Annotated in this window: 60 protein-coding genes (2 of these 60 cut by a window edge); 30 read left to right on the top strand and 30 right to left on the bottom strand. The window is 61.6% G+C overall.

Translation table 11 applies throughout. The features are described from left to right. The 4 genes from RE4_RS01605 to RE4_RS01590 all read left to right on the top strand — a co-directional run. Window positions 1-172 carry the 3' end of a helix-turn-helix transcriptional regulator gene (locus tag RE4_RS01605; RefSeq protein WP_060937865.1) on the top strand. Its footprint begins 803 nt before the window's first position, so the window shows 172 of its 975 coding nt (coding positions 804-975); its start codon lies beyond the left edge, outside the window; the stop codon is at window positions 170-172. 121 nt (window positions 173-293) lie between these two features. After that, window positions 294-1,502 (top strand): MFS transporter, encoded by a 1,209-nt coding sequence (locus tag RE4_RS01600; protein ID WP_060938242.1) that lies wholly within the window; start codon window positions 294-296, stop codon window positions 1,500-1,502. Between the two features lie 101 nt (window positions 1,503-1,603). Next, complete coding sequence (locus RE4_RS01595) at window positions 1,604-2,272, top strand: FadR/GntR family transcriptional regulator (protein WP_020909393.1); 669 nt, start codon at window positions 1,604-1,606, stop codon at window positions 2,270-2,272. Between the two features lie 21 nt (window positions 2,273-2,293). Beyond that, a complete protein-coding gene (locus RE4_RS01590) occupies window positions 2,294-2,737 on the top strand; it encodes a hypothetical protein (RefSeq protein ID WP_232816849.1) in 444 nt (147 codons plus the stop codon). A 93-nt stretch (window positions 2,738-2,830) separates the two neighbouring features. On the opposite strand, the gene RE4_RS01585 is transcribed toward RE4_RS01590, so the two are convergent. Beyond that, on the bottom strand, window positions 2,831-3,445 hold the full coding sequence (locus RE4_RS01585) for a TetR/AcrR family transcriptional regulator (RefSeq protein WP_020909395.1): 615 nt from the start codon (window positions 3,443-3,445) through the stop codon (window positions 2,831-2,833). 176 nt (window positions 3,446-3,621) lie between these two features. On the opposite strand from RE4_RS01585, the gene RE4_RS01580 reads away from it, so the two are divergent. The 12 genes from RE4_RS01580 (at window position 3,622) to RE4_RS01525 (ending at window position 14,847) form a co-directional block, all read left to right on the top strand. Continuing rightward, window positions 3,622-4,857: a sedoheptulose 7-phosphate cyclase gene (locus RE4_RS01580; protein ID WP_060937864.1), complete on the top strand. Its 1,236-nt coding sequence runs from the start codon at window positions 3,622-3,624 to the stop codon at window positions 4,855-4,857. Further along, the gene (locus RE4_RS01575; protein WP_060937863.1) at window positions 4,854-5,882 is read left to right on the top strand and encodes a 3-oxoacyl-ACP synthase III family protein; all 1,029 of its coding nucleotides are present in this window, start codon (window positions 4,854-4,856) and stop codon (window positions 5,880-5,882) included. The genes RE4_RS01580 and RE4_RS01575 overlap by 4 nt, the downstream gene beginning before the upstream one ends. Before the next feature lie 3 nt (window positions 5,883-5,885). After that, on the top strand, window positions 5,886-7,088 hold the full coding sequence (locus RE4_RS01570; protein WP_020971053.1) for an MFS transporter: 1,203 nt from the start codon (window positions 5,886-5,888) through the stop codon (window positions 7,086-7,088). 5 nt (window positions 7,089-7,093) lie between these two features. Further along, window positions 7,094-8,089, top strand: a complete 996-nt coding sequence (locus RE4_RS01565) for a zinc-dependent alcohol dehydrogenase (RefSeq protein ID WP_020909399.1) — start codon at window positions 7,094-7,096, stop codon at window positions 8,087-8,089. Beyond that, window positions 8,082-8,903, top strand: a complete 822-nt coding sequence (locus RE4_RS01560) for an SDR family oxidoreductase (protein ID WP_019745655.1) — start codon at window positions 8,082-8,084, stop codon at window positions 8,901-8,903. Before RE4_RS01565 ends, RE4_RS01560 begins: the two co-directional genes overlap by 8 nt. Continuing rightward, the gene (locus RE4_RS01555) at window positions 8,900-9,799 is read left to right on the top strand and encodes an NADP-dependent oxidoreductase (protein ID WP_020909402.1); all 900 of its coding nucleotides are present in this window, start codon (window positions 8,900-8,902) and stop codon (window positions 9,797-9,799) included. The genes RE4_RS01560 and RE4_RS01555 overlap by 4 nt, the downstream gene beginning before the upstream one ends. Next, window positions 9,796-10,593, top strand: coding sequence for a VOC family protein (locus RE4_RS01550; RefSeq protein ID WP_019745657.1), 798 nt, complete (start codon window positions 9,796-9,798; stop codon window positions 10,591-10,593). Before RE4_RS01555 ends, RE4_RS01550 begins: the two co-directional genes overlap by 4 nt. Then, window positions 10,590-11,474, top strand: coding sequence for a TIGR03619 family F420-dependent LLM class oxidoreductase (locus RE4_RS01545; RefSeq protein WP_020971055.1), 885 nt, complete (start codon window positions 10,590-10,592; stop codon window positions 11,472-11,474). Before RE4_RS01550 ends, RE4_RS01545 begins: the two co-directional genes overlap by 4 nt. Then, window positions 11,471-12,139 (top strand): HAD-IA family hydrolase, encoded by a 669-nt coding sequence (locus RE4_RS01540; protein WP_019745659.1) that lies wholly within the window; start codon window positions 11,471-11,473, stop codon window positions 12,137-12,139. Before RE4_RS01545 ends, RE4_RS01540 begins: the two co-directional genes overlap by 4 nt. Next, window positions 12,136-13,098, top strand: coding sequence for an ROK family protein (locus RE4_RS01535; RefSeq protein ID WP_019745660.1), 963 nt, complete (start codon window positions 12,136-12,138; stop codon window positions 13,096-13,098). Before RE4_RS01540 ends, RE4_RS01535 begins: the two co-directional genes overlap by 4 nt. Window positions 13,099-13,108: 10 nt before the next feature. Then, window positions 13,109-14,209: an alcohol dehydrogenase catalytic domain-containing protein gene (locus RE4_RS01530; protein ID WP_019745661.1), complete on the top strand. Its 1,101-nt coding sequence runs from the start codon at window positions 13,109-13,111 to the stop codon at window positions 14,207-14,209. 161 nt (window positions 14,210-14,370) lie between these two features. Then, window positions 14,371-14,847, top strand: coding sequence for a hypothetical protein (locus tag RE4_RS01525; protein WP_081098290.1), 477 nt, complete (start codon window positions 14,371-14,373; stop codon window positions 14,845-14,847). Window positions 14,848-14,860: 13 nt separating this feature from the next. On the opposite strand, the gene RE4_RS01520 is transcribed toward RE4_RS01525, so the two are convergent. Continuing rightward, on the bottom strand, window positions 14,861-15,742 hold the full coding sequence (locus RE4_RS01520) for a DUF4190 domain-containing protein (protein ID WP_060937862.1): 882 nt from the start codon (window positions 15,740-15,742) through the stop codon (window positions 14,861-14,863). Between the two features lie 175 nt (window positions 15,743-15,917). Here RE4_RS01520 and RE4_RS01515 point away from each other — a divergent pair, with 175 nt between their 5' ends. The 3 genes from RE4_RS01515 to RE4_RS01505 all read left to right on the top strand — a co-directional run bounded on the left by RE4_RS01515 (window position 15,918) and on the right by RE4_RS01505 (window position 18,751). Continuing rightward, entirely contained in the window at window positions 15,918-16,625 is a 708-nt protein-coding gene (locus tag RE4_RS01515; RefSeq protein WP_060937861.1) for a TetR/AcrR family transcriptional regulator, read from the top strand. Continuing rightward, entirely contained in the window at window positions 16,618-17,361 is a 744-nt protein-coding gene (locus RE4_RS01510) for an SDR family oxidoreductase (RefSeq protein ID WP_060937860.1), read from the top strand. The genes RE4_RS01515 and RE4_RS01510 overlap by 8 nt, the downstream gene beginning before the upstream one ends. 82 nt (window positions 17,362-17,443) lie before the next feature. After that, complete coding sequence (locus RE4_RS01505; RefSeq protein WP_060937859.1) at window positions 17,444-18,751, top strand: serine hydrolase domain-containing protein; 1,308 nt, start codon at window positions 17,444-17,446, stop codon at window positions 18,749-18,751. A 19-nt stretch (window positions 18,752-18,770) separates the two neighbouring features. Here RE4_RS01505 and RE4_RS01500 read toward each other — a convergent pair whose 3' ends face one another. From RE4_RS01500 to RE4_RS01490, 3 genes are all read right to left on the bottom strand, one after another. Further along, window positions 18,771-19,607, bottom strand: coding sequence for a DUF1206 domain-containing protein (locus RE4_RS01500; RefSeq protein WP_060937858.1), 837 nt, complete (start codon window positions 19,605-19,607; stop codon window positions 18,771-18,773). Between the two features lie 61 nt (window positions 19,608-19,668). Then, a complete protein-coding gene (locus tag RE4_RS01495; RefSeq protein WP_020971062.1) occupies window positions 19,669-20,070 on the bottom strand; it encodes a hypothetical protein in 402 nt (133 codons plus the stop codon). A 58-nt stretch (window positions 20,071-20,128) separates the two neighbouring features. Next, a complete protein-coding gene (locus RE4_RS01490) occupies window positions 20,129-21,100 on the bottom strand; it encodes a serine/threonine dehydratase (protein ID WP_021331768.1) in 972 nt (323 codons plus the stop codon). Between the two features lie 167 nt (window positions 21,101-21,267). Between RE4_RS01490 and RE4_RS01485 the strand changes: the two genes are divergently transcribed. Together RE4_RS01485 and RE4_RS01480 are read left to right on the top strand one after the other, a co-directional pair. After that, window positions 21,268-21,906 (top strand): NAD(P)-dependent oxidoreductase, encoded by a 639-nt coding sequence (locus tag RE4_RS01485; RefSeq protein WP_060937857.1) that lies wholly within the window; start codon window positions 21,268-21,270, stop codon window positions 21,904-21,906. 2 nt (window positions 21,907-21,908) lie between these two features. Then, window positions 21,909-22,856, top strand: coding sequence for a nuclear transport factor 2 family protein (locus RE4_RS01480; RefSeq protein WP_060937856.1), 948 nt, complete (start codon window positions 21,909-21,911; stop codon window positions 22,854-22,856). 38 nt (window positions 22,857-22,894) lie between these two features. On the opposite strand, the gene RE4_RS01475 is transcribed toward RE4_RS01480, so the two are convergent. The 4 genes from RE4_RS01475 to RE4_RS01460 form a co-directional block, all read right to left on the bottom strand. After that, window positions 22,895-24,061, bottom strand: coding sequence for an alkane 1-monooxygenase (locus RE4_RS01475; RefSeq protein WP_029256457.1), 1,167 nt, complete (start codon window positions 24,059-24,061; stop codon window positions 22,895-22,897). Window positions 24,062-24,482: 421 nt separating this feature from the next. Continuing rightward, window positions 24,483-25,466 (bottom strand): ABC transporter substrate-binding protein, encoded by a 984-nt coding sequence (locus RE4_RS01470; protein ID WP_060937855.1) that lies wholly within the window; start codon window positions 25,464-25,466, stop codon window positions 24,483-24,485. A 95-nt stretch (window positions 25,467-25,561) separates the two neighbouring features. Continuing rightward, entirely contained in the window at window positions 25,562-26,419 is an 858-nt protein-coding gene (locus RE4_RS01465; protein WP_020971067.1) for a helix-turn-helix transcriptional regulator, read from the bottom strand. Then, window positions 26,416-27,360 (bottom strand): D-cysteine desulfhydrase family protein, encoded by a 945-nt coding sequence (locus RE4_RS01460; RefSeq protein WP_060937854.1) that lies wholly within the window; start codon window positions 27,358-27,360, stop codon window positions 26,416-26,418. Before RE4_RS01460 ends, RE4_RS01465 begins: the two co-directional genes overlap by 4 nt. Window positions 27,361-27,433: 73 nt before the next feature. Between RE4_RS01460 and RE4_RS01455 the strand changes: the two genes are divergently transcribed. Next, entirely contained in the window at window positions 27,434-28,120 is a 687-nt protein-coding gene (locus tag RE4_RS01455; protein WP_019745675.1) for a dienelactone hydrolase family protein, read from the top strand. A 13-nt stretch (window positions 28,121-28,133) separates the two neighbouring features. On the opposite strand, the gene RE4_RS01450 is transcribed toward RE4_RS01455, so the two are convergent. The 3 genes from RE4_RS01450 to kynB are packed head-to-tail and all read right to left on the bottom strand — an operon-like array spanning window position 28,134 to window position 31,598. Continuing rightward, window positions 28,134-29,567 (bottom strand): amino acid permease, encoded by a 1,434-nt coding sequence (locus RE4_RS01450; RefSeq protein ID WP_019745676.1) that lies wholly within the window; start codon window positions 29,565-29,567, stop codon window positions 28,134-28,136. A gap of 52 nt (window positions 29,568-29,619) precedes the next feature. Beyond that, window positions 29,620-30,885: a kynureninase gene (gene kynU, locus RE4_RS01445; RefSeq protein ID WP_046379442.1), complete on the bottom strand. Its 1,266-nt coding sequence runs from the start codon at window positions 30,883-30,885 to the stop codon at window positions 29,620-29,622. Beyond that, the gene (gene kynB / locus RE4_RS01440) at window positions 30,882-31,598 is read right to left on the bottom strand and encodes an arylformamidase (protein ID WP_019745678.1); all 717 of its coding nucleotides are present in this window, start codon (window positions 31,596-31,598) and stop codon (window positions 30,882-30,884) included. The genes kynU and kynB overlap by 4 nt, the downstream gene beginning before the upstream one ends. A 137-nt stretch (window positions 31,599-31,735) precedes the next feature. On the opposite strand from kynB, the gene RE4_RS01435 reads away from it, so the two are divergent. Further along, a complete protein-coding gene (locus tag RE4_RS01435) occupies window positions 31,736-32,227 on the top strand; it encodes an Lrp/AsnC family transcriptional regulator (protein WP_019745679.1) in 492 nt (163 codons plus the stop codon). A gap of 194 nt (window positions 32,228-32,421) precedes the next feature. On the opposite strand, the gene RE4_RS01430 is transcribed toward RE4_RS01435, so the two are convergent. Both RE4_RS01430 and RE4_RS31500 read right to left on the bottom strand, forming a co-directional pair. Further along, window positions 32,422-32,919: a hypothetical protein gene (locus tag RE4_RS01430; protein ID WP_020971070.1), complete on the bottom strand. Its 498-nt coding sequence runs from the start codon at window positions 32,917-32,919 to the stop codon at window positions 32,422-32,424. Window positions 32,920-33,440: 521 nt separating this feature from the next. After that, entirely contained in the window at window positions 33,441-33,575 is a 135-nt protein-coding gene (locus RE4_RS31500) for a hypothetical protein (RefSeq protein WP_019745682.1), read from the bottom strand. Between the two features lie 742 nt (window positions 33,576-34,317). On the opposite strand from RE4_RS31500, the gene RE4_RS01425 reads away from it, so the two are divergent. After that, entirely contained in the window at window positions 34,318-35,310 is a 993-nt protein-coding gene (locus tag RE4_RS01425) for a phosphotransferase enzyme family protein (protein WP_060937853.1), read from the top strand. Between the two features lie 49 nt (window positions 35,311-35,359). Here the strand turns inward: RE4_RS01425 and RE4_RS01420 are convergent, their stop codons facing one another. The 5 genes from RE4_RS01420 to RE4_RS01400 form a co-directional block, all read right to left on the bottom strand. Beyond that, on the bottom strand, window positions 35,360-35,986 hold the full coding sequence (locus tag RE4_RS01420) for an MBL fold metallo-hydrolase (RefSeq protein WP_060937852.1): 627 nt from the start codon (window positions 35,984-35,986) through the stop codon (window positions 35,360-35,362). Beyond that, complete coding sequence (locus RE4_RS01415; RefSeq protein ID WP_003943254.1) at window positions 35,983-37,071, bottom strand: S-(hydroxymethyl)mycothiol dehydrogenase; 1,089 nt, start codon at window positions 37,069-37,071, stop codon at window positions 35,983-35,985. Before RE4_RS01415 ends, RE4_RS01420 begins: the two co-directional genes overlap by 4 nt. A gap of 148 nt (window positions 37,072-37,219) precedes the next feature. After that, entirely contained in the window at window positions 37,220-38,482 is a 1,263-nt protein-coding gene (locus RE4_RS01410) for a helix-turn-helix transcriptional regulator (protein WP_019745685.1), read from the bottom strand. Between the two features lie 22 nt (window positions 38,483-38,504). Beyond that, window positions 38,505-39,674, bottom strand: coding sequence for a glycoside hydrolase family 183 protein (locus tag RE4_RS01405; RefSeq protein WP_019745686.1), 1,170 nt, complete (start codon window positions 39,672-39,674; stop codon window positions 38,505-38,507). A 119-nt stretch (window positions 39,675-39,793) separates the two neighbouring features. Next, complete coding sequence (locus RE4_RS01400; RefSeq protein ID WP_029256465.1) at window positions 39,794-40,498, bottom strand: type 1 glutamine amidotransferase; 705 nt, start codon at window positions 40,496-40,498, stop codon at window positions 39,794-39,796. Window positions 40,499-40,628: 130 nt separating this feature from the next. On the opposite strand from RE4_RS01400, the gene RE4_RS01395 reads away from it, so the two are divergent. The 6 genes from RE4_RS01395 to RE4_RS01370 all read left to right on the top strand — a co-directional run bounded on the left by RE4_RS01395 (window position 40,629) and on the right by RE4_RS01370 (window position 45,964). Then, the gene (locus RE4_RS01395; protein WP_021345800.1) at window positions 40,629-41,132 is read left to right on the top strand and encodes a PASTA domain-containing protein; all 504 of its coding nucleotides are present in this window, start codon (window positions 40,629-40,631) and stop codon (window positions 41,130-41,132) included. A 129-nt stretch (window positions 41,133-41,261) separates the two neighbouring features. After that, a complete protein-coding gene (gene cuyB / locus RE4_RS01390; protein ID WP_232253260.1) occupies window positions 41,262-42,038 on the top strand; it encodes a cysteate racemase in 777 nt (258 codons plus the stop codon). Between the two features lie 36 nt (window positions 42,039-42,074). Continuing rightward, on the top strand, window positions 42,075-42,758 hold the full coding sequence (locus RE4_RS01385; RefSeq protein ID WP_019745689.1) for a GntR family transcriptional regulator: 684 nt from the start codon (window positions 42,075-42,077) through the stop codon (window positions 42,756-42,758). Window positions 42,759-42,820: 62 nt separating this feature from the next. Further along, complete coding sequence (locus tag RE4_RS01380) at window positions 42,821-43,198, top strand: ArsR/SmtB family transcription factor (RefSeq protein WP_060937851.1); 378 nt, start codon at window positions 42,821-42,823, stop codon at window positions 43,196-43,198. After that, window positions 43,195-43,791, top strand: coding sequence for an SRPBCC domain-containing protein (locus tag RE4_RS01375; protein WP_020909424.1), 597 nt, complete (start codon window positions 43,195-43,197; stop codon window positions 43,789-43,791). Before RE4_RS01380 ends, RE4_RS01375 begins: the two co-directional genes overlap by 4 nt. A 133-nt stretch (window positions 43,792-43,924) precedes the next feature. Beyond that, on the top strand, window positions 43,925-45,964 hold the full coding sequence (locus RE4_RS01370) for a YhgE/Pip domain-containing protein (RefSeq protein WP_020971076.1): 2,040 nt from the start codon (window positions 43,925-43,927) through the stop codon (window positions 45,962-45,964). A gap of 38 nt (window positions 45,965-46,002) precedes the next feature. On the opposite strand, the gene RE4_RS01365 is transcribed toward RE4_RS01370, so the two are convergent. The 11 genes from RE4_RS01365 to RE4_RS01315 all read right to left on the bottom strand — a co-directional run. Then, on the bottom strand, window positions 46,003-47,202 hold the full coding sequence (locus tag RE4_RS01365; protein WP_019745693.1) for a glycoside hydrolase family 183 protein: 1,200 nt from the start codon (window positions 47,200-47,202) through the stop codon (window positions 46,003-46,005). Between the two features lie 173 nt (window positions 47,203-47,375). Continuing rightward, complete coding sequence (locus RE4_RS01360; RefSeq protein WP_020909426.1) at window positions 47,376-48,161, bottom strand: RhlG family 3-oxoacyl-ACP reductase; 786 nt, start codon at window positions 48,159-48,161, stop codon at window positions 47,376-47,378. Continuing rightward, window positions 48,158-49,357 (bottom strand): acetyl-CoA C-acyltransferase, encoded by a 1,200-nt coding sequence (locus RE4_RS01355; RefSeq protein ID WP_020971078.1) that lies wholly within the window; start codon window positions 49,355-49,357, stop codon window positions 48,158-48,160. The genes RE4_RS01360 and RE4_RS01355 overlap by 4 nt, the downstream gene beginning before the upstream one ends. A gap of 79 nt (window positions 49,358-49,436) precedes the next feature. Beyond that, window positions 49,437-50,420, bottom strand: coding sequence for an NADPH:quinone oxidoreductase family protein (locus RE4_RS01350; RefSeq protein WP_060937850.1), 984 nt, complete (start codon window positions 50,418-50,420; stop codon window positions 49,437-49,439). Window positions 50,421-50,451: 31 nt separating this feature from the next. Then, window positions 50,452-51,549, bottom strand: a complete 1,098-nt coding sequence (locus RE4_RS01345; protein WP_020909428.1) for an acyl-CoA dehydrogenase family protein — start codon at window positions 51,547-51,549, stop codon at window positions 50,452-50,454. Continuing rightward, window positions 51,546-52,739 (bottom strand): acyl-CoA dehydrogenase family protein, encoded by a 1,194-nt coding sequence (locus RE4_RS01340; RefSeq protein ID WP_003943047.1) that lies wholly within the window; start codon window positions 52,737-52,739, stop codon window positions 51,546-51,548. The genes RE4_RS01345 and RE4_RS01340 overlap by 4 nt, the downstream gene beginning before the upstream one ends. Before the next feature lie 34 nt (window positions 52,740-52,773). Continuing rightward, a complete protein-coding gene (gene fabG / locus RE4_RS01335) occupies window positions 52,774-53,532 on the bottom strand; it encodes a 3-oxoacyl-ACP reductase FabG (RefSeq protein WP_020909429.1) in 759 nt (252 codons plus the stop codon). A gap of 45 nt (window positions 53,533-53,577) precedes the next feature. After that, a complete protein-coding gene (locus RE4_RS01330) occupies window positions 53,578-54,612 on the bottom strand; it encodes a phosphotransferase family protein (RefSeq protein WP_060937849.1) in 1,035 nt (344 codons plus the stop codon). Further along, entirely contained in the window at window positions 54,605-55,387 is a 783-nt protein-coding gene (locus RE4_RS01325; protein ID WP_019745700.1) for an SDR family oxidoreductase, read from the bottom strand. The genes RE4_RS01330 and RE4_RS01325 overlap by 8 nt, the downstream gene beginning before the upstream one ends. 1 nt (window position 55,388) lies before the next feature. Then, entirely contained in the window at window positions 55,389-56,609 is a 1,221-nt protein-coding gene (locus tag RE4_RS01320; protein WP_019745701.1) for an acyl-CoA dehydrogenase family protein, read from the bottom strand. Next, window positions 56,596-56,613 carry the 3' portion of an enoyl-CoA hydratase-related protein gene (locus RE4_RS01315; protein WP_019745702.1) on the bottom strand. 786 nt of this gene lie beyond the right edge of the window, so 18 of the gene's 804 nt are visible here — the last part of the coding sequence; the start codon falls outside the window, past its right edge; it ends in the stop codon at window positions 56,596-56,598. The genes RE4_RS01320 and RE4_RS01315 overlap by 14 nt, the downstream gene beginning before the upstream one ends.

Genomic DNA, 56,613 nt, shown 5'->3' with positions numbered 1-56,613 from the left:
CGAAGATCTTGGCCCCGACCAGTGCAGCCTCGAAGCCGGATCATGGTCCTGGACGGCGCTGGCAGCCTCCTTCAACCGATTCGACACCGACATCGATGTCGTCGGCCCGGCAGAACTGACCCACGCTTTCGCACAACTCGCCGCCCGCAATGCCGCGACTGCTGCGAGTTAGGCAGTCGTCGCGAATGAGATCCAGGTCTCCAACACAACCGTGCGTTCGTGAGTTCATGTAGGTTTCAAGTCCTCAGAGGACCTGAGGACTTGAAGACCTGAACGAAGGGATGCCCAAGGAGATGAAGAAGGGGCAAGTTGCGTTTCTCACCGGCACACACGTCGTGAACGATCTGTACCAGGGGGCTGTGCCTGCACTGTTGCCGTTCATGATGCTGGAACGCGGATATTCCTACTCCGCGGTTGCCGGAATCACGCTCGCCGCGACCGGACTATCCAGTGTCGTGCAACCCGCATTCGGCATGCTGGTCGATCGAAAGAGCCGGAATTGGCTGGTACCCACAGGTTTTGTGACGGCCGCAACGGGAATTGTCGTGGCCGCGATGAGCACCACCTACATCGTCACTTGGCTGGCAATTGCTTTGGCCGGCATCGGCATTGCCGCATACCATCCGCCCGCCACAAATTTGGCACGCGCAGCTGGAGGTCACTCGCAGAAGGCCATGAGCGTGTTCTCCGTGGGCGGCACGTTGGGAGCCTCACTGGCGCCACCGTTCGTCACGCTCGTGGTCGGTTCGCTCGGATTGTCCGGCGGCTACCTGCTCGCAGTTCCTGCAGCGGTAGCGGCTATTTGGTGGATCGTCGCCCAATCACGACCAGCCGGCACGGGCACGGACGCCGAATCAGCCCAATCATTGAGTTCGCAGCTAGCAGCGAACGGTCCCGTGTCAGATGATTGGCGCTCGTTCACCCGACTCGTGCTGGTAACGGTGTGTTGGTCAATTCCATATGTGACCACGCTGTCGTTGGTCTCACCGTACGTACTCAACGGACTGAACGGATCGTCCTCGAGTGCAGCAATCGTGTTGTCCTCCTTCACCTTGGCGGGAGCGGCCGGCACGCTACTGGGCGGAGTCCTCGCGGACCGTCGTGGTCGACGTGCATCCATCCGACTCGGTTACCTGCTTGCGGTACCTTCACTGGCATTGCTCGCCGCGGCTCCGAACGTGGCAATTGCCGAACTTGGAATCGTCTGTCTCGGATTCGCGATGTTCTTGCCCTTCGCGCCACAGGTGACATTGGCGCAGGACTACCTACCGAACCGCCCAGGCACGGCAAGTGGGGTGACCCTCGGACTCGCAATGTCAGTGGGAGGCATCGCCTCTCCGCTGTTCGGTTACCTGGCAGATCACTTCGGACCGCGCATGGCGATCGGGGCGACAACTGCAGTGCTGTTGGTCGGAGCCGTCATCGCATTCACCTTGCGCGATCGACGCCTCGACCCGGAGGACGAGACGGAGCGCGAACTGGACGTCATCGCCCTTCGATAACCCGAAGACAGCCCCGTAGTCTGAAGATTCATCGGAGGACATGAAGTGTCACTCGGTGGGCCGCTCCACGGCGGTTCACCGAGTCAGTCAGGAGCAGACACATGGCAGTGCGCCAGGTCAAGCAGCAGTCACTGGTACAGAAAGCCGCAGACGAACTTGCGCGCCTCATCGGCGACGGCGAATGGCCGGTCGGGACGAAAATCCCGAACGAGCAGGATCTGAGCACGCTTCTCGGAGTCGGGCGTTCGACCGGCAGGGAAGCCGTGCGTGCACTGATCGCGTCGGGACAGCTCTACTCTCATCAAGGATCCGGCACCTACGTCATGTCCTCGACTCCGGTCACAGAACTCGAGCGAGAACTCAAACGCTCGGACCGCCGCGAAGTCTACGAAGTACGCCGACTTCTGGAAGTGGAAGCGGGCCGCCTGGCTGCCATGCGTCGGACCTCTGCCGACGTCGACCTGTTACGGGCAGCACTCGAAGCCCGTGAAAATGCTTCGACACCAACAGAATTTGTCGACGCTGACATGGAACTACATCGCGCCGTGGTGAATGCTGCGCACAACAGCGTGTTGTCGATGGTGTTCGATTCATTCATCGAAACGCTCCGCAACTCGGCCCTGGACGTTATCACCGACGTCACGGCACGAAACCCCCAATCCATCGACGACGAAGCCGCTGCCCACCGAGATCTGGTGGAAGCAATCGTCGCGGGTGATGCCGACGCTGCCAGCGCGGCAACGCGCAGGAACATGGACGGGCTCGACTGACCCTCTCTATCGTTGTCAGGCATGACGTCCACATCGCTCCCTCCACGGGGTCTCCGGATCGGTCTGTCCGCCATCGCGTGGCTCAACCTGCTCTCTGCGCTCGTGGGAATGGCGGGCCTGACGATCGGCGGCGGGATGGGCCTGCCTCCTGAGTGGATCGAGGGAACCGTCTTCCCTTCATATTTCTGGCCCGGAATCCTCCTCGGCGTTGTCGTCGGAGGCATCCAAGCCGCCGCGCTCTTCGCTCAGCACAACAGGTTCCGTCTGGCATGGGGCCTGCACGCCGCCGCCGGGCTGACCATGATTATCTGGATCTTCGTCGAGATCGCCATCGTTCTCGCCTGGTCGCCGCTGCAAGGCATCTTCTTCACCACCGGACTGGCCCAGACGATCCTCGCCGTGCTCGCACTCGGAGCCTGGCCTCGCCCCTTCCTTCAACGAACCGACAGCCATCACGGTCAGTGACGAATTACATTGGGATAGAAGGTCACTAGGACCGACCTCGATGCTCTCCATCGCCCAATCCAGCTCGACCCCCGACCGTCAACTGAAATCTGTTCAGCCGATGAGGTCTTTCGAGAAGTTCAGCGAGTCGAAAGACCTGTTCGCTACGAGTTCCAATTGCCTCTGTGTTGCACCGTCTCGGGCGCGCTGAGACATGCCTTGGATGACTACACCGATGAACTCGGCAAGGTCCTCGGGATCGGAGTCAGCGGGCATGAGTCCGTTGGCGATATCGGCTGCGATCCTCTGCGACAGCAACACCACGTTGGCATTTCGCATGTCGCGCAATCGGTTTGCTATGTGACTGTTGGCGTCGGTTACGCTGACCGCCGCGCTGATGATCAGACAACCACCCGGACAAGACTCGTCGGTGTAATGGGACGCCGCGTCGTTCAAGAGGCGGCGAATCAATTCGGATGCCTCGCGCTCTTCGGCGAACGCCCGGTCCATGAAGTCGCCGCGAGTCGCGTTGTAGTGATCGACGGCGGCAAAGAACACTCCTTCCTTGCCGCCGAAAGCACTGTAGAGACTCGGTGGATTTATCTGCATCGCAGCAGTCAACATGGCAACGGATGTCCCCTCGTAGCCGTGCTCCCAGAAGGCATACATCGCTTTGTCCAAGGCCGCGTCTACGTCGAACTTCCGCCCTTGTCCCGGCACCCCGGCCATGCAACCTCCCAATTCCGCAGCATCTACCGATCCAAATGTGATCTATTCTACTCTTGTAGCGATCACTATGCGAATGTCCTACTGTTCTCCTCGAAAGTTCATTTCGTTCACTGAAGTCCCGCCGTACTGCTGACACAGCTCGCGAACGCTCTTTCACACCGTCTAGGGGGATCGACATGCGTAGTGCCGCTTCATTCAAACTGGGTCTCAGCCACAGCGCGGCCACCGATTCGACATGGAAGGTCGAAGCGGTCAAACAGGTCGAGTATCACGTGATTGCCGCACGAAATCTGTTCGCCAAGGACAGCACTCGACTACTCGACGGGTGCAGCGCAGCGTCGCTACACCGCGGAGACCGACGCTTGATCATCATCGACGCGAACGTCGACCGAATTCACGGGGATAGAATTCGAGGCTACTTCGAACACCACGGAATACGAGCATCCTTCGTACCGATGCGAGCCGACGAGACGGTCAAAGAGTGGGGTTCTGCGGTGCGGGTGGTCGACGCGATGAACGGATTCGGCATCGACCGACGCAGGGAGCCGGTAATCGCGATCGGCGGGGGTGTTCTACTCGACATTGTTGGTTTCGCCGCGAGCGTCTACCGCCGCGGAACGCCGTACATCCGGGTCCCCACCACACTGATCGGCCTCGTCGACGCCGGGGTCGGCGTCAAGACCGGAGTCAACTACGGCATGGGCAAGAATCGACTGGGGACGTATGCACCGGCCCTGGCAACTTTTGTCGACCGAGCATTCCTGCGTACCCTCGACAACCGACACTTGTCCAACGGCCTTGCCGAGATACTCAAGATGGCCTTGATCAAATCCCTCGACCTCTTCGAACTGCTGGAAATCTTCGGGGAACGATTGATCGATGACAGGTTTCAGGGCTCTTCCGACGAACTCGACACAGCAGCAACACAAGTCATCGCCGAGTCGATCCACCTGATGCTCGAGGAACTGCAGCCCAATCTGTGGGAATCCTGCCTCGAACGCTGCGTCGACTACGGCCACACATTCTCGCCCACGCTCGAGATGGAAGCACTACCGGAACTTCTGCACGGTGAAGCCGTAGCTGTCGACATGGCATTGACGTCTGCACTGGGTTATTTGCGGGGAAGTATCAGTGAAGCTGAACTTGATCGCGTCCTGACTGTAATGAGGCGCCTCGGCCTTCCCACCTGGAACGACGTCTTGTCCACACCGGGCGTCCTCGGCGCCGCATTGGCCGACACAGTGCGTCATCGGGACGGGCGGCAACGGCTGCCTTTGCCGGTCGGGATCGGTGGACACCACTTCGTCAATGATGTCACGGTCGACGGAATCAACTCTGCCTCCGCCCTTTTGAACAGGAAGAGCGACGAGCTACGCGTCCGTGAGACGTCGGTGACGAAGGTCGCGTCATGAGGTGGGGCGGCCTCTACATCGAAGGCTTCGGCTCATACCTACCGGACAGGCGGGAACAAGCCTCCGACATGGTGACCGAAGGACGGTTCGATCCCGTCGAACAGCAGAAGACCGGACAGACTTCGGTTGCAGTGTCGGACCCTGATATCGGCGAATCCGCGCCGGAGATGGCAGTTTTCGCAGGCAGAGCTGCATTGGCCGACAGCGGAATCAGCAGCAACGAAATCGACCTACTCGTGCATGCAGTGGTTCTGCACAACGGCCTGGAGGCGTGGAACTGCGGCGCCTACATTCAGAACGAACTTGGCATCGACGACTGCCTGCCGATCGAGATCCGAACAGCCTGCGCCGGAGCAATCGTCGGAATCGAACTGATCGGCCGCTGGTTCGACGGACACGGCAAAGGCCTGGTAACTGCATCCGACGCTTGGCGTCTCCCCCTGTTCGACCGGTGGAATTCCGACAGCGGTCTCGCCTACGGAGACGGCGCGGCCGCTGCTGTCATCGGCCCGGATCCGGGTCCCTTTCGTATTCTTTCGACTTCCGTAGTCACTGATGCACACCTCGAGCAGATGCACCGCGGGCACGAGCGCACAAGCATGCCTGTCTACGGCACCGCCGACCCGATCGATCTCCGAGCACGGGTGGGGGGCTTCACCGAGACTCACTCCATCGACGAGTTCTGGTCACGCAACGCGGCCGCTCTGTCTCGATGCGCTGAAACAGCTTTGGGTGATGCCGCCACTCATCACGGTGACATCGCCACCTGGATCGTACCGAATTTCGGCAACGTCCTACTCCGCAAACAATGTTTCGAGCCGCTGAAGATCCGCGCCGAGCAGACCTTGGTCGAACTCGGCAGAACCATCGGCCACACCGGTGCTGCCGACCCACTACTGGGCCTCGACCTGCTCCGCCGCAGCATGGCCCTGCACCCTGGAGACCGGATCATGCTCACCGGCATCGGCGTCGGGTTCACATGGGGATGCGCAGTCGTCGAATACACCGGATACGAGAAGGGATAGGCCATGGTGGTCGAAACTCCGCACGAATTGACGACAACGGCTCGCTCTACCAACGCGAATGCCGCAATAATCTGGATGCTCCTGGCAGTGTTCGGCGTCGGCACTGTCGAATACCTTGTGGCCGGCGTACTTCCGGACATCTCCACCGACCTCGGGGTCAGCACCTCCACAGCCGGACTGCTCGTCACCATCTATGCCGTCACAGTGGTCATCGGTGGCCCTCTACTGACGATCGCTACCACCAGGGTGCCGCGGACACCTCTCATCGCGGCTCTGATGGCTCTCTTCGTCATCGGCAACATCGGAACTGCGCTGGCACCGAACTTCGCAACCATGGTGATATTTCGGATCATCACTGCTCTGCCACACGCGACGTTCTTCGCTCTGTGCCTGGTGCTGGCGACGTCGTTGGTGGCGCCTGAATTCCAAGGGCGTGTGATCGCCCGCGTCACCCTCGGACTGAACCTGGCGACGGTCCTCGGCGTCCCCTTGGGAACTCTCATCGGTACACAACTGGGTTGGCGCTGGTCTTTTGCGATCATCGCCGTTTTCCAACTGCTGGTCACCGCTGCGCTGATCGCCTCGACGCGCAACGCCGCTCCCTCGCACCAGACCGGCAACGTCAGCTCAGAGCTACGGGTGTTCACCCGGGGCCCAGTTCTGTGGGCGATCGGGCTGACCGCTCTCAGTCAGGCAGCGCTTTTCGTGGTGTTCACCTACATCTCGCCGTATCTCACCGAGCATGCCGGCATCTCGGTGTCGACGGTGACGGTGGTGTTGTTCGTATTCGGCGTCGGGTCTGTTGTCGGCAATCAACTCGGTGGTTACTACGCAGACAAGGACCTGGACAAAACGCTGTACATCGCGTTGACCGCGCTCGCGTTGGCACTTCTCGCTCTCTTCGTCTTCGGCGGAACGTCTTGGTTTGCCTTCGCCTGGATGTTCGTACTCGGTGCTACCGGTTTTTCCATTATTCCGCCGCTCGCCTCGAAACTCATCGGTGCTGCAAGCGAAGCCCCGCACCTTGCTGCCACGGTCAACATTGCAGGATTCCAACTTGCGAATGCTGCCGGCGCGTGGATCGGCTCGATCGCTCTGTCCGGCGGCAACAGCGTTGCAGTCCTGCCTGCTATCGGGGCAGTCCTCGCGGCGGGCGCAGTACTGCTGCTGTTCGTCAGTCGGCGCACTGCTCGGAGCGTGACGTGAAAGCCATGAGAGCTGCGATGATCGACGCTCCCCGTTCCGTGTCGATCGTGACGATCGACCGTCCCAACTGCGGGCCTGACGATGTCGTCGTCAAGGTTGCCTATGTCGGTCTGTGCGGTACGGATCTGGAGTTGTTGCACGGCACGTCGTCATACCTCACTGATGGCCTTACATCGTTTCCGCATCACTTCGGGCACGAATGGGTGGGCACCGTAGAGCAGACCGGCCCGAATATTCACGATCTGTCGGCGGGTGACGTAGTCACCGGGAGCACGATGATTTTCTGCCAGGCGTGTTCGGCCTGCGGGGCCGGACGACGCAACCAATGCTCCGATCTGCGTGAGGTCGGGCTATACGAACATCCTGGTGCCGCAGCCGAATTCCTCCGCATGCCGCGGCGCACGGTCGTTTCACTCGGTCGCGTCACAGTCGAACCGGAGCACGTTCTCATCGAGCCGCTCGTGACGGTGCTCGAGGCGCTCGACGCTGCTTCGGTGTCGCCGGGTGATCGGGTTCTCGTCGTCGGCGCGGGCACGATCGGCAGCTTGTCCATCGCCATGCTGAGTCGATACCCGATCACCGTCGACGTTCTCGAACCCCGGTCGATCGAACACCTCGACTCCGGCACCGTCACACACAGTTTCACCGATGCCACACACCTGACCGGGCAGTACGACGTGGTCGTGGAGGCGTCTGGCGGCGCCGGTGCGCTGGGTACCGCCGTAGGCGTTCTCCGTCCGGGAGGCAAGTGCATCCTCGTAGGCGTCGCGGCGCACACGGAATCGATCGATCCCGGAGCGGTTGCGCTGGCCGGCATTTCGATCATCGGAGTACGTCACGGGGTAGATCACTACCGCCGAGCCGCGGAACTGTTCCCGCTGATTCGCCCGGCATTGACCGCATTGATCGACAGTGTGGTTCCTCTGACCGAAGCACAGTCCGCATTCGATCGTCTCGAAGGCCACAGGACACGGCCGAAGGTGGTGATCTCTGTTGAGTGAGCTCGAATACACAGTGATAACCGGAGCGAGTAGTGGTATCGGCCGGGCAATCGCGCTCGCGCTTGCGAAAGAGGGTCACAACCTCGTCCTCGGATACGGCAATGGTCTCGATCGCATCGCACGGTTGGTGAGCGAACTAAATGCGCAGTTCCGCATCGACGTCGTTCCCCTGCAACTGGACCTGCGCAATGCCGAATCGACAGTCGACGCCGTTCTGAGATGCACAGATGAACTGGGTGAGATCCACTGCCTGGTAAACAATGCCGGAATCAACGATCGATCACCCGCAGATGCACTCGCCATCGATCGAATGCGCGAGGTCATGGCCGTCAATTCGATCACCCCACTTGCGTTGGCCTCGTCGGTGGGGCGCCGGATGATCGCGCGAGGTATCGCAGGATCGATCGTCAACATCACATCGATCCATGACACGGTACCCATCACCGGCGGTGCAATCTACTGCGCCAGCAAGGCCGCATTGGCGGCGTCGAGTCGTGTCCTCGCCCTCGAATTCGCGCCCCACGGAGTGCGCGTCAATTCCGTCGCACCGGGAGAAACCGCCACCGCGATGAACGGCATCGATGACGAATCCTCGTATGCGGACATCGATCGCCCCGCTATCCCGTTGGGGCGTCCGGCCGGTGTGCACGAGGTCGCAGCAGCCGCGGCGTTCCTCGCCGGGTCCGGTTCGAGCTATCTCACGGGGACCACCGTTACCGTCGACGGCGGACTGGTTCTGACTGCAGCCGAAGCGAATGCCCGCTACGCCGTCGATCATTCTCCAACGCAAGGTCTCATGAAAGGAATCGCATGAAAGCCATCGCAATCGAAGCCACCGGCGACCCAAGCGTTCTCACTCTCACCGAGGTTGACGAGCCGACATCCGGCCCCGGAGACGTCACTGTTTCCGTTGCAGCCGCTGCCGTCAACCCTGTCGATCTGAAGACCCGTTCGGGGTTCTTGCCCATCGAGTTGCACTTCCCAGCCGTATTGGGATGGGACGTCTCCGGAACTGTTATCGCAGTCGGATCCGCGGTAACACGCTTCACGCCAGGAGACCGCGTCATCGGAATGATCGCGCAACCGGCACACCGCTACGGAACCTATGCCGAACGCGTCACCGCCGACCAGTCCTTGTTCGCACCCGCTCCGTCGAACGTCACCCTCGAGCACGCTGCTGCGATCCCACTCGCAGCGCTCACCGCTGTGCAATGCCTCGAGAAACTCGACCTTGCACCAGAATCCACGGTGTTGGTGACCGGTGCTGCCGGCGCGGTGGGCCGAATAGCGTCGGCGCTGCTGATCTCGCGGGGACACCGCGTCGAAGCCCTCGCTCGCGAGAGCGACACTGACGAACTCTTGGCCCTCAGCCTCAGCCGGGTCATAGCGAGTCCCGTCGACCTGCCGCAGAAGGAGTACGACGCCATCGTCGACACGGCGGGTATTGCCGAATCCGTCGACAGTGTGCGAGACGACGGCGCCTTCATCTCCATCGACGACAACGAGCAACCCGCACCGCAACGTGGAATCACACCGGCGAAAAGCTATGTCGACGAGGACGGCTCGGGCCTCGAATCATTCGCCGAACTGGTATCGACCGGTTCGGTCACCGTCCCTGTCGCCCGAACATTCCGGTTCGACGAAGCACCCCAAGCCCACGCTCTGCTGGCCGCGGGCGGAACCCGAGGAAAGGTACTGCTGATCCCATGACCGTGACCGCGAATGTCGAAGATGCCTTGTCCACAGTCGGTGTCACCGTTCCCGATGCGGACGCCGCCGCCAACTTCTTCGCTTCACTCCTGGGTGCGAACCGCGTCGTAAGATACCCCGGACGTGTCTCCGTACCGATCGGATTGTCGGGGGTCGTGGATTTCGTATCAGCGGATTGGCCCCATCAACCCCCACCGCGGTTGGTCGACATCGGTACCAACCATCTCTGCTTCACTGTCGGCGATATCGAACTCGCTGTGAGCTACCTTGATTCGCGAAGCGACGTGACAGTCCTCGGCGACGTGATCGAGGTACCCGAGGGTCCGATTGCGGGCAACAAGTGGGTGTACTTCCGGTCGCCGTGGGGCGATCTCTTCGAACTTCAGCAGTGGCCCGAGGAGCCGGGATACTTCCACGAGACCCAGGCCCGACTCCACCACAGACGAGAGGACATCGCGTCAGCCCTTCTCCCGACCTGCCGCGGTTTGGATCACACGGGCTACAGCGTCCCGGACCTCGACGCCGCGATAGCGCGTCTGGTGACCGCCCATTCGGGAACCGAGGTGCTCCGCACCGACATCGCAGCGGATCGCGGGTTCATGACGGCACAGTTCGATCTCGACGTCGAAGGAACGTCCCGGATGGCGATGGTATCCGTCGGCGACTTGAACATCGAGTTGTTCGAGCACCACATCGGCCGGCAGGAGGCCCCTCGCCCTTTGACCGCCAACGGGGGAAACTTCCTGACGTTCCGCCACGGGGGCGCAGCGCGACTGATTCCGAGTTCGCTGTGAAGTACGGAATCAATCTCCCCAACTTCGGGCCGCAGATCGACCCCGAGGGGATTCTCGCGTGGGCCCGGACAGCGGAAGCTGCCGGATTCGACAATGTCCTACTCTCGGATCACGTGGTGTTGACCGACGACGCGAATCGCCGCTCTCCCGCTCCGTTTTACGAGTGCCTGGCCACGCTGTCCTGGCTCGCAGCGGGTACCGAGTCGATTCGCCTGGGCAGCGGCGTGCTGATCGGCAGTCACCGACACCCGGCCCACCTCGCCCACGCGACCGCGACGATTGATCGACTCAGCGGCGGACGGTTGATCGTGGGCATCGGGGTCGGCTGGACTGCACAGGCTTTCGACGTCCTCGGCGTTCCGTTCACACGTCGAGGCCGACTGACGGATACCACTCTCGAAACCCTGATCGCAGCGTGGACGTCGGAGACATACGACGCACCGGGCTCGGCCGGAACACATCGCGTGCACAACGGACCTCTACCGCTGCAGCAACCACACCCTCCGTTGTGGATCGGCGGCAACGGACCCGCTGCGATCGACCGAACCAACAGATTAGGCACTGCATGGCACCCATTGCACCCTACCCGGGGCCTATGCATCGCTGGAGTCGCTTCACTCGCCCCCGGGCGTGAGTTCGTCCCCCGCATCTACTTTCTCCCCACCGAAAGATCTGTCGAATCACCAGACCGTCCACTCGGGTACGGAACCATCAACCAGATACGTGCCGACATCGATTTTCTGTCTGAGATCGGTGCACAGACGATTGTGCTCGATACCGATCCTGGCGACCAGCGACTGCGCCGCTCAACCGACCACGATCTCGATCTGATTCGCATTGCCGGCGAAAGTTTGGGAATGAGTCGGGTGGCCGTCTTATGACTCTGCGGCCCAGCTTGATTCGACAATCCATTTCGACCTCGGCACTGCTGTTCGACATGGACGGAACCCTCGTCGATTCGCAGGCGTCGATCGAGGCTGTCTGGTTCGAATTCGCGGACCGGCACGGCGTTGATCGGGCGGTGGTAGCGCAGGCACTTCCAGGCCGCATCGCTTCCGACATCATCGTTCGGGTTCTCGGTAATCGAGCAAACGTCGAATCCGAACTGAACTGGATCAGGCAAAGCGAAGAGCAGAACTCGCATCCAGTTCGCGCCATCGCCGGCGCCAAGGACTTTCTGGCGTCTGTGCCCCGGGAGCAATGGGCGATTGTCACGTCGGCCCCTCGATCGATGATGGTGCGAAGGCTCACTGAAGCGGGCCTCCCGCTTCCACACGCGTCGGTATGCGCTGAGGACGTGCGCGCCGGCAAGCCAGATCCCGAGGGCTTTCTTGCAGCGGCGGCGCGCTTGAAGGTTTCCGCCGACTCCTGCACCGTATTCGAAGACTCCTCGGCCGGCATGGCTGCTGCGGCCGATTCCGGCGCATCATGCGTTGCAATCGGAGCCGAGCCCGGACGAAACCTTTTGAGAGTGAATAATTTTACTTCACTACGACTCTCCCGAGAGAGATCGGAGCTCGTAATCGACGTGGTACCGGAACTATGACGGATACCGTATCGGTCGATCTGGGAGGTACGTGGCTACGCATCCGCAGCGGTGAGCGAACCGAACGGCTGCCATCGCCCAGCGTGCTCCGACAACCGTCTGCCACTCCCGATCAACTCCTGCGCGAGCTGATCGAGACACTGGATCGATATCTACCGCCGGGTGCCGCAGTGAACATGGCGTGCGGGGCCGCGCTCGACGAACAGAAGGGCGTCGCCCATGGATCCGGCCCATTGTGGGGCGGCACTCCTGCCGGTGAGATTCCGTTGCTGCGCCTCCTCGAATCCCACCGCCCGGACGTTCGATGGACACTCGTGAACGACGTGACGGCAGGGTTGGCGTCATTCGCTCGTGGGTTTACACGTCCCACCGATCGGCGCATCGCCTACCTCACCATCAGCAGCGGGATCGCACTGCGGATAGCTGATGCAAGAGAGGGAGTGATTCCAGTGGACGCATTGGGGTTGCAAGGTGAGGTCGGCCACCTTCGTGCAGTGACGTCGGGGCCGGATACAGTGCGACAGTTGCCCTGCGCATGTGGAGGCATCGGACATGTCGCGGCGATCTCGTCCGGCTCGGCGTTGGCTGCTGTCGCCTCGGCTCTCGAATTGCCCTATGACAGAGATTCGTTCGGTCCAGCACTCGAGTCAGGCGCCCCTGGTGCATCACTTCTGTTGAGCGTGGTCGTCGAGCCGATCGCCGAGCTGGTCAGAACGATGATCGCCCTCGATCCACGACTGGATCGCATCGGGATCGGTGGCGGGCTCGCCGAAGGTCTGTCCGAGATGTACGAGAGGGAACTTTGTTCCCAACTCGCCTCGGTGCGATCGTACGCGGACACGTCACTGACTCCCGAGAGAATCCGTAAGACGATATACCTGTGCCGTCCTCACGACATCGACACCCTGTCCGGTGCCGACGATATTGCCGCCGGTCGCCTCCGCGTAAGCAAGCTGTGAAAGAGGATTCATGACAACGCAACTCACCCATCGCGCAATCGTGAGAAGGGGCAGTCGGTCGAGCGTCGAAAAGCGGCCGACTCCAACTCCCGGACCCGGCGAACTTCTCGTCGCCCCCGAGAAAGTCAGCCTGTGCGGGACTGACATTCAGATTGTGCGCGGAGACAGGGACGACCCCTCGCCCATCGTCGGCCACGAAGGCGCTACCCGCGTCGTCGAAGTGGGCGACGGCGTCACCGGCTTCGAGGTAGGTGATCGAGTCGTGGTCAACCCGACGCATCCGCATGATTCATCGTTTCTTCTCGGCCACAACGTCGAGGGGTTGTTTCAACAACGCGTCATCATCGGCGTGCCCGCGGTGAGTGGAGGGTTGGTCACGCCGTTGCCACTGGAACTTTCCAGCGCACGCGCTACTCTCGTCGAACCGTACGCCGTCGTCAGGTATGCGCTCTCCTGCCTCTCCCGTGAGTCACCGGGGACGCTGCTCATTTTCGGCGACGGTCTCATCGGAAATCTGGCTGCGGCCCTCGCACCCTCCGTTCTCTTCCCAACCGTCCGAGTAGTAATGGTCCACCGCACCGAACTCGGCATGGAGTGGACGACAAATCACTTTCCATCCGTGGTCAACTCGCTCGCTACCGAGAACTGGGTACGCGAAACCACAGGCTCGGTCGCCGTGCTGGTCGCGACTCACCGCGCCGGCACAGTAGCGTCGATCGACACCGCTCTGGAACGCCTCGGCGATCGAGTTGTCTCCGTGCATCCGATTGGTGGAGTGCCGGCCAAGGCCACGTCCGATTTGTTACCCGGGGTGGACATCGCCGGGGTGCGACAAGCCAACACGGGTGGACCGACACCACCCGCGATCACGACGTTCACCAGGGGCTCTCTGCGCGTTGCCTTGACGGGCAACAGAGGAGTCACGAACCACCAACTCGCCTCCGCTGCAGCTGCATTGACGAGCGCCGACGACACGATCGACACGCTACTCACACACCAACTCGGCATCGATGAGGGCACCGCATTGATGAACGTGATCTGCGAGAAACGGACCCGAGAGGTGGACGGCGAGTTGGTGATTCGATTGGTGGTGAATCTTGCGGGTCATTGAAGGTATTTGATCCGACGAACTCGGGGAACAACCAGCCAAGACCTCCCGCCCGAGATCCCCCACGGACTCGCATTGCTAGTGTTGATGACGTGTTTGCCACGGGACCCAACGCGCTGACGGTAAAAGGCCAACCGACGCTTCAACACATAGATTTCACCTTTTTGGATTCTTTTCGATTTCCCGACCGGCAGGGCTTCCCCGATTCATATCGCGCATTCATCCGGCACGCAGGGTGGGCGCGGACCTTCGGACTCTGGCTCATCTATCCGCCCGTCCTTCCCGGATTTGCCGACGGCCGGCAAGGGCGCGCCCGCAACCTCACCGCTCATCTTCATTCGGTCTACACAGAAGGACAGGATGACGAGTTCGATTGGATGATCGAACCCGACGGCGATTGGTCACTCCCCGACTCGCTGCAGGTTTTCGGATGGAGCGAAAACGGTGACGCCCTCCTGTGGGACACAGCATCACGCGACACCGACGGAGAGTTTCCGGTTTGGGAATCGCGATCGTTCAACTCCCTCCACCGCCTCGGCGGGAGCCTCTACGAAGCACTTCCGTCCATTCGCACCCGGACGGCGAGCCTGTTCGGACCCCGCGCCTACGACATCGAGCCACTCCAGCCCACCCAACTCTGACGCGCGACCCAAATTATCGAAAGGCCGCGGGCACAGCCACTAGTACGACACCTACGATGACGACCAGGGACAGATAGCCGAGAACGAGGCCGGCCACTGCCAGTCCGCGCCCACTTTCGCCGGAACGGCGAATCTGGTTCAGCGACACATGGCCCACCGGAATAGCAAGAACCCCACCGAAGATTCCAAGTACCAGTGCGACGATGGCCAAGGCATTCGTACCGACCGCTGATCGCGCTGGGTAGCGCACATCAAGTTCATCTGCGAGTACCGGGATCCCGTCCGATGTGAAGCCCACTTGCGCAAAAACAGGTCGGCCATCGGTGGTGTAGCCGACCACCCCTGGCGGCGACGACACCACCTGCCTGACAGGCCCGAATGCCGAACGAAGGCTCCTCCCTAACAGCAGCGCCCCGACCATATACAGCGACAGTCCCGCCACTGATCCGGCTACCCAGGCTCCACGAAACGCCGGCCCGTCGACGTCGAGGATCCTCCCCGCCGCCCTTACCCCGGATCCTGCTGCACCGACCGCGATACTCAAATTCACTGCGCCAGGAAGAACGGCAAGCAAGGCAATAGCACCGATACCAAGCGACAATGCCGGGCCACCTCGGCGCCGCCACGCCAAGGAACTCATCAGCGCTGCAAACAAAGTCACAGCAATGCCTAAAAGCCCAGTCACAAATCCGACAACGACTCCCGTCTCGAAGTCCCCACCTAGATGACGAGCAACCCACTGTGCCCAGGCCCGTGCGAATGGCGGCCCGAGCGTCAGCGAGGCAACGACCGTTGCAACCGCAACACACGCCACGACACTGATGACCCGCAGAATCCACCCCAGATAACCGGAATGCGAATTATTCGGCGCAACAGTAGTTTCCGAGTCGATCACCAGGATTCCTTCGTTCAGAGTGCGACAACAGAACGGCCCTAGCCGTCACTCCACACAGAACCGTGGCCGGACCGGCTCACTCATCTGATCAAGTTCTGGTGCCTGTGTCTGTAGTTCGTTCGCACGACCAAACCCGCGATAGCAACGATTACACATTTATGTTAGCGTTGTTTTCATGAGTTCGAGGGCAAAGATTCTGGCCGCAGCAACCGAGTTGCTCAACACCTCCCCCAACGGTGACATCTCCACCCGTGCCGTGTGCGAGATGGCCGGCGTCGGCGCCCCCGCGCTCTACCGTCAGTTCGGCGACAAGGACGGACTGCTCGCAGCCGTCGTCGAGGCAGGATTCTCCGAATACCTCGAAGGCAAACGCGCTGCGACACCTTCCGATGACCCCGTCGCCGATCTACGGGCCGGCTGGGATGCGCATACAGCCTTCGCGCTCGCACATCCCGCTCATTACCGACTGATGCACTCACCTTCCGCCCAGAGTGCCGACACCGCCTTGCAAGCCCAGGCGCTACTTCGATCCGTTCTCGAACGATGCGCAGCGGCAGGCGTTCTGACCGTATCGGTCGACGTGGCTACGCAGATGGTGATGTCCGCCAACGCGGGTGTCGCTCTGATGCTCGTCGTAAGGCCGGAACAGTACCCCGATCCGACGCTGTCACAGCGAGTTCGCGACGGAATCTTCGCGTCCATCATCGACGAATCCGGCGCCCACCCGGACGCCTCCCTCAACAGAGTTGCATCCACTCTCGACGCTCAACTCGCCGCCGCAGATTCAACTTCCCTCTCCACCAACGAAGTCGGCCTACTACGGGAGTGGCTCCGCAAGCTGTCCGATGCACCCAAACCAGTTCAGGAGTTACATCATGACTGACACCACCACGACCACCCGCGTCGCCATCGTCACCGGAGCTTCCGGCGGCATCGGGCGAGCGACTGCCGAGAAGCTCGCCGCCGACGGAATGACTGTCGCCGTGCATTATTCAGGAAACCTTCAACGCGCCCAGGAAACAGTTGACACTATCGTCGCAGCGGGCGGTCGCGCCATCGCGGTGCATGCCGACGTCGCCGACGAAGGTGAAGTCGCGGCCCTGTTCGATACGGTCGAGGAGGAGTTCGGGGGCATCGACGTCGTCGTCCATGCAGCCGGAATCATGATTCTCTCCACCGTCGCAGAACTGAACTTCGACGATTTCGATCGGATGCATCGGACCAACGTCCGAGGGACCTTCGTGGTCGACCAGCAGGCAGCCAGACGTGTCCGGCGAGGTGGTGCGATCATCAATTTCTCCACCTCCGTGAAGAAGCTGGCGTTTCCGACTTATGCCGCGTACGCCGCCACCAAAGGTGCTGTCGACGCGATCACTCTGGTTCTCGCGAAAGAGCTACGGGGACGCGATATCACGGTCAACGCCGTAGCCCCAGGCCCCACGGCCACCGATCTGTTCCTGGACGGGAAAGACGAAGCTACAGTGGAGAACCTGTCCAAGCTGGCTCCCCTGGAACGCCTCGGCACACCGGTGGACATCGCGGAGGCCGTCGCGTTTCTCGCCGGCCCAGCTCGCTGGGTCAACGGCCAGGTCATCTACGTCAACGGCGGCGTGATTTAGCAAAACCATCGTCTAAGGACCACACCTTGGCAATTCCGACAAAACAGTCAAACCAGTCGACTTTGGTTGTAATGTGCAAACAATGGAAAACCAGGATCGAGGGTCCGCCCGGACGTCACGACGACAGTTCATCAGCGTTGCAGGGCTGGCGGCAACCGCCGTCATAACCCTCGCGACCTCCTCGACCGCCAGCGCCGCCGGCCCCACGGCACCCAATCCAGGTTCGCGGGTCGGCGATCCTGCGGAAGCCCAAGCGGTACAGCGCGTCGCAGAGACACTGCTGAACAGCGGAGTCCCCGGTCTTGCCTTCGCCATCGTCAAACCGGATGAGAAGAACCGCAAACCGAGTGTCACCACTACGTACCACTACGGCCAGGCCGACGTCGAAAACGGCGTGAGAGTCACTCCACGAACGCAATTCGAGATCGCCTCGGAGACCAAGACCTTCACCGCTGCACTACTGGCGAAACTGATCGCTCGGGGAGAAGTCGGATTGGACGACCTGGCGAGCAAGTATTCGGACGGCAACCCGCTGCCAAAAGGCAGCGGTGGCGAGGAGATCACGCTTCGCCAACTGGTCACCCACCGTTCCGGTCTGAGCGACGACCCACCCAATCTTTCGGCAGGGTGTGCCGATCCCACACAATCGTGCACGGACGAAAAAGCGAAGTACACGAGAGACATGCTCTGGGAAGGACTCCGGGCTCCCGGGGCCTTGGAGTTCGCCCCCGGTAGCCACTGGCTGTACTCGGACTTCGGGTTCGGACTGCTCGGCACACTCATGGCAGACAAGATCATTCCGGGACAGGAGAAGCCGCCTTTCGCGGCAGCAGTCGCCCGCGAAATCACCGACCCGCTCGGGATGATGGGTACCGTGATCGAGACCAAAGCAACCGACCTGGCCGTTCCGTACTACCTCGACGGCACAAGAGCCCCTCTGTGGAACAACACGGGTGCGATCGCAGGCGGGGGTGGCCTCGTCAGCACCGCCGAGGACATGTCGATCTGGGCCGCAACAACTCTCGGCTATGGCAACAACCCGCTCAAACCGGTCCTGACCTCGATGCTCGAGCAGATCGACACGCAAGCTCCGGAGAATCCTGCATTCGGAATGGGAATGGCGTGGCAGCTCCAACCCCCGACGCCGAACTTCCCACAATCGTTCGCCAAGAAGAACGGAGACAGCTCGGGATCCAACTGCATCACCCTGTTGGTTCCCGACAGCGGCTGGTCGATCACGATTCTGGCGAACGGTGGAAATGCGGCGATGATCGACCCTGCAGCAGTGAACCTGATGCATGATCTGGTTCCGAGACGACCGATATTCGGTAGCTCGACGGGAAGTTCGTCGGGCAGCGACGCCGGTTTCCAGACCGGGTCATTCGGATAGACCCACTTACCCAGGGGCGCTACATCTTCGTCGAGCGTGCCATCACGAAGCAGTAGAGCCCGTAGGTGATGATGCCCAATCCGGCAAGGATCAGCAGGGCCACTCCGTACGGCTGCGCACCCAGCGTCTTGAACGCTCCGTCGAGTCCGGAGGACTTGCCGGGTTCGGAACTGTTGACCGCGAGAAGAACCAGAACGCCGACAGCAGCGATGGCCGAGCCCTTGGCGACGTACCCGACGGTTCCGAGTCGGCGCACGAAGTTGCTGGGTGTGCCTTTCAAATCATCCAGGAAGTTCTGGCTCGCGCCCTTGTACACGTGGTAAACACCAACAGCGATGATCGCGATCCCACCGATCACCAATGCGATAGTCCCCAGCGTGTTCTCCATCAAACGCGCCGTGATTCCCGCACTCTGACCGCTGCTGGACTTCCCGCTTCCGCGGGCGAATCCGAATGCAGTGAAAGCAAAACCGAAATAGACGAGCGAAATGCCCAGAGCCTTTGCACGGTTGAAGAACTCCTTCTTCTTGTCGTCCGAGGACGGCGACGACGAGCTCCCCAACGCAGCTTCGGCCAATCTCCACAACGCCATGGCAAGGAAGGCCACGACGCCGACCCACAGAGCGAAGACACCCCCTGGTTTTCCTGCCAACTCGGCCATCGCACCCGATTGGTCCGCAGACCCGGATCCACCGAGAGCAAGGCGGATCGCGATATATCCGATCAGCAGATGAACCACGCCGCTGACGACAAATCCTGCGCGGGCAAAGCGCTCGAAGACATTGTTCTGTGCGACGTCAGCCGCCGTGGACGTGACACTTTTCTGGTCCTGCGGTGACGATTCTTTGTTCATCATGATCGTCGAACCATATACGGGCAGACGCTTCCCTCGAACGCCTGCATCAAGTGTTTCGAGATCAAGGGTTTCGAGGGTTCTGATCCGGCGTCGACCGCGGTTCTTCGGGGTTTGGAACCTTGGGGTCGATCGTGTCTGCATGATCTCGTTGCTGGTTCAGTTCCTCGCGAGAGCTCGTCGCCTCTTTCCGATGTTGCGCTGCATGATGTTGCAGCGCAGACGCTTCCGCCGCTTTGGCGTCGGCCTCTGCCTGCACCATGCGCGCTTTGGCTGCTGTCTCTTCTGCCCGCGCCTCGCGCTCGCCTACTTGCAGCGACTTGTCTGCGACGTCTTCGCGGATCTGTTCTGCCTCGATGTGACGACGCTCGTCGCGCCTGTTTCGCGCCACCCACAGGAGTGCGGCCACGATCGCTATCACCACGACCACGGCAACAATTATCCAGATAATGCTGCTGGTACTCATACTGCGAGAGGTACCCACCTGGGACTTTCTCACACGCAGGCAAAGAAATACGCGAAAATTACAGGTCGGTCGGATGCGTGTTGGCGCCGCACAAAACGACGCACAATTCACCGTCGGACGGCGGCGTCACCGTTCCGTTCAGAACCGGAACCATTGCTGCCGCGGTTCCCAACTCCACCAGGATCCGGAACTCCCGCCACAGGAACGCCCGCGCCTGCCGGATCGAATCATCGTCGACCACAACGCTGTTAACCGAACTCTCATGCAGCGTCTCCCAGGCGATGGCGCCAATCCGTGTGGCCCCCAATGAGTCCCCGGCGATACTATTCACTTCGATATCGATCGGACGCCCCGCATCGAGCGAGGTGTGCAAGGTGGCAGCCCCGGTCGGCTCGACGGCTACCACTTGATCTTCGGGACGAGCCGCCGCGACGATTCCAGAGACCAACCCGCCGCCGCCGACTGCAACGCAATACGTGATCGGTCCGGATGCGTCGTCCTCGATCTCGAGAGCAATGGTCCCGGCTCCGCTGACGATGTCGGGCAGGTCGTAGGCGTGCAGTTCGAGCGCACCGCTCGAGCGTGCGATGTCCGCCGCAGCGGCAGCGGCGAGTGCATACCGGTCGCCGACCTTGTGAACGGTTGCACCCAGCTCCCCAAGTGCCTTCACCTTTGCTTCGGGCGCTGTCTCCGGCACCACCACTGTGCAGGTGAGCCCTCGGCGCCGCGCGGCCCACGCAGCGCCGATCGCAGCGTTGCCGCCGGACGCGATCACCACGCCTGCGTCAGGCATGGTGCCGTCGGCGACCGCTCGTTCCACGGCATTGAGACTGCCGCGCACCTTGAAGGAGCCGCCGTGTTGGAGGTACTCGAGCTTGAACAGAACCGGCACCTCACCGTGTGGTGTCGGCACCGCAGTTCGAAAGATGGGAGTACGCCGCGCCAGTCCTGCGATACGAGTCCGCGCAGCTTCGACGTCCGAGCGCTCGATTGCCACTGGACCTGCGTTGTTGTCGGCGGTGAGAGTCATGTACCAACCCTACGGTTCGCAACTTCGACCCGAAGCAGTCGGCCCATCGTCATCAAGATGTCTGTTTTTCACCAATTACTGCCTGCATCTGACCGAGACATCGACCTTCCAGGTGAATAAATTTACTACTACAAGCACAACGACGACAGCAAGGAAAGGCACACGCCATGTCGAAGATCGCAGTATTCGGTGGAAACGGTTTTGCAGGAAGTGCAATCGCGAAGGAAGCCGCTTCACGCGGCCACGAGGTAACCGTAGTCGCTCGCAGCGCGCAGTCCGGAACCGACACGAATGTCGTGCAGGGTTCGGTTCACGACAACACGATCGTGGAGCAGATCACGGCAGACAACGACGTCGTTGTCCTTGCCATCCCCGCTCGCGAGATCGACGGCAAGCGCCTGCTCGACGCCGTCACTCCCCTCGCCGATGCCGCCGCACGCAACGGTGCTCGCATTGCCGTAGTCGGTGGCGCCGGCAGCCTGTTGGTCGCCGAGGGTGGGCCGCGCGTCGTCGACACCCCCGATTTCCCGGACGCATACAAGGGTGAGGCGCTCGCTCACGCCGACGTCCTCGACGCGCTCCGCGCAACTGACAGCAATGTCGACTGGTTCTACGTGAGCCCGGCCGCAGCATTCGGTGCCCATGCCGGCGTCGCCCCGAAGGGATCGTTCCAGTTGGGTGGCGACATTCTCCTGACGGACGCCGAGGGTAACTCCGCCATCGCGGGCGAAGACTACGCCCACGCTTTTGTCGACGAGATCGAGACTCCGGCCCACCGTCGCCAGCGTTTCACCGTCGCACACTGAACATGAGCAACCTTCGTAGGCGCGCAGCCTGGATCACTGTTCCCGCTGCCGCCGCTCTCCTGCTCACCGCGTGCTCCAACGACGCGGAATCCGCAACGCCCAGCAGCTCTGCGACGTCCACGAGCGTTGTTGCCGAACAGGGCGATCAACTCGAATCCAACAAGACCGTCGTCACGGACTTCTACGAACTGGCGTTCAACGGCCGTCAGGTTCAGCAGGCCGCCGACCGGTACCTTGGCGACGTCTACATCCAACACAACCCCACCGCCGCCGATGGGGCAGCCGGATTTGTCAGCGGCATAGGCGGTTACGTCGAGGCCACACCCGGATTGCACGCCGAGATCACTCGTGTTTTCGCCGAGGGCGATCTGGTTGCCCTCCAGTCTCACACCACGTCTGCACCTGGCGACCGCGGCCAGGCCGTGTTCGACATCTTCCGCGTCGACAACGGCAAGATCGTCGAACACTGGGATGCCATTCAAGACGTGCCGGAAACGTCCGCAAATCCGAACACGATGTTCGACGGACCCACCTCGTCGCCGTCCAAGTCGTCAGAAGTCTTGGAGCGCAACACGGCCAACGCGTTGACGTTCCTGCAGCTCGCCTTCAACGAAGGCAAAGCCGCCGAGGCTGCCGACCAGCTGGTCGGTCCGACCTACACCCAGCACAACCCCTCGTTCGCTGACGGCAAGGACGCATTTGTCACCGCACTGGCCGGGATCGAACCCGTTACCGGAGACAAGGCCACCAAGTTTCCACGGACGGTAGCCGAGGGCGACTTCGTCTTTGTTCAGACCTTCGCTTCGTCCGGTGAGGGAACGGCCGGCAGCGGCTCGATGGACATCTTCCGATTCGACGAGAACGGCAAAATTGTCGAACACTGGGACGCGGTCCAGGACTACCCTTCGACGACCGCAAGCGGTAACACCGTGTGGGATGACGGTCGCTGAGACGACAACTCCGAACAGTTCAGCGGACGGCTACGTGATCAGCCGACGTTGATTCGTTCTGTGTCGCCGTCGTAGTAGTCCAACAATCTCTGATCCATCACCCGGCGCCACAGTGGTGGAATCCACGCGATCACGATCATCACTGCGTAGCCGGCCGGAAGTTGCGGCGCTTCGGCCGCGCTACGCAGACTTTGGTACCGCAGCTTCGGGTTGGCGTGGTGATCGCTGTGCCGCTGCAGTTGGTAGAGAAACAGATTGCTCACGACGTGATCGCTGTTCCAACTGTCAGCGGGGCTGCAGCGAACGTACGAGCCGTCAGCACGCTTGCCACGCAGCAGACCGTAATGCTCGAGGTAGTTCGCCGCTTCGAGGAAGGTGAATCCGGCAACTGCCTGCAGCAGGAGCCAGGGCGCGACCTCCCAACCGAAGATACCGATCAGCGTCGCGAAGAGGACAACACTCATCGCCCAAGCGTTGAGAATATTGTTCTCGAAGCTCCAGGTTCGTTTGCCTTTCCTCTGGAGTCGCGCGCTCTCGATGCGCCATGCCGAACGCAGCCCGCCGAACACACTTCGTGGCAAGAACCTCCAGAAGCTCTCACCGAACCGTGAGCTGGCCGGGTCCTGCGGAGTAGCTACACGCACATGGTGGCCGAAATTGTGTTCCACGTAGAAGTGCCCGTAGAGAGATTGCGCAAGCGCCACTTTCGCGAGCCACTGTTCGCTCTTCTCGCTCTTGTGGCCGAGCTCGTGGGCCGCGTTGATACCGACGCCGGCGACGACACCCACCGTGAACGACATCGCGATCTTCTCCGCGATTCCCATCGGAGCGTTGATCCAGCACCAGCAGGCGAAGACCAGACCGGCGTATTGCAAGGGGAGGAACGCGTAAGTGCACCAGCGGTAGTAGCGGTCCTTCTGCAGTCGTGGGATCGCATCGTCCGGCGGACTTTCGCCGTCTTCACCAGCCAACATGTCGATGATCGGGATGACGATGACCAGGAGCCACGCGCCGGTCGCCCAGAACAATCCGAGACGAAGGTTGTCGACGAGAAACCAGGAGATGAACGGGCTGAGTGGAATCAGCAATCCGAGCGGCCACAGGTACCTTTTGCGGTCGCGCCAGCGCGGGTTTTCGCCAGACGGCGAGTCGGTGTTCTGGACAGCCTTCGATTCGGTATGCCGTGCGTCGGAAGTCGCTGTCATTCGCCGATCTCGCCTTTCGTCCCCTCGAACGATTCGCCCCACGCACCGTTCACGCTCAGCAAACCACGACTCGCGCGCTGACGGATGTGGCCGTGAACGCACGACGCCCTACTGGAAACCCGACCGGGACACATGTCCGGCACGCGCTCTCCCCCGAGTAGCCACTGTTCACCCCGACAGCTGATTCGGACAAAATACCCCATCGATCTGCGGCAATGGACACCGCATCAACCTTTTGCCGCGCCTCGAAACGTCAAGGGTCTGGCAAGACCAGCCCTGGTCCGGTTCAACGAAGTAACGGTAACCAGCCGTGACAGAAATCATAAGCAGAGGACAGGGTTCTCACCCGGAGCGGCAACCAAAAAGACTGCGCGCCCTCAACTGGTCAGTTGCGGGCGCGCAGTCAAAAGGTGAGCAAGCGTCAGAGCGTTGCAAACACCTTCGTTTTCACTTCGTTCAGCCAACCGTTCGCGGTCACGAAATCTGTGACACTCGACTGCAATCCGAAGACGTGGCCAGCCTGCGCCGCCGGCAGCCTCGTGAAGAGGTTGTCGTCGAGGACCGCTTGAACCGCCGCATTGGTCGATCCGTCCGCATTCAGGGGATACAGCACGACCGTCACACCGTTCATGATGTCGGCCAGCTGCTCCATCGGGTAGGACTCGTATCCGGCATCGGTGTAATTGGTCGGAACACCGGGCCCGTACGCCAATCCGAGTTCGTTGACGACCAAATTGCCGATCGCACCAGTGGGCTGCTGAACCGAGAAAGCGCCGGGTGCGTCTCCGAGCGAAATGTGAATCCACTTGTTGTTCGCGATCACGTCCGCGTACTCGCCACGAACAAGTTCGAGATTCTCTTCGTAAGCAGTGCGCGTCGACTCGAGCACGTCCGTCTTGCCGATCGCCTCGGCGATCTCCGTGGTGATCGTCTTCCAGTCACCTCGACTCTCGCCCTTGACGATGACAGTGGGCGCAATGCCAGACAGACGGTCGAACGCCGCTTGGTCCACTTCGTCGGCGTCGCCGACGATGATGTCGGGATCTGCCGCAGCGATCGCTTCGAAGTTCATTTCCCCGTACGGCCCGATGGTCGGGAGCCCGTCGACGAAGGCCTGCTGCTCGGGCGTGAATTCACTGATCCACTTGCCGTAGTCCTGCACAGCAGCCGGTTTCACTCCGAGGGACATGAGCTGCCAAGGAGTGTCGTACGACGCGGCGACGACGCGCTCCGGCGAGGCAGGAACCTCGATGTCCCCGTATGCCGAGGCAACCGTCCGGACGTCCGTCGGCTCGGAGTCGGCCGATGACGAGGAACAGCCAGTCACCGCCATCGCACCGACAACGGCAACTGCCGCCGCTGCGATGACTCTGGAACCGAAAGAAAATGATCGAATTGCGCGCACGCAGAACTCCTACAGAGGTGATTGTTTAGCCAACCCTAAGTTCATTCTGTGGCACGACACAAGTCCGATCGAGGCGCTTTGAGTCGCTGTTCGGACTAGTCCTGTAGCCAATCGGTCATTGGCGCGCGCGGATGATCGATCAGGCTTGCGAACTCCCCCGGGGTCACACCCATCGTCCGACGAAAAGCCGCACCGAACGCGCTTTCGGAACGGAAACCCGTCTTCCTCGATACAAACGAGATGCTTCGACCGAGTGCCAGAAGTTGCATCGCATGATGAGCCCGCAGTCGCATACGCCATTCCGAGAAGGTCAAGCCGGTTTCGGCCGGAAACCTTCGTGTGAGAGTCCTCGTACTGACCTTCGCGTCGGTGGCCCACTCCTCGACCGATCGGGTGTCGGCCGGGCTGGCAACCAACTGATCTGCGATCTGCCGAAGCCACGGCGTCGTCGGCAGCGGCACATCGAAAATCAGTCGCGGTACGGGTTCGACGAGGTCGATGGCAAACGCCTCGGCTCGTCGACGAGCCGCGTCGGTCAAGTCGTCTCGGGTGAGGTGATCGAGTACTTGTTCGAGCAGCGGAGGGGTGGACAAGGCCACCACACGATCCAACCCGGTCACATCGGATGCCACCAACCACGTGCACGACAATTCTGTGCCGCTACGCGCCGTCACCTCGTGGGGAACATAGGACGGGATCCATAGACTGACCCCACTCGGCACCGTGTACACAGTCTCCGGAGTACGGACCTCGAGAACACCGTCGATCGCCCACAGCAATTCGTGATCGCTGTGGCGGTGCATCTCCCACGTGTAGTCGGAGTCGACTGACAGCCGATTGGTCGCCAAACGCAGATACCCGTCGGCACTGACGCGCAGCGGTCGCACGACGCGTTGCCACTCGGACAGCTCGTCGAGCGGGCTGCTGAGCGGGTAGTCGATCTGCTCGCTCACCGCAGCGTCGACAGTTCGGGATGTCCGAACAGGCCAGGTAACCCACCGGTGTGCAGGAAGACCGTTTTTGATCCCGCCGTGATGGCTTTGTCCTTCACGAGTTGGATCAATCCCGCAAAGGCTCGGCCGGTGTACGTCGGGTCGAGGAAGATGCCCTCCGTACGAGCCAAACATCGGATCGCGCCGGCTGATGCTTCCGTGAGCGTCGAATATCCTTGTCCAACTTGGTTTCGCAGGATCTGAAGATCCGCGGCTCGCACGGTCGGACCAGGCATCTCGTCCAATAACCCAGCGAGGGTCGACACTGGATCGGCAACAGCCCCGACATCGACGCCGACAACTCTGTCGACGCCCAGATGCGCGACAAGTCCAGCCATCGTTCCGCCCGATCCGAGTGCAACCACGACGCGTTCCACTCCGGGGAGTTGCTGCTCGATCTCGCGTGCGCAGTCGACGTAACCCTGCGCGGCCACCGCGCTGGTACCACCGAAGGGAATGACAAAAGGAACTCCGCCCGAGTCAGCGACGGCCTGCACCGCGGCGCCGACCGCGGATGCCGTGTCCCCACCGGCCCAGACGATCTCAGCGCCCGCGAGTGCATCCAGAACGAGATTTCCCTGCGCGGATTCCGGCTCGGCACCACCGAGCACCAGCACACAACGCAATCCCGAACGGGCTGCTGCGGATGCAGTCAACCGAGCGTGATTGCTTTGCGGTGCACCGGTAGTGATCAAAGTCGTCGCGCCGACGGCCAAAGCCTGAGCGCAGGTGTACTGCAGCTTTCGGATCTTGTTGCCGCCACCGCCTAGTCCGGTGACATCGTCACGTTTGATCCACAGGTCTTCCGGCCCCAATCCGAGCGCCTTCGCGCAACGCGCCAAAGGTTCGACGGGCGTCGGCCAACTGCCCAGGCTGATCGGCGGAACGTCGGAACTGAACATTCGACGAGTCTAGTTTGACCGTGCACCCACAGTCCGTACTCGAATACAGTCCGTACTCGCATACAGTCGGGACATGGGAACTTTCACGACGACCACACGTGACGTACCGCTGACCGTCAGCCGACCGGATTCGCCGAGTGAACCGAGACATGCGGTAGTAGTTCTCCAAGAAGCGTGGGGCGTGAACCAACACATCGAGAGCATCCTCGAACGCCTCGCCGACGCCGGCTACCTTGCCGTCGCCCCGCATCTCTACCACCGCGGCGCACAGACCTCCTTCACCGACTTCCCGTCCGCGAAGGATGCGCTCATGGCACTCGACAGCACAAGCATCGGCCACGACGTACGTGCCGCCGTCGACTACAGCCGATCCGAGGGAGCAGACAAAGTCGGCTCCCTCGGATTCTGCATGGGCGGCACCGCGTCACTGTGGTGTGCCGCGGTACCCCTCGTCGATTCCGCTGTCACGTACTACGGCGGCGGTGTCGCCGAGGCCCGATGGGACGGAATCGCGGCAGGCACCGAACTTGCAGCGCAACTGCAGGTCCCGTGGCTCGGTCACTACGGCGACCTCGATCCGAGTATCCCGCCGGAGAGCGTCGAGCAATTGCGCGCAACCGCGTCCGATCTCGCCCGGGTGTACCGCTATGCCGACGCCGGCCACGCGTTCAACAACGACACTTCGACCAGCCACTACGCCCCGGATTCTGCTGCCCTCGCCTGGACCCGCACTATGGAGTTCTTCGCCGAAACCCTTTGATTGCCAATGCGAGTCAGGGAACCCGCTTGACCACCGTGCCGGTGATCTCGTCCTGAACCTGTTCAGCCGTTACCGCTCGACTCTGCGCCCGACGTGATCGGGTGAAGTAGTAGATGCCGATCACGGCAAGAACAAACGGCACCCCGAACACCAAGGTCATCTTGAAATCCTCGACCCACAATGTCGTGACGAGGATCGCGACCATGAGGACACCACCCAGTATCGTCCCCACCGGGAAGAACGGAATCGTGAACGAGAGGGTTCGTCCTTCGCTTGCCATCCGCTTGCGAAAGAACCAGTGCGTCACGAAGATCAGCAGCCACGTCGCCATCGCTCCGAACATCGACAACGAGATCATCAACGTGAATGCCTGCTCGGGAAAGAGAACGTAGACGATGGTCGCGACGGCGATGCCCGACGTCGACAGCAGCAAGGCGTTGACCGGCGAGCCGTTGGCCCTGACCTTGCCGAGAACGGCCGGCGCGTCACCAGCACGCGAGAGCGAGAACATCATTCGCGAAGACACGTACAACTGACTGTTCATCGCGGACAGCGCGGCAATGATCACCACGAAGTTCAGCACACTGTCTGCGCCCGGAATCTTCACGACCTGCATTACCGTGACGAAAGGGCTTCCGCCGCTCAAGATCTTGTCCATCGGAGCAATTGCCAGAATCAAAGCAAGGGTTGCGATGTAGAAGACGAACAGCCGGACGATCGTCACACGGAACGCCTTCTTCACCGCCACCGCGGGGTTTTCCGCCTCACCGGCCGCAATGGCGATCATCTCGATGCTCAAGTAGCTGAAGATCGATACGATCACGGCAAACCACATGCCGGACAAACCATTCGGAAAGAATCCGCCACCGGCCGTGTAGTTGTGGAATCCATAGTCCGGGTTCCCGCTACCGAACACGACGTACGCTGCCATCACGATGAATGCCACGATCGCGAAGACCTTGATCGTCGAGAACCAGTACTCCATCGTTCCGAAGGCCTTGACGTTGAACATGTTCACGCCGATCAGCACTCCGGAGAACAACACGATCCACAGCCACGACGGTACGTCGGCGAACCAGAACTGCATGTATTCACCGATCGCGGTGACCTCGGTACCGACCGCGAGGACGATGCAAGACCAGTAGAGATAGCGAACGAGGAAGCCGATCAACGGTCCGACGTAGAACTCTGCGTACGCACCGAACGAACCTGATGTCGCATGTGCGACGGTCATTTCGGCGAGGGCACCCATCAGCAGCAGGGCGATCAACCCGCCGATCGCGTAACTGATGATGACGCTCGGGCCGGCAAATCCGATGGCGAACTTACTGCCGAGGAAGAGTCCGGTGCCGATTGCACCGCCGAGCGCGATCATGCTCATCTGCTTGGGGCCGAGTTCGCGTTTGAGACCTGATTCTCGCTGCTGAATGTTTTTGAAATCACTCATGAAAGCTCCTTGCGAAAGGCGGTACCTCCCGGTCCGCGGAAACTTGGAAGAATCAGGTGACTGCGTCGCGCTCGCGGAATTCGGGGCGATCCCAGGACTTGTTCTCGAGGATGTCTCGCAACACGTCGACGGCGTTCCACACGTCGGCGTATCCGAGATAGAGCGGAGTGATACCGAACCTCAGCACTCCTGGTTCGCGGTAGTCGCCGATGACGCCCCGCGCGATGAGAGCCTTCATGATGGAATAGCCCTCGGGATGAACAAAACTCACGTGCGAGCCACGACGCTCGTGCGCGCGCGGCGTGATCAACTCCAAACCGTAGGCAGCGCAACGCTCCTCGACGAGGTTGATGAAGAGATCGGCCAGCGCGAGCGACTTGCTGCGGATGTCGGCCATGTCAGCTTTGAGCATGACGTCGAGACCACACTCGACGAGTGACAACGACGTGATTGGTTGAGTACCACTCAGAAACCGTCGTATTCCTGCGCCCGGTTCGTAGGCCGACTCCATCGCGAACGGTCGCGCGTGCCCCCACCACCCGGACAGCGGCTGGATTCCGGTGTTCTGATGGCGACGGTTGACCCAGATGAATGCAGGTGAACCTGGACCACCATTGAGGTACTTGTACGTACACCCGACCGCGAAGTCGGCGTCGGCGCCGCTCAGATCGACAGTGACGGCGCCGGCCGAGTGTGCGAGATCCCAGATCATGAGGGCGCCACGTTCCTGCACTGCTGCAGTGACTTCCGTCATCGCATACAGGTTTCCGGTGCGGTAGTTGACGTGCGAGAACATCACTACGGCGGTGTCTGGTCCTACTGCTTCGGTGAGGTCGCCCGGTTGGTCGATCAGGCGTAGTTCGTATCCCTGATCGAGCAGCGAGATGATGCCCTCCGCAATGTAGAGGTCAGTGGGGAAATTGTCGCGCTCGGAGACGATCACCTTCCGGCTGGGATCCTGAGCAGCCGCGATGGACAGTGCGGAGGCCAATGCCTTGAACAGGTTGATCGACGTCGAATCCGTCACTACCACTTCGCCTTCACCTGCTCCCAGCAACGGGGCGAGTTTGTCACCGAGGCGGACCGGGAGGTCGAACCATCCAGCCTCGTTCCAACTGCGAACCAAGCCGTTGCCCCACTCGTCGCCGATTACTCTCGCGGCGCATTCCTGTGCGGCAATGGGACGCGCGCCGAGCGAGTTTCCGTCGAAGTAGAGAACGCCCTCCGGAATCGCGAACTCGCGGCGGAACTCCCTCAGGGGATCCACTGCGTCGGCCTTGACGCAGTCATCCAACGAAAGGGTGGTTGTCGATGTCATGACGATTCTTCTCCTGCATGTGTCGGCGTTGAAAGTGATGAAGGCAGAGTCCGGAGCACGGCGCGTACCGGGCTGGCATCGAGGTCGAGGAACTTCAGCGGCAGTGCGATCAACTCGTAGTAGCCTTCGTCGACCTCGTCGAGGCACAGTCCTTCGAGGATCGCGACGCCACGATCGCTTGCCGCGTGGTGCCCGTCCATGGTCTTGCTGTCCATCGGATCGAACGAGGCGCCGTCGATTCCGATCAGAACTCCACCGCGGTCGGCGAACCAGTGGGTCAGCTCCGGAGAAACGCCGGCGAAGTCGTTGTCCCACTCGCGCGGGTACTTCGGGTAAGTCCTCAGAATCAGCCGCTGCGGCAGATGGCCGCCGAGTCGCTCCACCGTCTCTTCGACGGGCCTGATGCATGCGGCACCGTCGACGCCCGTCATGTCGACCACCAGTGCTTCGCCGAGATAGGGCTCGAGGGGAACAGAACCGATGGGCGCACCGCCGATGCGGGTGTGCGCCGGCGCATCGGCGTGAGCACCGATATGAGGAGTGGTGGTGATTCGGTTGATCGTGACGGCGTCACTGTCGCCGAGGTCTGACGTAACAGCGCGGGTGAAGGCGGTATCGCCTGGCCACACGGGCGTCGATTCGGAGATCGGCGGGCTGATGTCGATCAACCGCGCCCCCGAATCGCCCGTGTGTCGGCCGATCCTCGGAACCATCCGGACCCCTTCGTCGCAACAGTCGACTGTGTCGATCTCGACCGTTTGATAATTCGATGTGTTTGGCAAAAGCTAGAATCATCGACGGGCGCGGTCAATAGTTGCTGAATATTTTCGCAACGGCAGGGAGAAATCGGATGATTAATGCGATCGAACGGGCGGCAGCCGCGGCTCGGCCGAATCATGTTCGGCTCGACGACGTCGATACGGCGATTCTCCGCGAACTCGTCCGGGATGCACGCATCCCCAACAATGCACTCGCCGAGAAGGTCGGGATAGCGCCGTCGACCGCTCTGGCGCGGATGCGTGCGCTACGCGAATCGGGCGTCATCAAGGGGTTTCACGCAGACATAGACCTCGAGCTACTCGGCCTCGAGATCTCGGCGATGGTGTCGATTCTGATTCACTCCCACGCCAGGAGCCGGATGACGGAAATTGCCGAGCACCTGAGCGGACTGGATTCCGTTCAGCGAGTGTTCCTGATGAGTGGGGACCGTGATCTCCTGGTGCACGTCTCGTGTGAATCTCCCACTCGGCTTCGCGATTTCGTCAGCGCGCACCTCAACGATCCGGCCATCGCCAATACCCAGACCAACTTGATCTTCAGCGAACTGCGGCAGGGTGACTGAACCGCAGGGCACAGCAATCATCGTCGATCGATCGCACCAGTCGTCTGGCTGCCGTTCGATCATGTGAGCACAAGTGAAACGGGGTGGGTGCATTGGATTGCACCCACCCCATCCTTGAACTACCTCGTCAGCCGACAGTCAGACCTCACGTGCGGACTCAAGATGTCGCTCGGTCAAATCAGTCGACGGATTATCTACGAGGCAACGAAATTAAAGTGGTACGCCGAGTTGGAACTGAGCGATCCGTACTGATGCGCTGCAAAAATGATCGTTCCGATGTTCGTAGTCCCGAAAACTGCTGCACTCTTCCACGGATTGTTGGTGATGGTGGTGAACGGTGACGGCGGGGTGCCGGCAGTGAGCTTGACCGTGGCTCCGCCCAGTACATCAGCCTTCATCGTATTCGGAGCCTGGATACAGTAACGCCCCGCTGAATCGGTGGTCGCGGTATACGTCGTGGAGGGTGCCGTGCTAATCACGCCGGAGATTACGACCCCGGAGACACCTTGTGCGGCCGCCGGTGGTGCGGCGTTGTACTCCAACCCCGCACCGCTGTAAACATTGCCACACAGCTGGTAATCAGCGGTAGGTACGGCCTCGACCGCGGGAGCGGCAGAAGCGGTTCCTGCGAACGCGAGGGCAGCGGCGGACGCAAGAACACCCGCACCAATTCCGACTCTCTTAAATCCCATGACTGTGAACACCTTTCGTAGACGAAACGCGAACGAATCGCTATTCGAATCTTCTGTCCACTGTGCGGCTCGGAAACCTCCTGTTTGCACGCCATTCAGAGCGCAGGGAAGACACATGGTTCATGCAGCTGTGGCGATGATCTGAGTTTCCCCGTCTTGGGCACTCGGCAGTTCGACGCTCCGGCCGTGAACTGAACTAACCGTCGTGCTACATACACTATATGCACTTTTTGTTACGCTTGTCGGCGATTTAGACATTCTCAAAAATGTTGCACAACATCACTTTTCGAGATCCTTCGTTGCCACTAGGGCGCAGGATGTGGTCCCGCCAGCCACACAGGCAGTCAGATAGCGAAGACGCTCATGCAACACTTCCTCGGCACAATCACCAGTGTTCGATTGCACGAAGAGAGGTGGGCGCACCACGTGCGCCCACCTCATCAATCAACTTCAGAAAACACTTGTGCCGAAACATCTTTCGAGCTACGAGATTGGTGAATTCGTCCACCAATCAAGTGGCGTCACCTGCCGGCGCTGAGCGACTCTGCGCTGGACCAGCCCGCACCTTCGGCGGAAGCAGTGCTGAGGCCGAACAATACAACCCCAACGAAACTCGACATGAGATTGACCATCCCTGCCCAGTAGTCTGACGACATCTTTGTACTCCTTCTCAGGATAGAGAGATCAGAAATGCGGTGAGGTATTCAGAGAGAGCAGGCCACACCATTGCAGCAAGCCCCAAAGAATCACTCATAATTGGCTGAAGCGACATGCCTTACCTTCCCCTCAGAAGCCCATCGAAAGTTCGAGTGGACGTTGAATCAACATGAAAAACAATGTCGGCAGCATCTGGGCAACTGTCTCGCCCAACGATGACGTCGCCTCTGCGACGGATTCCATACCGCTCACCCTTCGTTCGAATAGTCGTTGGTAGACATCGTGTTCAAAATGTCTATTGAGCCCCCAAGAATGGGTGCCACCCCGGTAATCAGGGTCCTCAGTGCAGCCAGAAGGTCAGCTGACATCGTGCGCTCCTACCTCTCGTTCCGCGACACGCGCCATTCGCCGTGTCAGATTCTCAGCTCGCAGCAACATGAGCCTGTGTCGATTGCACCGCACCACGACGCCCGAAGTTCACAGGCTTCATGGAATCAAGTCTTCGTCAAAACCTGATTCCACTTTCCGTTCGTCACCGCAGAGCCACACTAGAACAGATATCAGTTTTTTTGAGGCAGACCGACTACAGTCACAAAAGATCATTCGAAAGTGCCAGCCAAACTAGTGTTAAAGTATGATCTGCCAGGCTCTTTCGTCGAACCCCAAACTTATTCGTTAGCCAGGAATGGCAAAGCACGACACGTTACTCAGATATCCTCCACCGCACTAGAGTCGGACAGCATGTTGCCACTCGGGTTGTCCATGCTCTGGGAGTCGGTGGAGCCGGAAGCCGCTCTGGAGGAGCGATTCGGATTCAACAGCTTTGGCGCAGCCACCCATTGGGTCTCGGCGGTACTCGAGCAGACTTGGGGATTGACGGCCCTCGAGTGCTCGCGAATGGCGATCAGTGACCAGAACGCGATTGTGTGGGTTGCGAGCGACCGAGGTGGGCTGGTGGTGAAGTGGTCGCGCGCCACAGAGCGCTTCGAGAACCTGGAGGCGTCGACGCGCCTGCTGAGCGCACTCGCCGCGCAGGGCGTGCCCGTTCCGTCGCCGATCACGTCCCTGAACGGATTGGACCGGGAAACACTGCTGGTCCGGGAAACACTGCTGGCCTGGGAAACACTGGAAGGTCCTTCGTGCGCAGTGTCGTTCACCGTACTGCCGGAGTTGGCGGGAGATTGGTTGGACGTGCAGGACCACGCGGCGGTCCGTTCGGCAGGAGCATGTCTGGCAGAAATACACCGAACGCTCGGCGCCACCCATGTCGACGGATCGGTTTTCTCGTCGCGCAGCACCGGGTTGAAGGAGCGCATCGGTGGTTGGCTCGAGAATTTCGACCGCGGGTTCGCGCCTGAGGCAACGCGTAGGCTCGTGGACCTCCTTGCGCGGGTGCCCGAGCTCGATGACCAAACACAACTGGTACACAACGACTTCCGTGCAGCCAACATCTTGACTCGAAACTCTCAGACCACCGGAGTACTCGACTTCGACGACGTGGTGATCGACCACCGGGTGAGCGACCTGGCCAAGGCAAGCGTCTATCTGGGCACCCTGTTCACCGATTGGCGACCGACACCGATCGCGGTACGGCAGAGCCTGCGCGCCGGCTACGAATCTGTACGTCCCCTCAGCCGATCCGAGACAGAATGGTTCGAGATCCTCGAACTGTGGCACGGCCTGATGGCAATCCCGGGTGAGAACGACACCGCCGGTTGGGCATCAGCGTTGTGACAAAAGTGGGGACGCCGGTACCGGCGTCCCCACTTCACTTCTGATCACATCAGGATCCGGCGCGGATCCATTCTTCGAGATGCGGCGCCTCGGTACCGATCGTCGTGCCGTCACCGTGACCGGTGTGAACCTTGGTCTCGGCAGGTAAGGCAAACAGCTTGTCGCGAATGGACCCGATGATGGTCGGGAAGTCTGAGTACGACCGCCCCGTTGCGCCGGGTCCACCGGAGAACAAGGTGTCGCCGCTGAACAGTTCGCCGGCCTCCGGCAGGTAGAGGCAGGTCGACCCCGGGGAATGGCCCGGTGTGTGGACGGCCAGAATATCCGTGCCCGCCACAGCAATACGCTGATCATCTTCCAAGCTCAGATGCTTCACCCCGGGGTGAGTCATCTCCCAGAGGACATCGTCGGCCGGGTTCAGGTAGATCGGAGCGTCGAGCTTCTCGGCCAGCTCCGGCGCAACCGTGACGTGATCGTTGTGACCGTGGGTGCAGACGATTCCGATCACCTTGCGTCCGCCGACAGCGTCGATGATCGGCTGCGCGGTGTGAGCTGCGTCGACGATCACCACTTCGTTGTCGTCACCGATCAGCCAGATGTTGTTGTCGACGTCCCACGTTCCGCCGTCGAGGCTGAACGTGCCCGAGGTGACGACACGATCGACACGCAATGTCACAGGACCACCACCGAACGGAGGACCTCGCCGCGGTGCATCGTCTCGAATGCCTTCTCCACCTCGTCGAGCTTGATGCGCTCGCTGACGAACTTCTCGAGCGGCAGACGCCCCTGCTGGTACAGGTCGACCAGAACGGGGAAGTCACGCTCGGGCAGGCAGTCGCCGTACCACGACGACTTGAGGGCTCCGCCGCGCGAGAAGAAGTCCACCAGCGGCATTTCCAGCTGCATGTCCGGCGTCGGAACTCCCACCAGCACTACGGTTCCCGCGAGGTCGCGGGCGTAGAACGCCTGCTTCCAGGTCTCCGGGCGACCGACTGCGTCGACAACCACGTCGGCACCGAAACCTCCGGTCAGCTCCTGGACTGCCTCGACGACGTCGTCGACCTCGGTGGCATTGATCGTGTGCGTGGCACCAAGTTCCGTGGCCCACTCCAGCTTTCGCGGATCCCGGTCGATGGCGATGATGGTATTGGCACCGGCCAGGCGTGAACCCATGATCGCTGCGTCGCCGACGCCGCCACACCCGATGACGGCCACTGAATCACCGCGTCCGACGTTGCCGGTGTTCATCGCGGCACCCATGCCGGCCATGACACCGCAACCGAGCAGTCCGACCACGGCCGGATCGGCCGAGGCGTCGACCTTGGTGCACTGGCCTTCGTGAACCAGCGTCTTGTCTGCGAATGCGCCGATGCCGAGTGCCGGCGTCAGTTCGGTGCCGTCTTCGAGCGTCATCTTCTGCTCGGCGTTGAACGTGTCGAAGCAGTACTGCGGGCGGCCACGCTTACACGCACGACACTGCCCGCAGACGGCACGCCAGTTGAGGACGACGAAGTCGCCCACCTCGACGTGAGTGACACCGGGGCCGACGCTCTCGACGATGCCCGACGCCTCGTGCCCGAGCAGGAACGGGTACTCGTCGTTGATTCCGCCGTCGCGGTAGGTCAGGTCGGTGTGGCACACACCGCACGCTGCAATGGCGACCACTACCTCGTTGGCACCGGGATCGGGAATCGTGATGGGGACGATTTCGACGGGGGCACCCTTGGATCGGGCGATGACGCCGCGTACCTGCTGTGGCATGGCTTTGCTCCTGGCTTCGTGCGATTGAGGACGTGTCGTCACATGGCGCCGTGTTTTCACATTGCGATATGTGCACTCGTTGAAAGGTTAGCCCGAAGCAGGTGCCCGCAACCCTGGCCGAACTGACTGACCTACCTGGCCGAAAGGACTAGGGTGCAGGCTTCACGCCGGCCTCCGCGCCCGCGGCGGCCGCCGCACCCCGACTCTCGACGCCCAATTTCCGCAGGACCCCGGCAACATGAAACTTGACTGTGCTCTCGCTGACGCCGAGGCGCTCCGAGATCGCCTTGTTGCGCCGTCCGGCCACCAGATGCTCGAGTACCTCGAACTCCCGCGGAGCCAGTTCGGTGAGGACGTCGCGGTTCGGTAGGGCGACGGGGGCGTCGAGCGGGATGGTTGCGCTGATCCGATTCCCCCACCCGGGCGTCGACTCGGATTCGACGGTTCCGCCCAAAGTCTCTACCCTCGAACGTAATTGGCGTTCAACGTCAACCACGTCGGCTTCGCCGCCGCCGTCGTCGCGAATGTCGATCGAGAGTGAAGCCGCGTCGAGCGTCCAGGCCACCCGGATACGCGAGAGCATCTGCTGATCCGACAAGGCCAAGACCGCGCCGCGGACGACCGCGCGGGCGCCGTGCGCCACTTCACCTGGTAACCCACGCCCGTCGACGGGTGGCTCCACCAACTCCAACGCGATTTCCCGATGCTTGAGCAGCGAACGCAATTCCCCACGCATCCGTGCAAAAGCCGTGGTGGTCGACTCTTCGGCCAACTCGCGGTGCACGTCGACGGCTGAACGCAGGCCGATCAGAGCCGAGGCCGCAGTCTCCCTGGCCGAGGTTCGCGCACGTGTGTCGTCGAGATCCGCCGAGCGCAGCGTCGCCAGCATCGTCTCGAGGGTGGCCGCATGCACCTCCGTCATCTCCGCCACGGTGCGTGCACGCTCCGACGACGCTGCCCGTGACTCGGCGAGATATGCCGGGCTCGCGTTCCGGACCTGGAGCTGAATTCCGGTTGCAGTCACTGCGAACAGTGCCTGGATCAATTCGAGGGATGCTGTCTTCACCGGTACGGGGTGCGGTGTCAAAACGAGAAGCGTATCGGTTCGATCAAGCATCGCAAGCACTTCACGGTCCCGGCCGGCGACAGCGCATTTTCCCCGAAAGATCTGTCCGACAGTGAGATCCGTACGGATACGGTCGAGTTCGGCGATGGTCACACGATCGACGACGGCTGGATCCCCGGCGACCTTGCGCGGCCTACCGGTGCATTCACGGGTGAAGATCACCAGGGAAGTGTGCGGCGCCATGTCCGCGATCAACGTCGAAAATCGTCGGCCGATTTCGGGTAGTGGTCCCACCAACACGTCTCGAAGGGCGGTGATCAGTAGCGCATTGTCGGTGGTGCTCACCGTTCAACGATAACCATCCGGTTCACTGGTGCAGCGTGGTCTTCATGAGCATCACGTTGTAGTCGGACCAGGTGGTGGCGAGAAAGTAGAGGTCCTGCCCCTGTGACCAGGGGTGCATGTACGCGCCGTAGAGTCCCGGAACCTCGTCGGTGCCGATCACTACGTCGGGCGCACTCCACGGGCCGGTCAGGTCCGACGCCGTCCGCAGCACCAGCGCTCCCCACTCGTTGGAGTACATCGCGACGAACTTGCCGAGATAGTCGTTGTACTGCACCGACAGTTCGCTGACATCCCCGTCGAGAACTACTGCAGCGGCAGCGGGATTGTTGGGGACCCATGCTTTTCCGTCCCAGTATTCGTACGCCGCGACGTCCGCGATGGAGGCTTCCTTGACCCGCGAGAGGCGCCCCTCGCCGAAACGTCCCGCGGGGGTACCGAAGTTGTAGACGTAACCACCGTCTTTGACGAAGGAACCCATCTGGAAGTTGTCGTTACCCGTCAACGGCAGATTGGGCCGGGACGAGGCCGGTTCGACCTGCCAGGTCTCACCGTTGTCGTGCGAGGACGCGATCTGCGAGAAGTTGGTGACCCACTCGCCCGACCCTCCCCACGAACGAATCGACATGTAGTTGACGTACTGAACGCCGCCAACCGAGATACCCGTCGTCGGAATGCTGCTGGTTTCGACGCCGGTGACTTTCAGACTTCCGATGATCTCGCGTGAGTGATTCGGCCGGTCGGTCGGTGAGGAGTCGATGTTCATGCCGTCGGACAGATTTCCGTCCGAGCTACGGAACAGGACGTTGCTGCGCCAGTCACCGACCACCCCGGAACACAGGGGGTCAGATCCGATGCCGACGGTGTCGCCGAAGGCTGTCAGGACCTGACCTGCGCCGTTGTCCCACATGATGCCGAGATCCGTGCCGAGAACGTTGAAACGCTCGACGGTTTGGTTGGGGCTGAGCGCGCCGGTGATGTACTCGACCGCCGAGGTGCGGCCCTGCAATTCCGGAAGTTTCCCGTCCGTTCCGTTGAGCCAGGGAATCGGATTGGTCGGCCCACCTGATTGATCCAAGCTGCCGGTGACGTTGCAATCCCACGGGGATGCATGAGCCTGGGTCGCCCCCAAGACCGCGGTCGACGCGAGTACACACGTCACTGCAGCTGTCGATATCTTCCGTATCCGGCGCATCGCTCCCCTTTCGCGGGGGAGATCCGGACTCTACGAGGTGTCTTGCTCGACCGGATCGGTTCATCCACCCACGACAACACAAGGTAACAGGTAAATCAGTCAATCAGGACAAAACGGCCTTATTCAACAGAGATCGATTTCAACCACTTCTCCATCACCGCTGCGGCAATCTCGAGCCCCTGAGACTCGGCAGCACTCAACTGATGCATGAAGATGCGCGGACCGTCCGCTCCCAGTGAAGCATGCAGCGAGTCGCGGTACTCGGCCAGTTCCATCCATTCGCGCGCCACCTCGGAGGACGCTTCGAGGTGAAACTGAACGGCGTAACTCTGCTTGTATCGGAAGAGTTGATTCGGATACTTGGCAGAACCAGCGAGCCGCACCGCGCCGTTCGGAATGTCGAAGGTATCCGAATGCCATTGCATTGCAGGAAATGTGGAGGGCAGATCTCCCCACACGGGATCTTGCCGGCCCTCGACAGTCAAGGTGATCTCCTCAACTCCGACTTCGGGCACAGCGCCCGTGTAGACGCGAGCACCCAGCGCCGCGGCGAGCAACTGCGAACCCAGACACACTCCCCACACCGGGACATCGTTCTCGACCAGATCGCGAATGTATTCGATCTCGGATGCCAACCACTCGACCTCGCCCTGATCGCCGACGCCCATCGGCCCGCCCATCACGATCACGGCGTCGAACCGTCGATGGTCGGGAAGCGGGTCGGTTCCCAGAAGAACGGTCTGCACATCTCCGTAGCTCTCCAGGACAGGCGAATACGCCGCTGGGGGTTCACACTGCGCGTGTCGTAGTTCCAGAAAATGCATTAGGCAATTCCTCTCGAATCCGGTGCCGAAAGCCTATGGTTCTATTCGACATAAGGCACATCGACGGCGTCGGATGTGCTCTGACTCGAATCTCCCCTTTTCATCGCCCCTTTACCGACAAGGAACGTCTGTGCGCGCACCACAACTCTTTTCGACATCGATTCGCCCGTCCTCAACTGCCGTTCGCATCGGACTCAGCGCATTCGCCTTGGCGTCACTTGCCGCATGCTCAGGAACAAGCACCGACAGCGAGGCCGAATCAACATCCACCGCGACCACCACTGCAACCTCGACAACTCAACCCACGACGACTCAGGCTCCATTGACCACCTCGGTGGCCGGTCCGACGAATACTCCACTGGCCACCACCCCAGTCACCGCAGAAGTGACGCCCCCTGCAACTCCTGCGATCATGCCCAACGTCGTGTGCATGAATCTTCAAGACGCGCAGGACACCATTCAGTCGGCCGGAGTCTTCTTCTCCAGAAGTGCTGACGCAACTGGCGCGGGTCGACGCCAACTGGTCGATTCCAACTGGATTGTTGTCGATCAGACACCTTCTGCCGGAAGCCCTTTCGGTGAAATCGAAGCCGTGCTCTCAGCCGTCAAGATCGGCGAACCCACCCCCTGCTGATCGAGCGAGATCTCGAACTTCGCAATTCTGGGAACGCCGCGCCCTACTTGACAACTACCTTCAACCTCCTTCACTGTAGTCAACATTACGAGTATCCAATATATTGGATGCGAAAGGTTGGATTGCAACATGAAGGTGCAACGAATACGGCAGCGCGCCAACTCTCCGGCGGGCATGAGCGAACCCGTCATCGGAATACTCGGAGGCATGGGGCCGGCCGCTACTGCGGACTTCTACTCCAAACTCGTTGCCCTGACGCCAGGTTCGACGGATCAGGAGCACCCCAAAGTTGTCATCTGGGCCGATCCCACGGTTCCCGACCGGACATTGGCACTCACCGAGGACGGCCCGGACCCCACCCCCTGGCTGCTCCGAGGTGCGCGCGTCCTCCGAGAGTCGGGCGCAACGACGCTCGCCATCCCATGCAATACCGCCCACGCCTTCCTGCCCGCCATCTCATCCCAACTGGGACTTCCCGTCGTCCACATGATCGACGAAGTTGCTCGGCACATCCGGACGCTCTCACCCGCCGTCACATCCGTCGGACTGTTGGCCACCACGGGGACGGTCCGCACCGGGTTGTATCAACAATGGCTGTCGGAATACTCGATTGACGTCCTGGTGCCAGGACCTGCGATCCAGGACGAACTGGTGATGCCGGCGATCCGAGCAATCAAGAGTGGCAACGTCGGAGACGAGACCACCGACAAACTCGTCAGGGCCGCTGATCTTCTCGTCGAATCGGGCGCGCAGGTCGTCGTGGCCGGATGCACCGAGATTCCGCTCGGACTGCCCGCCGACGCCACAACCTGTCAGATCATCGATCCGGCAACAATTCTCGCCCGCGCGCTGCTCCTACGCGTTGCGGATGCCCGGAAACACGCGTCGTTGGCCGACCTGGGCTGACCTGCGACAAGCAACGTGCAGAGTACGATATCCAGTATGTTGCGTGGCGGTAAACCGGTTGAGCGAGCACGAATGAGCGACATCGCTCTCGAACGCATTCGCGAAGCGATCGTCACCGGTGAACTGGCGCCGGGCTCGAAGATCAAGGACAGCGAACTCGCCGAGTATCTGGGATTGAGCAGAACTCCGGTCCGCGAAGCGCTCGCAAGGCTGGTCGACACCGGACTCGTGGAAGCGAAGCCCGGTGCGTACACGCGCATCACCACCCTCGACCGCGGCGACGTCGAGGCAACACTCGCAGTCATCGAAGCTCTCGACCAACTGGCCGTCGTCACCGCTGTACCGAACCTCACCGACGAGATGATCGGGGCGATGCGCTCCGCCAACAAAGACTTCGCCGCTGCCGTCAAGCGAAACGACATAGGCCGAGCGCTGACCGCGGACGATCGCCTACACAGCGTCATCATCGACGCTGCGGCAAATCCGCTGTTGAAGAAGCTGATTCACCAGGTTCACCCACAAATTCACCGCATCTACTACCGCAAGTTCTCGAGCCTTCTCGGCAGCCAGGACTCCGTCGACCATCACAACAAGCTGATCGAGCTGTGCGCAGACCACGATGCCGAGGCGGCAGCAACACTGTCGGCCGAACATCGACGCCATCTCGGCGGGCTGATCGGTGAACTCTTCGACGCCGACGAGTTCGCGCTCTCGGACTGACCGACGCCCGAATACAAGTTTCGGCGCTTGCCTATATTGGCCATTGCCGATATAAATGACTGGTGCATGCGTTCGACGTTCTCGGAGACCCAGTTCGGCGAAGAATCATGGAACTCCTGTCCAGCGGCGAGCGCTCGGCGGGTCAGATCGCCGAAGTCGTGGCAGCGGAGTTCGGAATCTCGCAACCGACCGCGTCCGGGCACCTGCGAGTGCTCCGAGAAAACGGATTCGCCACCGTCCGCAGCGAAGGCACCAGGCGTCTCTATGCCGTCGAGCCCGCGCCATTGCAAGAAGTGGACCAATGGCTCGACGGATTCCGGCAGTTCTGGAGCGGCCCTCTCGACGCATTGGCCACAGAACTCGCACGAGGGAAACGACGCGGCTCCGAGCGGAGCAGATCTTCACAATCGAATATTTCCGACGAAGGAGACTCACAATGACCGAGATCGCGAACCAGGACACCAGCCTCACGGCGGTAGAGCGGAGCATGGGCAACCGCGACATCGCAGAAGGTGCGGCTCGAACTGCCGTACTCAAGCGCCGCTACAACGCGTCGGTCGACGACGTCTGGGACGCCATCACGACCCCTGACCGCATCAACCGTTTCTTCCTTCCGGTGAGCGGAGACTTCCAGGTGGGCGGCTCGTACGCCTTCGAAGGCCAGGCAAGTGGCGAGATCCTGGCCTGCGACGCCCCACACCTGCTGCGACTGCAGTGGACACCGCCCGGCGATCGCGGATACAGCGATCAGGTCGAGATCCGGCTGACTGCAGACGGCCCCGACGCCACCTGGCTCGAGTTGGAGCACGCCTCCGTCGCCGATGTCTTCCGCAACGACCCGGACACCGGCTGCTACGGCGTCGGAACCGGCTGGGAAGGCCCACTTCACTACCTGGGCGAATACTTGCGCGGCACTCTCCCCGATGCGCCGAGCACCGAGTGGTACACCTTCGACGAAGCAGAGGAGCTTCGTCTGGCCAACTTCCGCGGGTGGGAGTGGGCAAAGATCGAGGCAGAGCACGGCGGCCGATAACGCCCAATTCTTCGAAAACGGTCACAGGATGGCCGTTTGCTTTGTATCGTGACCGAGCTGGACGTATGTCCAGCAGTTTTGGTGGCTTTCTTTCGTGCCACAACTGCTTCGGTCCACGAGAAGAGAGCTCCACATGGCGCCACAACCCGTAGTCGACAACGCGGCCACGACGCGACGCACGCACATCATCCGGACAGTTCTCGCTGTCCTCGTCATCGCACCGCTGTCGATTGCGGCGTTCTACATGTGGGCACTGTGGGATCCGGGCGACACGGTCAACCGCTTGCCCGTCGCCATCGTCAACGCCGATGCCGGCACAGAACTCGACGGAACACGTCTGCAAGCCGGCGATGAAGTTGTTGCCGCGCTCGTCGAGAGCGGAGACGTTGCATGGAAGGTCGTCTCGGAACAGGAAGCCGCCGACGGCGTCAACGACGGCACCTACTACTTCTCGGTCGTCATTCCCAAGACTTTCAGCGCAGACGTGGCCAGTGCCGCATCGGGTTCGGGCCGCAAGGCCGAACTCGACGTCTTGTACAACGATTACAACAGTCTGGTCGCCGGCCCGGTCGGTGAAAGCATCATCGCTCAGGTGCGCTCGGCGGTCTCCGAGTCGATCGGCGAGCAGTCCATCGACCAGGTGCTGGTCGGGTTGGGTGAACTCGGAACAGGATTCGGTGAAGCAGCCGCTGGCGCGCAACAACTCTCCGACGGATCCTCCGAGGCACTCGCCGGAACCAACGAGCTCTACGCCGGAAGCAAGGAACTCGCCACCGGCATGGGTGAAGCGAATCAAGGCGGCAAGGAGCTGGCCGCCGGAGCCGGCGAGCTGGCTGCTGGAGCGAACGAAGCTGCTGCAGGCTCGGGCGAGCTGAGCAGCGGACTCAACCAGTTGGTCGGGGGAACCGACGAACTCGGCGCAGGCGCCCGTCAGATCAGCGAAGTGGTCGACATGGTCACCACCCCGGTACTCGACCTCGCGGGGTCCTCGGACGCCGTCGTCGGTCAGATCGACGCCCTCACGTCGATGCTTCGAAACTCGGCCGATCCGGTCTCCGCCGGACTCGTCGAAGCCCTGGGTGGACTGCGGGCTTCCCTGACTGCACAACCGTCGGACGACGACGTGATCGGTCAGCTCGGCCAGCTTCGCGACGGTGCGCGGGAGATCTCGCGCCAACTCACCGATCCGAGCAGCGACTACCGTGGCGGGCTTCTTGCCGCGGCGGCCGGTGCAGGTGAACTCAACACGGGACTAGGCCAACTGTCCGACGGCGCAGGCCAACTCGCTACCGGCGCACAGGAACTCTCCACCGGCCTCGGGCAGTTGGACACCGGAAGTATTGCGCTCCGTGACGGTCTCGGGCAGCTATCGGCCGGCGTCGGCGAGCTCGACGCGGGCAGCGCAGAACTCGCCACCGGTTTGTCCGACGGCGCCGCCCAGGTGCCGCAGTTCTCGGACGACGAACGCGCCACCACAGCCAATCTGCTCTCGTCCCCGGTTGCCGTCGACGCGCGGAACAACTATCCCGCAGCCGGTTTCGGACCGGGAGCCGTCCCTGCCGTAATCTCGGTGGCACTGTTCCTGTGCGGAATTCTCACGTGGTTCGTCGTCCGTCCACGACGCGGACGTTCACTGAACTCGCACACCAGCGTGGTGCGTGAGGGGCTGCGCCGCTACCGCATTCCCGCCCTGGTCACCTTGGTCGCGGCGCTCGTGTTGTCGGTGGTGTCACTGACCGTGGCAAACGTCGAACCACCTAGTGTTCTGGCGATGATCGCAGTGATGATCCTGGTGGGTGCCGCCGCGGTCAGCTCGGGCAGGCTCTTCACCGTTGTGTTCGGAGCCGTCAACGGAACCTTCATCGCTTTGGGCGCCTTGATGATTCAGATCTTCGCCTTCGGCGCGGTGTACCCCATCGAACAGATGCCGACGGTTCTGCAGTGGCTGCACGCCCTGATGCCACTCACGTGGGCGCGCAACGCCATGCGCATGGTCCTTGTCGGATACTACGGCCCGAAATTCTGGGTGGCGGTAATCGCTCTGGCTGCCTTGGTGATCGGAGCCGTCCTGTTCACCATCTGGTGGCGCCGCCGACAAGAACCGCCGACCGACGCCGATGACGACGCGCCGATCACCGAGGAGATCGTGTACCTCCAACCAACGCAAATGTAACTCGGCGCAAACCTGAGTCAGCGCAAACGTGAGTCGGATCAGCGAACGAGCGTCGTACGCATCAACATGACGTTGTAGTCGGCCCACGTGGTGGCAAGGAAGTACAGATCCGAACCACTGGACCACGGGTGGATGTATGCAGCGTAGATACCGGGAACCTCGACCAGATTGACCAATGTTTCCGGTGCCGTCCACGGACCGACCGGACTGGGAGCGGTTCGCATCACGATCGAACTGAACGCGTCGGCGTACATCGCCACGAACTTGCCGAGGAACTCGTTGTACTGAACGGAGATCTCCCCGATGCGGCCGCCCATGACGGGTACGGCCGCAGCGGGATCAGCTCGGATCCAGCCGTTTCCGTTCCAGTACTCGTAGGCGGAAAGATCGAGGATCGCCCCCTCGGGCACGCGAGAAAGTCGAACCTCGCCGGATCGTCCCGCGGGGGTTCCGTAGTTGTAGACGAACCCGCCGTCCTTCACCATCGAGCTCATCTGAAAGTTCTCGCTACCGGCGACGGGGGCGACACCCGCGGGAAGAACCCCACCGATATTGGGGCGCAGCGTCTCCGGACGCATGGTCCACGTCTCGCCGTTGTCCGAGGAGGTGGCAATCTGTGAGTAGTTTGTACTCCACTGCCCGGCCTCGCCCCAGTTGCGCACCGACATGTAGCTCAGATACTGCACACCGTTCACTGCTATGCCGCTCGTGGGGATACTGGAAGCCTCGACGCCCGGAATCTTCAGACCGGAGATGATCTCACGCGCCTGACCGGTACCGTCCTTCGGCGCGCTGTCGATGCGCATCCCGTCGGCGAGTACCCGATCCGAGCTGCGGAAGAGCACATTACTTCGCCACTCGCCCACCAAACCGTCGCAGGTGGGGTTACGACTGAGCCCGGTGGTATCGCCGAAAGCGGTCAGAATCTGCCCCGCACCGTTGTCCCACATGATGCCCAGGTCGGTTCCCAGGACATTGAAGCGATCAACCGTCTTGTTGGGACTGTATGTGCCGGTGATCTTTTCGATCGCGGTAGTACGACCGGACAGACCTGGCAACCCTCCGGTGTTGCCGTTGAGCCACGGCGCCGCATTGGCCGGACCTCCACTACTACCGACGCCACTGACTCCGACGCATCCCGGCGCAGCCATCGCCGGCGAAGCCACCGCCGTGACGGCAGCAGCTGCCAGAGCAGCAACTACCCCGAACACCCCCAACGATCTCCCCGCGCGAAACATGACTCCCCCATGGCCGGGATTGTTGGTGTTGTCGTCGTCGTTCCCCCCGAACCTCGGACAATCTAGCAACTGCAGTCACAGATAACCCAATCAGACAAAGACGCGAAAAGGCCTGAAAGTCATAGTAGTTCAGACTTTCAGGCCTTTTCGGACAGAGAAGATCAGTCAGTAGGTCAGCGCGCTCCGCTCGCACCGCCGTCGAGTGGAATCACCGCGCCGGTCAGATAAGCCCCGGCACGTGAAGCCAGGAAAATGGCAAGACCTGCAGCATCCTGGGGAGTTCCGACCCTGCCCAACGGGACCGAGTCCGCCACAGCCTTTGCACTTTGCTCGTCCTCGAGGAGGAATGCCATCATCTTCGACGGGAACGGGCCCGGCGCAATGGCATTGACCGTGATCTGTTCCCCCGCAAGCGTTGCCGCGAGCTTGCGCGTCAACATGTGCACCGCAGCCTTACTGGCTCCGTACGAGAAGTTCTCCGAACCCGACACCACGAGTCCGTCGATCGATCCGATATTGATCACGCGCGCGGGATCTTCCGCAGTGGCTGCAGAACGCAACTGCGGCAACAGCTTCTGCGTCAAGAGGAAGATTGCCTTGACATTGATGTCGAAAATCTTGTCGAAGCCGGCGGCCGGAAAATCGTCGACGGGAGCTCCCCACGTGGCACCGGCGTTGTTGACCAGTACGTCGAGCGTCGGCGAAATCTCGGCGACCTTCGCAGCGAGGCTCTCGATCCCCTCGTCCGTGGACAGATCGGCCGGATGCGAAATGCAGGTGCCGAACTCCGAAAGCTCTCGCGCGGCTTCGTCACAGGCTTCGGCTTTTCGGGCCGAAATGACGACCGTCGCTCCGCCTTCGACAAATCCGCGAGCGATCATGTATCCGATGCCGCGTGATCCACCGGTGACCACAACGGTCTTGCCACTGACGTCGAACAGTCCCTCGATCAAGCTCATGCGACCTCGAAAAGCCCGGCAGCACCCATGCCGCCGCCGATGCACATGGTCACCACCACGAGCTTGGCTCCGCGCCGTTTTCCTTCCAGAAGAGCATGGCCGACCAGACGAGCACCCGTCATTCCGTACGGATGGCCGACGGAGATACCGCCGCCGTCGACGTTGTACTTCTCGGGATCGATCCCGAGCTTGTCGCGGCAGTACAGGGCCTGAGAGGCGAAGGCCTCGTTGAGTTCCCAGAGATCGATGTCGTCGACCTTCAGTCCGTGAAGATCCAGCAGACGCGGAATCGCGAACACCGGTCCGATGCCCATCTCGTCGGGAGCACAACCCGCGACAGCCATCCCACGGTAGATACCGAGAGGAGCCAACCCGCGGCGTTCCGCCTCGCCTGCCTCCATCAGCACCGAAGCGGAGGCACCGTCCGAGAGCTGAGACGAGTTGCCCGCAGTGATGGAGGAATGCGCACTGACAGTCCCGTCGGCCAGAACCGGTCGCAGACTCGACAACCCTTCCAACGTGGTGGAAGCGCGGTTGCCTTCGTCCAGGGTCAGCGTCACGGACTCGCTGCGGATCTCACCCGTCCCCTTGTCCTGCACCTGCTTGATCGAGGGCAGCGGGACGATCTCGAGATCGAACCGACCTGCGTTCTGAGCTGCTGCGGTCCGCTGCTGCGAGACGAGCGCGAACTCGTCCTGCTGCTCGCGGGTCACTCCGTAGCGTTCGGCGACGATCTCGGCCGTGTGCAGCATCGGCATGTAGATCGACGGCTTGTTTTCCTTCAGCCACGGATCAGCCGCGCGGAAGTTGTTCATGTGATCGTTCTGGACCAACGAGATCGATTCGACTCCGCCGCCGACCGCGATCTGCATTCCGTCGTCCACGATCTGCTTGGCTGCGGTCGCGATGGCCATGAGCCCGGACGAGCACTGACGATCGATCGTCATTCCGGAAACCGAGTCCGGAAGCCCGGCCCGCAGCACCGCTTGCCGTGCGACGTTGCCGCCGGAAGATCCCTGCTGCAGCGCGGCGCCGAGGATGACGTCCTCGACCTCGCCGCCCTCGAGGCCCGCGCGCTGAACTGCATGCGAAATGGCATGTGCAGCAAGCTCTTGAGCCTGAGTGTTGTTGAACGCGCCGCGGTACGCCTTACCGATCGGGGTACGGGCGGTGGAAACGATGACAGCTTGCCTCATCGGGGAAACCTTTCGTCGAACACGAAGTGCTGTGCGCCTTTATTAACCGCCGGGGGTTAATAAAGGCGCACAGCAAGAATCAGGGCTGGAACACGACGCGACCAACAGTGGTGCCGTCGCCGAGGCGACCGATACCGTCGGCAACGTCCGTCAACGACAGCCGCTCACTGATCAGTGGTTTGACCAAGCCGGCATCGGCGAGCCTGGTGAGCTCGACGTGGCAGTCGTCGATGGCCTGCTGGTTGTAGGCCTTGTACAGCCCCCAGTGCAGTCCGATGATCGAATAGTTCTTGATGAGAGCGTGATTGAGTGCCGGCTGCGGGATCGTGCCACCAGCGAAGCCGATGATGACGATCCGTCCCTCGAAGGCGATGCACTTGGTGGACTTCGCGTAGGCGTCGCCGCCGACCGGATCGAAGACCACGTCGGCGCCCTTGCCGCCAGTGAACTCCTTGACCGCTGCCACGAAGTCCTCACTGTGACGGTCTACGACGAGGTCGGCGCCGAGCTTGCGCGCGTACTCGGCCTTGTCCGGGCCGCCGACGACACCGATGACCTTGGCGCCTGCCGCCTTGCCGAGTTGCACTGCCGCACTACCGACACCACCCGCAGCAGCGTGGACCAACAACGTCTCACCCTCGAGCAGTTGGGTGCGGCGATGCAGAGCGAACCACGCTGTCTGATAGCCGATGCTCAGAGCGGATGCTTCCGCGTCGTCGAGAGCCGACGGCGCCGGGAACGTGTTGTTCTGATCCAGTACCGAGTACTCGGCGAATCCGCCGGACGGCAGACTCGGATTACCGATCACCCGGTCCCCCACTGCGAACTTGGTCACCGATTCACCGACCGAGACCACTTCACCACACAGTTCGACACCGGGTGTAAAGGGCAGTGGCGGCTTGATCTGGTACTCACCCCGGCACATGAGGACGTCGGGGAAGTTGGCCGGAGCCGCCAGCACCTTGACCAACATCTCCGTCGCATTCGAGGTGGGATCCGCGGTCTCCTCCAACGCGAGCACATCGCGGGGTTGACCGAGTTCGTTGACGCGCCAAGCCTTCACAGCAATTCTCCAGACAGATAGTGGGTGAGTTTCAGGACGAGATCGGGAGGTCGACCAACTCGGCGAGGCGTGCCCGATGCTGATACGCGGTTCCCAGCGACAGCTGATCGCTCTTCGCCCGTTTGAGGTACAGGTGCGCCGGATACTCCCACGTCATTCCGATACCACCATGAAGTTGGACGCATTCCTCCGCAGCATGAACCGCGACGCCGCTGCAGAATGCCTGGGCCACCGTCGCTGCGATCGCCGCATCGGCGTCGCCGCGTGCATAGGTGTCCGCCGCATAGCGTGCTGCCGCGCCCGAAGAGCTGACTTCGAGCCAGAGATCGGCGAGGCGGTGCTTGATCGCCTGGTACGAACCGATCGCCCGGCCGAACTGCTTGCGCTCCTTCACATACGCGAGAGTCGTTTCGAGGCACCACTGAGCTACAGCGAACTGTTCGGACGCCAGAAGTGCGCTTCCGCAGAGCAACGCTTCCTCAACCGCTTGCGCCGCATTGCCGCTGTCGACACGGACCGACGACGAACCCGAGAACTCGACGTCCGCCAATCGGCGCGTCATGTCCAGGGACAGAACCGGCGTGACGGTAGCGTCGGCGATCCGAACGGTGTGCAGCTCCAGGCCGCTCTCACCGGCAACCGGAACAACAAGAACATCGGACTCGGCGACGCCGGCAACCGTCGTGACGCTGCCGACGAGTCCACTCGCCGTTACCTTGACAGTAGGTGTGAAAGTTCCTGGTGCAGTGGACAACGGGACGACCAGAGCAGCCGTCGAATCCCCCGCTGCCAATTGACCGAGCACCTCGGTCTCGCCGGCCTTCAGCAACGCCGTCGTCGCCAGCACCGCGCTGGAGAAGAACGGAACGGGAGCGACCGCACGTCCGATCTCCTCCATCACGACCGCCGCCTCACGCGTCGACGCACCTGCCCCGCCCAGTTCCTCGGGTACCAGCAGTCCCGCCAAACCGAGTTCCGACGCCAGCGACTTCCACAGCCCGGTGAAGTCGGCGGACACGTCGTCGTACGCCGTGACCACGGTGTCGGCGCCGGCCCGCTCGCTCAGCAGTCGTCTGACGCTGGCTCGCAGATCTTGTTCGGTCTCGGAGTACAGCAGATCGGCGCTCATCGGGGTAAGTCCTTCCAGGCGATGTCCTTGTCGACGCGATGCTCGGGCGGCAACCCGAGTACACGTTCTGCGATGACGTTGCGCAGGATCTCCGACGTTCCGCCCTCGATCGAATTGCCCTTGGCTCGCAGGTACCGGTATCCGGGTTCACGCCCGGTGAAGTCGACGGAATCCGGTCGACGCAGCGTCCAGTCGTCGTAGCGCAGACCAGCTTCGCCGTGCAGCTCGAGGTCGAAACCCGAAATCTGCTGAGCCAAACCGGCAAACGCGAGCTTCATTCCCGAGCCCTCGGGGCCAGGCTGGCCGGCGGCGAGCTGCTGGCGCAGTCGCTCACCGGTCAGACGCGCAACTTCGGATTCGGTCCAGAGCCGCATCAACTCGTCGTGCATCGCCGGATTACGCAGCTCGGGCTCGTCACGCCAGGCCTGAGCGACCTTTCCGATCATGCCTCCCTCACGCGGTGCGCCCGAACCGATGGCAACACGCTCGTTGTTCAGGGTGGTGGTCGCAACCTTCCACCCCTGGCCTTCGGCTCCGAGGCGATTGGCGTCCGGAATCCTGACGTCCGTGAGGAATACCTCGTTGAATTCGGCCTCGCCGGTGATCTGACGCAGCGGCCGGACATCGACGCCCGGGTCGGTCATGTCGCAGATGAAGTAGCTCAGACCCGCATGCTTGGAACGTGACGGATCGGTCCTGGCCACGAGAATCGCCAGCTGCGCATTCTGCGCGCCCGACGTCCATACCTTCTGCCCGTTGACTATCCAGTCGTCGCCGTCGCGGACGGCGCGGGTAGCGACGGCCGCGAGGTCCGACCCTGCGCCCGGTTCACTGAACAGCTGGCAGTAGACCGTCTCCGCAGTCCACAACGGGCGCAGGAACTTCTGCTTCTGCTCCTCGGTACCGAAGGCGGCGATGGTCGGTGCCGCCATGCCGAGTCCGATGCCGTTCTTGCCGGTGGCCGGGCCGGGTGCGCCGGCGGCCTCCAGCTGAGCGTTCACCTGACGCTGAAAGCTCTGCGGTACACCGAGTCCCCCATGACCTTCGGGGAAATGAACCCACGCCAGTCCGGCGTCGAATCGTGCGCCGAGGAAATCCGACACCGACACACTGTTCGGATCGTTCTCCGCGAGAAGCGTGTTCACCTTTTCGGTGAGATCACGCGATACTGCCTCTTCGTCGAAAGCCATGCCCATTCCTTCGGTTCGAGCGGTGAGCGGACGGTCAGTCCTTGGGTCCACCGGCGACGTAGACGACCTGACCGGAAACGAAGCCCGCGCCTTCACTGACGAAGAACGACGCGGTGTGCGCGATGTCCTCGGGCTGACCGACGCGGTTGACCGGAATCTGCGAAGCGGCAGCGGTCTTGAAGTCCTCGAAGCCGACTCCCATGCGCTCTGCCGTTGCGGCGGTCATCTCGGTTTCGATGAATCCGGGGGCAATGGCGTTGGCGGTGACGCCGAACTTGCCCAATTCGAAGGCCAATGTCTTGGTGAATCCCTGCATGCCGGCCTTGGCTGCGGAGTAGTTGACCTGTCCGCGGTTGCCGAGAGCCGACGTGCTCGAGAGGTTCACGATGCGGCCGAACTTCGCTTCCACCATGTACTTCTGCACCGCACGCGACATGAGGAACGCTCCGCGCAGATGGACGTTCATCACCGAATCCCACTCGGCGACGCTCATCTTGAACAGAAGGTTGTCGCGAGTGATGCCGGCATTGTTGATCAGCACGGTAGGTGCACCGAGTTCTGCGGCCACACGATCCACCGCTGCAGCAACCGAAGCCTCGTCGGAGACGTCAGCGCCCACGGCCAGTGCTTGGCCGCCTGCGGCCTTGATCGCGTCGACGGTTCCGGCACACGCTGCTTCGTCGAGATCCAGCACGGCAACGGCAAAGCCGTCTTCCGACAGTCGCTTGGCCACTGCCGCACCGATTCCGCGTGCTGCACCCGTGACAATTGCGGTTCTACGTTCCTGGCTCACTGGCCCTCCATAATTTCGTGATTCGACGGACACCGGACGATCTCGTCAGATCCCGGCCTGATCTGCAATTTCCCTGGCTTTGGCTACCAAGGCGTCAATACGTTCCACGGTGGGAGTTCCGCTCTCGGCGGCATTCTGCGGTTCGTCGCGGGCGCGACGCATCACGCCCTCGGCGATCACGGCGATCTTCCACAGCCCCAAGGTGTGCCAGAACTTCAGCGCAGCCGGATCCCGTCCGGTGGCCTCGAGATAGATCCGGGAGATCTCCTCTCGCGAAGGGAATCCCGGGAGCGCTGACGCCGGGAAATCGCCACCAGTGTCCTCCCCGGCCGCCGGCCAGTACGCCAACAAGCTTCCGACATCGGCCAACGGATCACCGAGTGTGCAGAGTTCCCAGTCGAGGGCCGCGACAACTTCGCCGTTCTCAGCGGAGGTGATCACGTTGCGTAGGTGAAAGTCGCCGTGCACCAACGTGGTTTCGGTGTGAGCCGGCTGAGCTGCAATGAGACGTCGGGTGAGATCGTCCAGGTCAGGACATTCCCGCGTCTTCGACTGTTCCCACTGTCCGCCCCAGCGCTTCAGCTGCCGTGCAGCGTAAGGCTTGTGGCTTGCCAGGTCGTCGAGACCGGCCTTCCTGAGGTCGACGGCGTGTATCTTCGCCAGCGTCTGAGCGAGCGAGATTCCGATTGCCCGGCGACGATCTTCCGACAACGCCTCAGCAAGAGGCATTCGGTCCACCACTTCGCCGTCCACGAATTCCATGAGGAGCAGCGGAACTTCGGTGACGGCTGGATCCTCGGTCAACCCGAATACTCGCGGCGAAGGCACGTCGGTGGATTCGAGAGCGCTCAGGATTCGTGCTTCGCGCGCCACGTCGTGAGCCGAGGCCAGCAGGTGCCCCAGCGGTGGGCGTCGTAGCACCCAGCGATTGCCGTCTTGATCGCGAACCAGGTACGTGAGATTCGACTGCCCCAGGCCGATTCGATCGAAGGACAACGGCCCGGTGAAGTCGATCCCCAGGCCTGCTATCCACCCGGTGACCGCTTCGGTATCGAGTCCCACTACTCCGACGCTAGCCACCGACGGACGCTCCCTGCCGGAACGGGAGTGCGTCACCCAACAACTGGCCACCGTCGATGGTCATGATCTCGCCGGTGATCCACTGGGCTGCATCCGAAACCAGGAAGGCGATGGCAGCGGCCACGTCCTCGGGTTCACCGATGCGTCCGAGAGCGGTCGACGCGGACACCGCTTCTTCATGTTCTTTCCACAGAGCTTCGGCGAGTTTGGTTCTCACCACTCCCGGAGCAACGGCGTTGACACGAATCTTCGGTGACAACTCGAGCGCCAACTGCTTGGTGATGTGGATCAGAGCAGCCTTCGACGCGTTGTACGTGCCGATCCCGGCCTCGAATGCCATGCCGCCGATCGAGGCGGTGTTGACCACGGAACCACCGTGCTCGCCCATCCAGGCCCGCGCTGCCAGGCCGGTCCACAGGACTGGAGCCCACACGTTGACGTCGAAGGTCTTGGCGAAGCGCGAGTGATCCTGGTTGATGATCGGCCCGAACGACGGGTTGGTGCCCGCGTTGTTCACCAAGATGTCGAGACTGCCGAAACGCTCGATCGTCTGCTCGACGCACTTGCTGGCAGCATCCTCGTCCGTCGCGTGAGCGCCGACGCCGATCGCGTTGCCGTTCACCTGCGCGGCAGCCGCATCTGCGGATTCCTGTGAGCGCGAAGTCAGTACGACGTTTCCGCCCGCCGCCGCAATCGCCTGCGCGGTCGCGAGGCCGATGCCCCGCGATGCGCCTGTGACGATTGCCGTCTTACCGGTGAGATCCAGTCCTGCCATGTCAGTTCGCCTTGACTTCGCGGTACTTGCGCAGTTCCTGCTTGGCGATGGCGCGCTTGTGCACCTCGTCCGGGCCGTCAGCCAGGCGAAGGGTGCGCATGTGGGCGTAAGCCATCGCGAGCGGGAAGTCGTCCGTGACGCCGCCGCCGCCGTGAACCTGGATGGCGCGGTCGATGATCTTGAGCGCGATGTTCGGCGCTGCAACCTTGATGGCTGCGATCTCGGTGCGCGCTTCCTTGTTGCCCACCGTGTCCATCATGTGTGCGGCCTTGAGCGTGAGGAGTCGAACCATCTCGATGTCGATACGAGCCTCGGCGATCCAGTCCTGGATATTCGCGTTGTCGCTGACGGGCTTTCCGAAGGTGATGCGGGTGGATGCGCGCTTGCACATCAGTTCCAGTGCGCGCTCGGCCATTCCGATTGCACGCATGCAGTGGTGGATGCGGCCGGGGCCGAGGCGGGCCTGGCTGATCGCGAATCCTTCGCCCTCGCCGGCGAGAATGTCCTTGGCCGGGACGCGCACGTCCTCGAAAGTGATCTCGCCGTGTCCTTCGCGGTCCTGGTAGCCGAAGACCGGCAGGTTGCGCAGGATCGTGACGCCGGGAGCATCGATCGGAACGACCATCATCGACTGCTGACGGTGGGTGGCGGCATTGAAGTCGGTCTTGCCCATGACGATCAGAACCTTGCAGTTCTGGTGCAAAGCGTTGGAAGCGAACCACTTACGGCCGTTCAGTACGTACTCGTCGCCGTCACGGTCCATACGAAGCTGGATGTTGGTGGCGTCGGAACTGGCAACCTCGGGCTCGGTCATCGCGAAAGCAGAACGGATTTCGCCTTCGAGAAGCGGCTTGAGGTACTTCTCCTTGTGCTCGTCGGTGCCGAAGAGCGTGAGCACCTCCATGTTTCCCGTGTCCGGAGCGGCGCAGTTGGTGGCCTCGGAAGCCAGGTGGCTGCGGCCCATGATCTCCGCGAGCGGTGCGTATTCCAGGTTGGTCAGGCCGGGGCCCCATTCGGGATGCGGGTGAAAGAGGTTCCACAGCCCGCGCGCCTTGGCTTCCTTCTTCAAGTCGTCGATGATCGGCGGCTGGAAGTGCGGGTTACCGGACTCACGCATCTGCTCTTCGTAGACCGCTTCGGCCGGGTAAACGTGCTTGTCCATGAAATCGAGCAGTTCGGCCTGGTACTTCTTGGTGCGATCCGAGAACTCAAACACTGACATGTGA

The organism is Rhodococcus erythropolis NBRC 15567, from assembly GCF_001552595.1.
In the GTDB taxonomy this organism is placed as follows: domain Bacteria; phylum Actinomycetota; class Actinomycetes; order Mycobacteriales; family Mycobacteriaceae; genus Rhodococcus_F; species Rhodococcus_F erythropolis.
The sequence above is the reverse complement of the archived record's forward strand: the minus strand, read 5'-3'. Positions and strand labels throughout refer to the sequence as shown.

Bases quoted from the DNA above. Each gene is read 5' to 3' on its own strand.
- RE4_RS01540 (WP_019745659.1), top strand. From the start codon at position 11,471: ATGACTCTGCGGCCCAGCTTGATTCGACAATCCATTTCGACCTCGGCA.
- RE4_RS01360 (WP_020909426.1), bottom strand. From the start codon at position 48,161: ATGAGCTTGATCGAGGGACTGTTCGACGTCAGTGGCAAGACCGTTGTG.
- RE4_RS01435 (WP_019745679.1), top strand. From the start codon at position 31,736: ATGATTAATGCGATCGAACGGGCGGCAGCCGCGGCTCGGCCGAATCAT.
- cuyB (WP_232253260.1), top strand. From the start codon at position 41,262: ATGAAGGTGCAACGAATACGGCAGCGCGCCAACTCTCCGGCGGGCATG.
- RE4_RS01400 (WP_029256465.1), bottom strand. From the start codon at position 40,498: ATGCATTTTCTGGAACTACGACACGCGCAGTGTGAACCCCCAGCGGCG.
- RE4_RS01565 (WP_020909399.1), top strand. From the start codon at position 7,094: ATGAGAGCTGCGATGATCGACGCTCCCCGTTCCGTGTCGATCGTGACG.
- RE4_RS01485 (WP_060937857.1), top strand. From the start codon at position 21,268: ATGTCGAAGATCGCAGTATTCGGTGGAAACGGTTTTGCAGGAAGTGCA.
- RE4_RS01590 (WP_232816849.1), top strand. From the start codon at position 2,294: ATGACGTCCACATCGCTCCCTCCACGGGGTCTCCGGATCGGTCTGTCC.
- kynU (WP_046379442.1), bottom strand. From the start codon at position 30,885: ATGACATCGACAACCACCCTTTCGTTGGATGACTGCGTCAAGGCCGAC.
- RE4_RS01460 (WP_060937854.1), bottom strand. From the start codon at position 27,360: ATGTTCAGTTCCGACGTTCCGCCGATCAGCCTGGGCAGTTGGCCGACG.
- RE4_RS01600 (WP_060938242.1), top strand. From the start codon at position 294: ATGAAGAAGGGGCAAGTTGCGTTTCTCACCGGCACACACGTCGTGAAC.
- kynB (WP_019745678.1), bottom strand. From the start codon at position 31,598: ATGGTTCCGAGGATCGGCCGACACACGGGCGATTCGGGGGCGCGGTTG.
- RE4_RS31500 (WP_019745682.1), bottom strand. From the start codon at position 33,575: ATGTCGTCAGACTACTGGGCAGGGATGGTCAATCTCATGTCGAGTTTC.
- RE4_RS01555 (WP_020909402.1), top strand. From the start codon at position 8,900: ATGAAAGCCATCGCAATCGAAGCCACCGGCGACCCAAGCGTTCTCACT.
- RE4_RS01500 (WP_060937858.1), bottom strand. From the start codon at position 19,607: ATGATGAACAAAGAATCGTCACCGCAGGACCAGAAAAGTGTCACGTCC.
- RE4_RS01365 (WP_019745693.1), bottom strand. From the start codon at position 47,202: ATGTTTCGCGCGGGGAGATCGTTGGGGGTGTTCGGGGTAGTTGCTGCT.
- RE4_RS01575 (WP_060937863.1), top strand. From the start codon at position 4,854: ATGAGGTGGGGCGGCCTCTACATCGAAGGCTTCGGCTCATACCTACCG.
- RE4_RS01550 (WP_019745657.1), top strand. From the start codon at position 9,796: ATGACCGTGACCGCGAATGTCGAAGATGCCTTGTCCACAGTCGGTGTC.
- RE4_RS01495 (WP_020971062.1), bottom strand. From the start codon at position 20,070: ATGAGTACCAGCAGCATTATCTGGATAATTGTTGCCGTGGTCGTGGTG.
- RE4_RS01490 (WP_021331768.1), bottom strand. From the start codon at position 21,100: ATGACTCTCACCGCCGACAACAACGCAGGTCCAGTGGCAATCGAGCGC.
- RE4_RS01325 (WP_019745700.1), bottom strand. From the start codon at position 55,387: ATGGCAGGACTGGATCTCACCGGTAAGACGGCAATCGTCACAGGCGCA.
- RE4_RS01370 (WP_020971076.1), top strand. From the start codon at position 43,925: ATGGCGCCACAACCCGTAGTCGACAACGCGGCCACGACGCGACGCACG.
- RE4_RS01475 (WP_029256457.1), bottom strand. From the start codon at position 24,061: ATGACAGCGACTTCCGACGCACGGCATACCGAATCGAAGGCTGTCCAG.
- RE4_RS01450 (WP_019745676.1), bottom strand. From the start codon at position 29,567: ATGAGTGATTTCAAAAACATTCAGCAGCGAGAATCAGGTCTCAAACGC.
- RE4_RS01355 (WP_020971078.1), bottom strand. From the start codon at position 49,357: ATGAGGCAAGCTGTCATCGTTTCCACCGCCCGTACCCCGATCGGTAAG.
- RE4_RS01425 (WP_060937853.1), top strand. From the start codon at position 34,318: ATGTTGCCACTCGGGTTGTCCATGCTCTGGGAGTCGGTGGAGCCGGAA.
- RE4_RS01515 (WP_060937861.1), top strand. From the start codon at position 15,918: ATGAGTTCGAGGGCAAAGATTCTGGCCGCAGCAACCGAGTTGCTCAAC.
- RE4_RS01385 (WP_019745689.1), top strand. From the start codon at position 42,075: ATGTTGCGTGGCGGTAAACCGGTTGAGCGAGCACGAATGAGCGACATC.
- RE4_RS01415 (WP_003943254.1), bottom strand. From the start codon at position 37,071: ATGCCACAGCAGGTACGCGGCGTCATCGCCCGATCCAAGGGTGCCCCC.
- RE4_RS01595 (WP_020909393.1), top strand. From the start codon at position 1,604: ATGGCAGTGCGCCAGGTCAAGCAGCAGTCACTGGTACAGAAAGCCGCA.
- RE4_RS01480 (WP_060937856.1), top strand. From the start codon at position 21,909: ATGAGCAACCTTCGTAGGCGCGCAGCCTGGATCACTGTTCCCGCTGCC.
- RE4_RS01405 (WP_019745686.1), bottom strand. From the start codon at position 39,674: ATGCGCCGGATACGGAAGATATCGACAGCTGCAGTGACGTGTGTACTC.
- RE4_RS01430 (WP_020971070.1), bottom strand. From the start codon at position 32,919: ATGGGATTTAAGAGAGTCGGAATTGGTGCGGGTGTTCTTGCGTCCGCC.
- RE4_RS01505 (WP_060937859.1), top strand. From the start codon at position 17,444: ATGGAAAACCAGGATCGAGGGTCCGCCCGGACGTCACGACGACAGTTC.
- RE4_RS01530 (WP_019745661.1), top strand. From the start codon at position 13,109: ATGACAACGCAACTCACCCATCGCGCAATCGTGAGAAGGGGCAGTCGG.
- RE4_RS01585 (WP_020909395.1), bottom strand. From the start codon at position 3,445: ATGGCCGGGGTGCCGGGACAAGGGCGGAAGTTCGACGTAGACGCGGCC.
- RE4_RS01320 (WP_019745701.1), bottom strand. From the start codon at position 56,609: ATGTCAGTGTTTGAGTTCTCGGATCGCACCAAGAAGTACCAGGCCGAA.
- RE4_RS01345 (WP_020909428.1), bottom strand. From the start codon at position 51,549: ATGAGCGCCGATCTGCTGTACTCCGAGACCGAACAAGATCTGCGAGCC.
- RE4_RS01580 (WP_060937864.1), top strand. From the start codon at position 3,622: ATGCGTAGTGCCGCTTCATTCAAACTGGGTCTCAGCCACAGCGCGGCC.
- RE4_RS01340 (WP_003943047.1), bottom strand. From the start codon at position 52,739: ATGGCTTTCGACGAAGAGGCAGTATCGCGTGATCTCACCGAAAAGGTG.
- RE4_RS01570 (WP_020971053.1), top strand. From the start codon at position 5,886: ATGGTGGTCGAAACTCCGCACGAATTGACGACAACGGCTCGCTCTACC.
- RE4_RS01535 (WP_019745660.1), top strand. From the start codon at position 12,136: ATGACGGATACCGTATCGGTCGATCTGGGAGGTACGTGGCTACGCATC.
- RE4_RS01455 (WP_019745675.1), top strand. From the start codon at position 27,434: ATGGGAACTTTCACGACGACCACACGTGACGTACCGCTGACCGTCAGC.
- RE4_RS01375 (WP_020909424.1), top strand. From the start codon at position 43,195: ATGACCGAGATCGCGAACCAGGACACCAGCCTCACGGCGGTAGAGCGG.
- RE4_RS01510 (WP_060937860.1), top strand. From the start codon at position 16,618: ATGACTGACACCACCACGACCACCCGCGTCGCCATCGTCACCGGAGCT.